The following is a 57,671-nucleotide window of genomic DNA, read 5'->3' as shown; positions in this document are numbered from 1 at the left end:
CATCTAGGGCAAACACCATACCGGACCCGGTATTAAGCACCACAACGCCCTCATCAATAGCAGGGGCAGCAATCACTTCACCTTTGACACTCACTTGCCACTTTAGCTCACCTGTTTTAGCATCGAGAGCAATTACTTCACCGTTTTCGGTTCCGATAAATACCGTTTCATAGGCGATACTAACGCCACCCGAAATCTTAGCTGGTAAACCATTTGACCATAGTTTTTTTAGGCCAGAAGTTAAGCCAGTATCAGGATAAATTGCGAAGTTCCGTGACCATACTTCTTTGCCTGTCTTTTGATCATAGGCAGCCACTAAACCTTGTCTATTGGCAGCATAAACATTGCCGTAGGCCAAGGCAGGCTCCAGTCTTGAGTAATAATGACCCACACCACTGCCGAGGTCATCCTCCCATAATATAGTGGGAGTAAATAAGGGCTCAATAGGCTGTAAACGACGAACTGCTATTTCTTCTTCATCTGAAAACCAATCTGAAATAGTCGAGCAACCAGACAACAGAACGGTACACACAACAGCCAATGAATAAATACGCATTTTCAATGTATTCACCTTATCCGTTTGCCGCTGGGGCGGTAGCCTGCGCCAAATTGTCTAATTTCATTTTTAATGCACCATCATTACTGTTTTTTTCAAGAGCGGCACTGTAGGCTGCGCGCGCTTTATCAAATAATTGCTGGGCTAAATACACGTCACCTTTTACTTCATTGACTTGGCCAGAAAACGCATCATCAGAGACTAGCTCAGCACTTTTTAATGCTTCAGCCAATTGACCTTGTTCAATTTGTACGCGAGCTAAACGAATACTAGCAATGGCCTTAATAGCCGCAACGTCTGCATTGTTTGCAACAAAACTTAATTGTTTATTCGCTTCAGCCAAATCTTTACGTTCAATGGCTTTTTGCGCCAGTTCTAAAGACATTAAATAGGCGTACCCTGTGTCAGCATGTTCTGAGACGTAATTTTGTGCTTTGCTGAAGCCTTTTTCGTCAGAAGATAATTGAGTAGCAGCTTCCTCGTAAGCTAATGAAGCGCTTTCTTGTGCGCTAATTTGTTGCTCGTTGTAATAACGCCAACCGTATAAGCCACCCAAGCCGATAATGGCGCCTATTGCCAAGGCCATACCATTCTCTTTCCAAAAACGTTTGATTGCTTCGACTTGTTGTTCTTCTGTTTCGTAACGTTCCATCAAAAATTCCTCTTACTACGCGGGCTCATTAAAAGCCTTGTTATTTTAATACGTCATTTTGCACAACGGACTTAAAAAGTCTGTTGTATAAATTCAATAATGTCGGCGCGAGCCACAGATACCTGTTCTTGTTGCTCACGCAAATATTTAATTGTCACCGTCTGTTCTTGCATTTCACCACCACCGATCACGAGAGCGAGTTTAGCGCCACTGGCATCGGCTCTTTTCATCTGTTTTTTGATATTTCCGCCACCACAGTGATTCATTATCCTAATATCGGGCAGTACATCTCTTAACTGTTCAGAAATCTGCCACGCATAAGTCTCGACCGAGGCTTCAAGCGCAGTGACATAAATATCAACTGGCGAAGCGATGGTTTTATCGAGTTCCAACGTTTGTAACATTAAGACTAAACGCTCTAAACCAATCGCAAATCCAACTCCCTGCGTTGATTTACCACCCAACTGTTCGACTAATCCATCATAGCGGCCGCCAGCACATACCGTACCTTGGGCGCCTAAACTTTGGGTCACCCATTCAAACACAGTACGATTGTAATAGTCTAATCCACGTACTAGGCTTGGATTAACTCGGTATTCGATACCAAAACTGTCTAATCGTTCACACAATGCAGCAAAATGTTGCGCAGATTCTTCGTCTAAACAATCTATCAATTTGGGCGCATCTTTAACAATTTCTTGTACCTGTGGATTTTTACTATCAAGTATGCGCAATGGATTACTGTCTAAACGTCGTAAACTATCTTCATCAAGTAGTGATTCATGAGTACGTAAAAATGCCACCAGTTTTTCTTTATAATCAGCGCGAGCTTGGTTTGAGCCCAATGAATTGATTTCTAAGGTAACGTGTTCATTGATACCAAAGCGTTGCCATAGACGATGACTTAATAAGATAATTTCAGCATCAATATCAGGTCCAGCCAAGCCAAACGCCTCTAAACCAAATTGATGAAATTGGCGATAACGCCCTTTCTGAGGTTTTTCATAGCGAAACATCGGCCCCATATACCACAAGCGTTGTTGCTGGTTGTATAAAAGACCATGCTCATTACCTGCTCGCACAACACTGGCTGTCCCTTCAGGGCGCAAAGTAACACTTTCATCATTGCGGTCTTCAAAGGTGTACATTTCTTTTTCAACAATGTCGGTCACTTCACCGATTGAGCGCTTAAACAAATAGGTACTTTCAACAATAGGCGTACGAATTTCTTGATAGCCATAGCTCGCTACCACCTGACGAATGACGGATTCAACAAATTGCCACAAACCGGTTTGACTCGGCAGACAATCATTCATTCCTCGAATAGCCTGAATTTGTTTTGACACTGACAGTAATCTCTTTGAACTGATTTAAAAAAGCCCCGCATTATAGGGGCTTTGGATTCAAACGTAAAATAATGCGGCGTAAAAAAGGTACGCTAATTGCCTTATTAAGCGAGGTTTTGGAATTAACTGAGTACTTTGACGTTTATTTGATTCTTTTCGTCGATTTGCGCGGCTTTCGCTCTGATTCGTTTTTCTAACTGTTCAACAAGATCATCGTTAGCAAGACGCTCTTTTTGACGCTGACCATCGACATAGTATCCACTCATATTACGCGCCCCCGTCAAACCGATATCAGATACTTCAGCTTCACCTGGGCCATTAACAACACAGCCAATTATTGACACATCCATCGGCGTGAGGAGATCTTCCAAACGTTGCTCTAACGCGTTTACGGTACTGATTACATCGAACTCTTGGCGAGAACAACTTGGACAAGCAATAAAATTAATCCCTCTTGAACGAATTCTTAACGACTTAAGAATATCGAAACCCACTTTGATTTCTTCAACGGGATCTGCAGCTAATGAGATCCGGATTGTATCGCCTATGCCTTCAGCTAATAACATACCAAGGCCCACTGAACTTTTAACCGAGCCCGCACGCAAACCGCCGGCTTCAGTGATACCTAAATGTAAAGGCTGGTCGATGCGCTTAGCTAACTCACGATACGCCCCTACGGCTAAAAATACATCAGACGCTTTTACACTCACTTTAAATTGGTTAAAATTAAGCTTATCTAAAATGTCAACGTGGCGCATGGCTGATTCAACCAGGGCTGCCGGTGTGGGCTCACCATATTTTTCTTGAAGATCTTTTTCTAAAGAACCGCCATTAACCCCAATTCGAATGGGAATGCCTTTATCACGGGCACAGTCGACTACCGACTTAACTCGATCCATACTCCCAATATTGCCGGGATTAATGCGCAAGCAATCAACCCCGTACTCAGCCACTTTTAAGGCAATCCGATAGTCAAAGTGTATGTCCGCAATTAACGGAATATCGACTTGTTTTTTTATCAGTTTGAATGCTTCGGCGGCATCCATGGTTGGCACTGATACTCTGACAATCTCGCCCCCAACGGCTTGGATACGCTTGATTTGTGCAACAGTGGCTGCAACATCTGTCGTTAAGGTATTAGTCATTGATTGAACAGCAATCGGTGCACCGTCGCCAATGGGCACGTTACCAACATAAATACGGGTCGACTTACGACGTTTAATCGGTGATTCAGCAAACATAATTAGATTTATTAAACCTCAATCATTCTGTAATAGGTAGGGTGAATTTGGCGGTGCTACCGGCTCGCATGCCGGATAAATCCACAGTCTGTCCAGCAAAAAGAATATCAGCGGCTTCAGGCGCGCACAGGATGACTGAAAAAGGCGGTACTCCAGATACAGTCATCACTCTGTCTTTTGCTTTCGTGCCGTAAGCAACATCTTCACCAGTAGAATCCGTCAGCTTCATCCAGCACTGACTCTTAAAGGTAAACACAACTTCTACCTCTGCAAGGGGTAATACCTCTTCAGTTAAGCTTTGTTGACGGCTTGGAGACAATTCAAAGTCGGCCTGAGTCTCTGGCTCTTCGCCCTTCTCTTCACTTATCGAGGGTGCTTGGGTATCAAATTCATTCGCGGTTTGCAGATTTGTTTCAACTTGTGGACTGGGTTCAGGTTCGGGTTCAGAAGCCAAAGCACTCTCGACGGAGTCGTTGGTAAATGGCATTTTCGTGCTGGTATTGTCACCTGTCGATGTATTGACTTGCGCTTTCACAGGGGTGCTTGCGCTAGTCGATTCACTTTGTTGCAACCACCAAATTACCACTAAGGCAATGACTAATGCGACAATTAAGTAAGTAACTAACATCAATTTGTCATCATGGGCTTGATGCGCTAGACGTTTTGAAAAGCTCTGTAATTTAGCGGGTTCTTTTTTCTGCGTTTTAAGCTCATCAAATGCGCTTATTACCGTCTGTTCTTGCACTCCCACAAACTTAGCATAGGACTTTAAATACCCCTTGATGAAGGTTAGGGAGATATTCTGATCATAAATATCATTTTCAATATCGATTACCATACTATTTTTGAGACAGAGTCTGTCCGCAATGTTTTGCGTACTCAGATTAAGCGCTTCTCGCGCTGTTTTTAGTAACAAGCCTGGACTAATCTGTGGCTGCTCTTGGATTTCTTCACTCATATTATTGTTTTACTCTTCAATGCTGGCAGTATCGGGGGCAGGCGCCACAAGTCGCAACTTTTTACCTGCATAGATATCAGATGCGTTTTTCAAGTCGTTCCATTCTATCAGACGTTGCATTTTAATGTTGTATTGCAATGAAATACGATACAAATTTTCACCCGCCATAACTTCATGAAAAACAGGAACAGGTGAAGCTTTGACTGGCCCTGAAAGAGGCTCTTTATCCTCTTGTTGCTGCATGCTCTCCCCTAGGGCCTTTGGCATGGTATCGGGTAATGTAGCTTGGTCTGGCTCCACTGGTTTTTGTATCTCTTCAACCTTATAAGATTTACGCGCAATAGCTTGGGTTTTATTTTCTGCTAATAAAGACTCTCTGTATTCCAAACTTGCTGCAGAATCAGGATAAATTTTTAACAGCATATCGCCATAACTTGCCGCGACGGCCATGTTCCCTAGCTTCCGCTCAATTTGACTCGACATCAACAAGGTATCGGCACTCACCTGTGCGACTTTTTCGTACCTTCGCAATGCATCGCGGGCTTCTAGCCAATTGTTTTCTTTTACCAGAGATTGAGTGAGCAAAAATAGACTTTTAGCTCGACCAGGTTGATGATTAACGGCACTGCGGAGATACTCGGTGGCCTCTGCTTGAAACCCTTGACTCTGACTACATAACGCCAAGTTTTCGTAAGTCTCTGCACTCGAAATATAACTATTATTATTAATCGCTTTTAAAAAATACTCTTTTGCCTTGGGATAATTGCCTTGCTGGCACAAAAACGCACCATAACTATTCGCAATATCGGCATTATTAGGTGCAAAATCCATTGCCGCTTGATAAGCCTTTTCTGCCGAAGCAAACTCACCAACAGTCTGATAATAATACGCTACACCATAATGAGCATCCGCAGAGCGAGGGGCAAACTCTAATGCTTTATCTAAATTAAACTTGGCCTGACTGAAATTACCGTTTTTTAGATACGTTAAACCAAGGGAAACCCGCGTTTTGGCTGCTTTTTGTTGATCAAAGTCATCCCCAAAACTGGGATGACTTGTCTGGCTGGTACATGCACTGAGGGTAATGACTAAAAAACAAAAAAGAGTAATGGTATATTTCATGGTGCTCATTCGTTTTATCAAAAAGCTATTGTGCCATCTTTACTGAAATATTCTCGCCCTTAAGTTGTTTTTTCAACATTCTTTTTGTTCTATCAACAACATCGCCGACTAACTGACCACACGCCGCGTCAATATCATCACCTCGAGTTTTACGCACAACTACCACAAAGCCGTACCCGATGAGCACTTTTGCAAAGCGATCGATACGTGAATTGCTAGAACAAGTATAAGGCGATCCAGGATACGGATTAAACGGAATTAGATTTATTTTACTTGGGGTATCGGCCAACACTTTAGCTAATTGATGCGCCTGATCAGTACTGTCGTTTATGCCATTTAACATGACGTATTCAACAGTAACCTTGCCTTGATTGGCATTGGACTTACTCAAATAGCGACGAACTCCGGCTAAAAATACCTCTATAGGATACTTTTTATTAACGGGGACAATTTCATCACGAAGCTCGTTGGTTGGAGCATGTAAAGATATAGCTAAAGCTACATCAATTTGATCACCTAATAAATCCAGAGCCGGCACCACCCCGGAAGTACTTAAGGTGACTCGACGTTTAGACAAACCAAATGCTAAGTCATCCATCATCAAGTTCATTGCTGGAACAACATTTTTTAAATTTAATAGCGGCTCACCCATGCCCATCATGACGACGTTAGTAATAGGTCTGCGAGCAGAATCATTTGTCAAACCAATCGTTGTGGCAACTCGCCATACTTGACCAATAATTTCGGATACTTTTAAATTACGGTTAAAGCCCTGCTGAGCGGTAGAACAAAAAGTGCATTCTAATGCACAGCCTACTTGAGACGAGACGCAAAGCGTGGCTCGATCGGTTTCAGGGATCCAAACCGTTTCAACTTCTTGCCCACCATCCAAACGCAATGCAAATTTAATCGTGCCATCGGTCGCATTTTGCTGATAGGCAATTTCAGGTGCACGTACTTCGCAATTTTCAATAAGTTTTGCACGTAACACTTTATTCAGGTTAGTCATCTGCTCGAAATCAGCAATACCTTGCTGGTAAATCCACTTCATGACTTGATCAGCTCGAAACGGCTTTTCACCTATTTCGCTAAAATAAGCACGTAAACCAGCGCGATCAAAATCGAGCAAATTTATCTTATTGGATTTAACAGACTGTAATTCAGCAGACACAAGCAACCTCTATAAAGTGATTTTGTATGGTTCCAATTGTATAACAGTTGGCCCATACTTTTCGAGCGAGTCGAAGTCGATATTGATTTATACCGATACATAATACAAAAAAGGGAGCCAATGCTCCCTTTTAACTTAGTACTTAAAAAGAATTAACGAGTGCGTGGGCACAACTCTTCGTCAGTAAAAAAGTAATTAATCTCACGAGCTGCAGACTCTGCTGCATCTGAACCGTGACAAGCGTTTTCGTCAATTGATGCTGCATAGTCAGCACGTAGTGTACCAGCAAAAGCTTCAGCAGGATTCGTTGCGCCCATGATCTCACGATTTTTACGTACGGCGTTTTCACCTTCTAGCACCTGTATCATGACAGGACCCGACGTCATGAAACTGACTAATGCACCGAAAAATGGACGAGCACTGTGCTCAGCATAAAAGCCTTCTGCTTGCTCTTTGCTTAAATGTAACATTTTCGCTGCAACAATGCGTAAACCTGCAGACTCGAAACGATTGTATATTGCGCCGATAACATTTTTTGCAACAGCATCTGGTTTGATAATTGAGAAAGTGCGCTCTAAAGCCATTTTCTGGACTCCATAATAAGTAAAAGTACCTCGTAAGGGAGGTAGACAAAATTTTCGCGCGGATTATATGCAAAATGTGCTTAAATGCCTAATGAATCACACGGATTTTTAATAAGTCATTCAATAACTTGGTAATTTATTCTGAAACTTACCGTCCGCTGGTAGGATTTGTAGTGAAAATTCTATACTTGCGGCAAAATCTGCTAAATATTTATGCCAAAAGTACTCATCACTACTTTTAGCTTTTAATAGGAGAGACCCATTGATCAAATTTTTATTTTTATTGCCTTTATGTCTGTGTTCACTTTGGTTTGGCTACTTAAAAATAAGAGGTTACAGCCTCGCTCAAGGCAGAAAAGGGTTTGTTTACATTCTCATATTTTCTAGCGTTATTGCGGTATTTTATACATTGATGATGTGGTTGACTCGTTTATAAAAAAAGGGAGTCATAGACTCCCTTTTTTAACTATTAATTTGCAACCAATCTAATTATAGATTTCAATATCAGCAGAGGCTTTTAAGGAATCTAATAACTCACTGTACAATACTTGTGCTTTATTTGACGCTAAACGGCGTTGGAAGTTGTCCAAAAGCATTGATTCAGGTTCTACTGGAGAGTTAATTTTGAGAAGTTGCACTAAGGTTACGTCACCAGAAATAGTATCGACTACCGCAGTATTATTACTCTCACCTTCTCCAAGCTTAAACAGCTCAGTAAGTACATTTTGGCCTAATTGGGCGTCAGTGCGCGCAATCGCTTGCTTTTCTTGCCAAGCAATGTTTTGACTCGCCAATTCTTCAGTAATATCTGCGCCTGATTTTAAACTATTCGCAAGCGTTTGAGTCCACTGTCGGGCGGCAACAACAGCGGCTTCTTTAACCAAGATTTGTTTAATTGAGTCAGCCACTTCTGCCAGCTCCTTGGTTCTTTCTGCTTCACTGTTAACGACACGTAATACCATTAACCGATTGTCACCTAAGTCTAGTACATCACTGTTAACGCCTTGCTCTATCAAATCAGCGTCAAAAGCAGCATTCGTTGCTTTGGCAGATGATAAAGCCACTGGCACGTCGTTTCGCGAAAATAGTTCAGTGGTAACGATGGGTTTATTGGCTACTGCAGCAACTTCATCCAAATGATCAGGAATTTCAAACGCAACTTCCGCCATACGTTGTTGTAATGCATATAACTCGGTTTCCGCTTTACGCATTTTTACCGTCGTTGTTAATTGCTCTTTGACATCATTATAAGGTGTCACGTTTTCAGGCTTGATATCGGTTAGTTTAATAATATGAAAACCAAAATCACTTTTGACTACATCACTTACTTCACCAACAGTAGCTAAGGAGTATGCAGAATCTTCAAACGCTGGATCCATCATACCTTTACCAAACCAATCAATATCGCCACCCTTTTCTGCACTGAAAGTGTCAGCAGAGTATTCTTTTGCAAGTTCAGCAAAGTCTTTTCCGGCTTTTACTTGGGTAAGAATATCCTCAGCTTGCTGTTCTGCGCCTGCTTCATCATCACCAAATTCGATTAATATATGAGAAACTCTGCGCTCTTCATCCGTTTTAAAATCCGCTAAAGACGCTTGATACTCATCTTCTAATTCTTGCTCTGTCACTTCAATAGCGGGGAGTAAGTCGTTTAATGTCAACTCTACATAGGCCACACTGACTTTTTGTTCGGTGTCAAAGCTCGCTATATTGGTTTGATAATAGGCATTGATTTCTTCATCAGTAACACTCACCTGCTCAGCAAAATCATCTGTTTTAACAGTAAGATATTTTGCATCTCGGGTTTGCGCTTGAAGATCATAAATTCGTTTAGTTTCGCCGCTTAAAGCGAACTCAGTTCCAATCAACGCTTGAGACAATTGTCTGCGTACCATATCAATGCGCATATAATCTCTAAAACCATTTGGTTGAAAGCCTGCGGTACGCAATACAATAAGATATCTGTCGTTATCGAACTTACCGTCAACTTGAAACTCGCTCATTTGAACAATGGCTTGTTTGATCTGAGCATCACTTACCCTTAAGCCGAGTTCTAAAGCCGCTTGATCAATAAGCTTTTCACTGATTAAGCGGTCAAGCACACCTTTTCTAAATTCTTTTAAATAGGCTTCGTCACCAGCTAATGCAGCGAAAGCTTCACCATATTGAGACTCCATCCGCGAGCGCTCATTTTGATATGCTTTTTCTAAAGCATCACGACTAATATCTTGGCCATTCACGGTGGCAGCAGCAGAATTAATCGACGAATTTATATAACTGCCAACACCGGCAAAAATAAAACTAAATATGACTAATCCTAGGATAACGGTGGCCCAAGTGCCTTGTGATCCTTCTCTAATTCTTTCCAACATAATATGTTCCAAACTCCAAAATGAGTTGTTATTGATAAGGCAGTGTAGCAACTACTGTTTAAACCCGACGGGTTGCTTAAGAGTTCATACTGTAAGGCTGTTCTCTTTGAAGCGGACGTTTTGGATAGCTACCATCCAAAAACCGACTTAATGACAAACGCGCGGGATTATATATCAATCAATTAGATTTATTAACACGGGATTAGCCCCGTTCAGATAAAAATAAGAAGTTATTGCTGACAAACCGCAGATAAACAAAAGGCGATGATAAATCATCGCCTTTTCTGATTTTTGTGTCGCTTAGTTGCAAGCGTCTTTCAATGCTTTACCTGCTTTAAACGAAGGTACTTTAGCTGCAGAAATCTGGATAGTCTCACCAGTTTGCGGATTACGACCGCTACGAGCAGCGCGCTCACGAACAGCGAAAGTTCCGAAACCAACCAATGCTACTTGGTCACCGTCTTTAAGTGCTGATGTAATTGCATCAGTTAGTGCGTCTAGTGCACGTCCTGCTGCGGCTTTAGAAATGTCTGCACTTGCAGCGATAGAATCAATAAGTTGAGACTTATTCACAATATGAACCCCTTCAATTGTTATTATACTGTTGGCTCGCAAATTACGAAGCCGAAGTGTTATAGCAAGCTTGAATTCTAACTTCAAGCATATATTTACAAATAATTAACTTTTATGAATCGTCTCCATCCCTTTTGTGATAAGGCTTAAAGCGAATCTGTTTGAAAGGCTACCATAACTTTTTACATAGTGAAGCCCTTTCACCTAAAAAAATTAAAAAAACTTAGCTTTAGCGGTTACTTTTTCGCCTCTTCTGGGATTACTGGTGAAAATCTCTCCGGATCTTCAGCCAGCGCTAACGATAAGACTTCATCAATCCAGCGCACTGGATGAATGGATAAATCTTTTTTGACGTTATCTGGAATCTCTTCCAAGTCTCTTTCATTGTCTTTAGGAATAATGACGGTTGTTATACCACCACGGTGCGCGGCTAATAATTTCTCTTTCAAGCCACCAATGGCTAATACTTCACCGCGCAAGGTAATCTCACCCGTCATCGCTACATTACAGCGTACAGGATTACCCGTTAACGCCGAAACAAGGGCAGTACACATTCCAATACCCGCACTTGGGCCATCTTTGGGTGTCGCACCTTCTGGCACGTGTACGTGAATGTCTCGTTTCTCATGAAAATCAGGGTTAATTCGCAGTTTATCGGCTCGACTACGAACCACTGTCATGGCGGTCTGAATTGACTCTTGCATCACATCACCCAATGAACCAGTAAAAGTTGTTTTACCTTTACCAACCACGGATTGAGTTTCAATGGTCAGTAACTCCCCACCGACCTGTGTCCACGCTAAACCCGTAACTTGGCCAATTTGATTTTCACTGTCAGCCTTACCATAGTCAAAGCGCTGTACACCTAAAAATTTATTAAGATTTTTTTGGTTTACGACCACTTTTTTAGTGTCTTTCTCAAGTAATATCTTTTTCACTGCCTTGCGGCAAATTTTAGATATTTCGCGTTCAAGACTTCGCACTCCAGCTTCACGGGTGTAATAGCGGATTATCCCCACTATCGCGTCTTCTTCTATGGTTAATTCTGACGCTTTCAGACCATTACGCGATATTTGTTTGTCTATTAAGTGACCTTTTGCAATGTTTAGTTTTTCATCTTCGGTGTAACCTGATAAACGAATCACTTCCATACGATCAAGCAAGGGTCCAGGGATATCCATGCTATTTGAAGTCGCCACAAACATGACATCAGATAAGTCATAGTCGACTTCTAAATAGTGATCACTAAACGCGCCATTTTGCTCTGGATCGAGTACTTCTAATAACGCTGAGGACGGGTCTCCACGCATATCGGATGACATTTTATCTATTTCATCTAACAAAAATAGCGGATTTTTCACCCCTACCTTGGCCATCTTTTGGACTATCTTACCGGGCATAGAACCAATATAAGTACGTCTGTGACCGCGGATTTCCGCTTCGTCTCGCACTCCACCTAAGGCCATGCGTACGTATTTCCGACCAGTCGCTTTAGCGATGGATTGACCTAATGAGGTTTTACCTACACCGGGAGGGCCTACTAAACACAAAATGGGACCTTTTAATTTTTTTACCCGCTGTTGCACCGCCAAATACTCAATAATTCGTTCTTTGACTTTATCTAAACCATAATGATCTGCATTTAAGACCTCGTCAGCTAAGGCTAAGTCTTTTTTAACGACGCTTCTTTTTACCCAAGGTACATTGGTCAACCAATCTATATAACTTCTCACAACTGTTGCTTCAGCTGACATTGGAGACATCATTTTTAATTTATTGAGCTCAGTAGTGGCTTTTTTCTTGGCCTCTTCTGGCATTTTGGCATCTTCGATCTTTTTACTAAGCGTTTCGAATTCGTCAGGTGCGTCATCTAACTCACCTAATTCTTTCTGAATGGCTTTCATTTGCTCATTGAGATAGTACTCACGTTGACTTTTTTCCATCTGCTTTTTAACACGGGTACGAATTTTTCGTTCCACTTGCAGTAAATCAATTTCGCTTTCCATCAAAGCCATTAAATATTCTAAACGTTCAGTCACACTGAGCATTTCTAATACTTTTTGCTTCTCTACCAATTTAAGCGGCATATGAGCGGCCATCGTATCAGCTAAGCGCGCGGCTTGTTCTATACCGCTCAATGAGGTCAATACTTCAGGCGGGATCTTTTTATTGAGTTTTACATAACCTTCGAACTGAGAAATTGCTGAACGAACTAACACTTCTTGTTCGTTCTCCGCTAACTCTTCATCAATTTTACTAACAACTTCAGCCACAAAAAAATCTTCAGTGGAGGTAAATACGTCAATTTCACCGCGCTGATTACCTTCGACTAACACCTTGACAGTACCATCAGGTAATTTCAGTAATTGCAGAATAGTGGCTACCGTACCAAAGGTATAAATGTCTTTCGTACTTGGCTCATCAACACCAGCATCCTTTTGTGCAACTAAAAATATTTGTTTGTCTTTATCCATTGCCGCTTCTAAACAACGAATAGATTTTTCGCGCCCAACAAACAGCGGGATCACCATATGCGGGTATACAACGACATCGCGTAATGCTAGCACCGGCATTTCAATGGTATTTTCTCGCGTTTTTGTCATATTTAATCTCGTACTAATAATGAATGATGAGTAATTTAAATCTATATGGGGATGGTCAGATAAAGTTCAAATAAAAATTACTCAGTAAACACAAAGATGGCAACTCAAAGAGTTATTCGGGTCCATAAAAAAGGCCCCATACAGGGACCTTGATTCGTTTTATTCAGACGCGGCTTTTTTATCAGATGAATTGTCGTAAATCAAAATAGGTTTTGACTCGCCTTTAATAACAGCCTCATCAATTACCACTTTGCTAACATTCGTCATCGACGGTAAGTCGTACATGGTATCTAGTAGCACTGCTTCTACAATTGACCGCAAACCACGTGCACCAGTTTTACGCTTCATTGCCTTTTTAGCTATGGCCTGAAGTGCATCTTCTCTAAACTCTAATTCAGTATTTTCCATACCAAATAGTGCAGAGTATTGTTTAGTTAACGCATTTTTAGGTTCACGTAAAATTTGTACAAGGGCCTCTTCGCTTAACTCTTCTAAGCTGGTAAGAACAGGTAAACGGCCAATAAATTCAGGAATAAGACCATATTTAACTAAATCTTCTGGCTCAACCTTTTTGAACAGCTCACCCTCTTTGGCTTTGTTATTGACATTTTTAATTTCAGAGCCAAAACCTATACCTGTACCGGTATGAGCACGTTGTGCAATGACTTTATCTAAACCTGAAAAAGCACCACCACATATAAACAAAATCTTTGAGGTATCAACTTGCAAAAATTCTTGCTGCGGATGTTTGCGACCACCTTGTGGCGGAACGGATGCAACTGTGCCTTCTATCAATTTCAACAACGCTTGCTGCACACCTTCGCCAGACACATCCCTGGTAATTGAGGGATTGTCGGACTTACGTGAAATTTTATCTATTTCATCAATGTAAACAATGCCGCGCTGAGCTTTCTCTACATCATAATCACACTTCTGCAATAACTTTTGAATGATGTTTTCAACATCTTCACCCACATAACCTGCTTCTGTTAGCGTGGTAGCGTCAGCCATTGTAAACGGCACGTCTAATAGACGCGCTAAAGTTTCAGCGAGTAATGTTTTACCGCTACCAGTGGGACCTATCAATAAGATATTACTCTTACCTAATTCTACGCCTTCATGCACATCGCCGTTACGTAAACGCTTATAATGGTTATACACAGCCACCGCTAACACTTTTTTAGCGTGTTCTTGGCCAATCACATAATCATCTAAATGGGTATGAATTTCTTTTGGTGTTGGTAAGTGGTCTTTCTTTTTCTTCGGTGCGATCTCTTTAATTTCTTCACGAATAATATCGTTGCACAAATCGACACACTCATCACAAATAAACACTGAAGGTCCAGCGATCAGTTTTCTAACTTCGTGTTGGCTTTTGCCACAAAACGAACAATAGAGAAGTTTACTATCGTCGCTTCCGCTCTTTTTCTCACTCATCTGATGTCTTTTCCTATTTCGAGACAACCCTTCAACTGAACCATACCTGAGTTGAAGGATTCACTTCAATCAATTTTAGATCGATATCAAGAATATTGTTTACTTGCCTGATTTAACATCGCTGTGGCTTGCATCAGGTCTGCTTGATAAAACTTGATCAACCAAACCATATTCCATTGCTTCTGCTGCCGATAAGAAATTGTCACGATCCGTGTCCTTGGCAACTTTTTCATAATCTTGGCCAGTATGTTTGGCCATAAGGCGATTCATCTTTTCTTTGATAGACAAAATTTCTCTCGCATGAATTTCAAAATCAGAAGCTTGACCTTGAAAACCGCCCAAAGGTTGGTGAATCATTACTCGCGAATTCGGTAAACAATAACGTTTACCTTTAGCGCCTGCTGATAACAAAAATGCCCCCATACTCGCAGCTTGGCCAATACACACTGTACTGACATCAGGCTTAATGAAGTTCATTGTATCATAAATAGCCATACCCGCCGTTACAGACCCACCAGGTGAATTGATATAAAGAAAAATATCTTTCTCTGGATTTTCAGCTTCTAAGAAAAGCATTTGCGCAACGATTAGGTTGGCCATGTGATCTTCTACTTGGCCAACTAGAAAAATGACATTTTCTTTTAATAAACGAGAATAAATATCGTACGAACGTTCGCCTTTAGCAGTTTGTTCAACAACCATAGGCACTAGGGCATTACTGGTATCGTTTGGAGTTATAATCATATTTTAGAATTCTTCACAAATAAAAATGCTCGGGGAATACCGAGCATTTAAGCAGTTGCAGACTAGACAAGTCAAATAACAATCAGCAAATTAAGCCTGTTTGTTCATGATCTCATCAAATGCTTTAGTAACTTCAGTTACTTTAGCTTGGGTTAACAGTAGTTCAACGGCTTGTTCTTCCATTGCTACGTTTTGCATTTGTTGCATTAGCTCTTTATTCGATTTGTAGTATTCAACTACTTCTTGCGGATCTTCATACGCTGAAGCGGCTGTTTCGATCAAGCTATCAACTTTAGCATTGTCTACTTTTAATTCGTTAGTGCGAATAATTTCGCCCAACAACAAACCGATAGAAACACGTTTACGAGCGTTTTCAGCAAACAAATCGGCAGGTAATTCAGGCAAGTTGTCTATGTTACCACCTTGTTGTTGACTGAAGCGCTGCTTTGCTTGTTCACGCAATGCATTGATTTCTTGGTCAACTAAGGCTTTCGGTAAATCAACTGAGTTATTAGCTAACAAACCGTTTATCACTTGCTCTTTTAAGCTGGCTTTCAAGGTTTGATCTAATTCACGCTGCATGTTCTTGCGAACTTCTTGTTTTAACGCGTCAATACTGCCGTCTTCAATACCGAACAATTTAGCAAACTCTTCGTCAACCTTAGGTAAATCTAAAGCTTCTACTTTTTTAACATTTACTGTGAATTGAGCGGCCTTACCTTTTAGCTTTTCAGCGTGGTAATCTTCAGGGAAAGTCACGTCAACAATCACTTCATCACCAGCCTTGGCACCCACTAATGGTTTTTCAAAGCCTGGGATCATGCGATCTTTACCCATTTCTAGTGCGAAGTCTTCAGCTTTTCCACCTTCAAATTCTTCACCGTCAATAGTGCCAACAAAATCCATTGTTAACTTGTCATCTTTTTTAGACTTACGTTTAACTTCCTTCCAGCTAGCGTGTTGCTTGCGCAGCGTATCCATCATGGTATCAAGATCTGCATCTGTAATTTCAACAACCGCTTTTTCAACCTCAATCTTGTCGTTATCTTTAACTTCAATTTCTGGATAAACTTCAAAAGAAGCAACAAACTCAAGGTCTTTACCCAAAACATCTGTTTTTACTTCAAAATTTGGGGCGCCAGCTGGCGTAATTTTTTCTTGGGTAATTGCTTGATAAAAACTACGCTGCATTGCTTCACCAGCAATTTCTTCGCGAACCGCTTGACCATAACGCTTTTGAATAACGTTCACTGGTACTTTACCAGGACGAAATCCATTGATTCGTTGGGTTTTAGACAATTGCTGTAAGCGCGATTTAACTGCAGAATCAATAGATGCAGCAGGAAGGGTGATAGTAAGACGGCGTTCTAAACCTGTAGTCGTCTCAACGGAAACTTGCATTCTTCTACCTCAATTTGGCGCTTACTCGCGCTCATTTATTAATACCAAAGGAGTTTTTATCGGCGGGATATTGGTAGCAACAATCAGTTGTATGTTGCCGCAATAACACTAACAAACGCGGATCTAACTGATCAACTTAAAAATGCCAGATAAAAAAGACGCAGTAGTATAGCGATAGCTTTATTGCAAGTCGAGCCGAAAGTTAAAAAAGCCTTGTACGATTAAAACATCGATTTAATTTACATTAGAATAAAATAAGAATTATATCTGACTAGAACTTAATGATGGTGCGGAAGGAGAGACTCGAACTCTCACGCCGTAAAGCACTGGAACCTAAATCCAGCGTGTCTACCAATTTCACCACTTCCGCTGAGAGTGGGGTGGACGATGGGGCTCGAACCCACGACAACCGGAATCACAATCCGGGGCTCTACCAACTGAGCTACGCCCACCACAGTATTAATGCAGTGCTATACAACTTATTACTCTGTCCTTCCGAATCGCATGGCGCGCTCGGCAGGACTCGAACCTGCGACCCACGGCTTAGAAGGCCGTTGCTCTATCCAGCTGAGCTACGAACGCTTGACGAATCTTAAGTAATAATGAGAAAGTGGTCGGTGAGATAGGATTCGAACCTACGACCCCTTGGACCCAAACCAAGTGCGCTACCAAGCTGCGCTACTCACCGACTTAAACCGTAACTTCATTCTCATCTGTTACGGGAGGCGCATGTTACATACTAGATTTAAGCTCGTCAAACACTTTTTAAAACAAAAATTTCAAGTGCCTACTTTTAAAACAATGTGGCTATTTTTAAGGCTAATTCATCCCAAACTATCAGTAAAAATAGCTTTTACACTACTCACAATTTTTAAAAAAAGTATTAGGTACTGGGTTGATCATAGGTCCAGCGCCCATTTTTTTTCGGACTAAAACCTATATTAGTTAAATAATTTTCATGCTCGTAGCTGTCAGCTAATGCAATAACGTGCTCAAAACCAAATTTTTTCTTCAATTCTTGCCCTTTGCCCAGAGTGAAATGGCCGAGTCGACAATCTCTGTAGGCAGGAATTACAAAATCGAAATCAACTACAAAGGTGCCAGGCTCGGAACGATAGCCACTTAAAACGCCGATGACCTCGGTATGCTCAGTTAAAAAATAATATTCTCTTTCAGCATTCATGGCGCCTCGCATAAATCGGGGGAAGAGCTGTTTTATTTCTTTTTGATGATAATCCAGAAAAAAATCAACATAATTTGAAGGGCGAGCAGCCTTTAATATATTGAAATGCTGCTGGGTATTTAGCAGCAGCCGAGTTAAAAAAAAGATATTGGTTAATGCAATAAAGCCATTGAGTATAGCTACCGGATACGCGTTGATAATGATGCCGTACACACAAAAAGACGACGCACCAAACAGATTAAACCAACGCAATTTAACAATAGAGCTTCTTGTTAACGAAAAAGCAATCAGTGCAGACGCACAATAACCGAAAATCTCAACACCAGATAGTTGCACAATGTAGCCCTAGTTATTTTTTAGATTAATAAAGTAGAATAGTGGCGATTTTGTTTTTTTAACGCAAGTTAATTGCTTGGTAACATTAGGCTATGTGACAATAGCCTTCTCATTATCTAAATGTTAGCCATTATGCCTGCACAAAAAATCGACGGCGGTCTTATCGCCAAACATATACGCCAAAATGTTGCCACTCAAGTCAGTGCTATCGTTTCCGCTGGTAAACGTCCGCCCGGTTTGGCTGTGGTATTAGTTGGCAGTGATGCAGCATCACATGTCTATGTGAATAATAAGCGCAAAGCCTGTGAAGAAGTGGGATTTTTGTCTAAATCTTTTGACCTTCCAGCCCATACGACTCAAGAAGAACTGTTATCTGTTATTGATACCTTAAATGCGGACGTTGAAATTGATGGTATTTTAGTTCAATTGCCTCTACCTGCGGGACTGGATAAAGAACAAGTTTTAGAGCGTATTCACCCTCATAAAGATGTTGATGGTTTTCATCCTTATAATATCGGCCGCTTAGCCCAACGGATCCCAGCTTTGAGACCCTGTACGCCAAAAGGCATCATGACGCTAATTGAATCAACCAAACGTCCTATCAAAGGTTTAGACGCAGTAATTGTAGGTGCATCTAATATCGTAGGTCGCCCCATGTTTATGGAATTATTACTCGCGGGGTGCACAGTAACAAGTTGTCATAAATTTACTAAGAATTTGCAATCTCATGTTGAACGCGCTGATTTATTGGTGGTTGCGGTGGGTAAAGCGAATTTTATACCGGGTAATTGGATCAAGCCCGGTGCAATTATTATTGATGTAGGCATCAATCGCCAAGCTGATGGTAGCTTGGGAGGTGATGTGGATTTTGCTAGTGCACAAGAGCGCGCTGGATGGATTACTCCTGTTCCAGGTGGTGTTGGCCCCATGACAGTGGCAAGTTTGATCGAGAACACCTTAGAAGCGTATGTTAAGTATCACTCTTAAGTGCCTTCAGTGTTGAGTGATGCACAGTGAGTAGCCAAGCGCAACAGAAAGCCATTGTTGCACGAACACAGCACTGGCTTGAAAAAGTGGTCATCGGTTTGAATTTCTGTCCCTTTGCAAAAAGAGAATATGATCGTCAACGCATTCGTTATGTAATTGATTCAGCTAATTCGCCTACTGAAGCTCTTGCCAGTTTAATTGATGAATTAAGCTTACTCGATGCTAACCATGAGGTTGAGACAACCCTGATTATTTATGATAACGCCTTTGGAAAATTTGATGATTACCTTGATTTACTCGAGTTAGCCACTTCACTTGTTGAACAAAGTGCCTATCGGGGGATCTATCAAGTCGCAAGTTTTCATCCTGAGTATTGTTTTGAAGGGGAAGAATTAAGTGATCCGGCGAATTTTACTAATCGCTCTCCCTTCCCTATGCTACATCTTCTGCGAGAATCAAGTCTTGAATCCGTATTAAGTCATTTTCCGCATCCTGAATTAATCCCTCAACGAAACATCGATAAAGCGCGAGAGCTCGGATTGAATTATCTACAAAATTTAATGTTATAAACGCCGCAAACAAGGGGTTTATAAAAGCCCTCACGACCCGCCTTTTAAAAAGGGGCCTCACCTTCATCTGTTTTTTGTTTCACGCTTTTAGCTGCATTAACCGGCGCAAGCTCAACTAGAAAGTCTTCCTTCGTTTTCAATAATTGCTGCGCACTAAAAGCGCTAATTTTATAGGTCCATTGCAAATAATAGGCGTCTATTGTTTGAGAATTGACCTGCAGGTAATAATCGGTTTCGAGCTTCGCTATATCAATATGCAGCTGTCTGGCATCTGTGAGCACATAATCAAACTTTGCCACAATTTGAGCTTGTTGCCACTGTGCAGAATCTAGAGGCAAAACTCGTTCAAAATCAAGTTCTAAAAGACTCGTGACATAAGCACTCTCGATACCCGGATAACGCACCTCTCTATTATCAGCGACATCGCTGAGACTAAAGTCATTGTCCTTGGCTTTAACAATACGCCACGCTTTGCCATCAGTACGACTTAAAGATTCGATCTCTGCCGAGTCAACAGTGAGCAGTGGGCGCTGCAACCATTCAAATTCATCACTGGGCACTTCTATTTCATGGTCAATTAACCAACTTTGCAAGGATGTTGGAAAGCGAACATACATGCCTTCTCCCATAGTAGCTCGATTCCCCAGTAGTACTTGCCATGGTTTGGCAGAGCGAGCCATTTTCAGTGACACTAACGTGGCCAAACTGTCGACATTATCGATGGATTCAACGCCTAGGTGATGATAATTTTTCTGCTTCGAGGTTTTAGCCTCTATTAATTGTGCGTTTACAATGGCTTGTATAAACCCTGCTAATTTTCGTTTATCTAAGGGATAACTTGTATACGTATCAGGCAACTTAGCTAGCCAATTTCCATCCTCTAAGCTCGCTTGCAAGATCACTTTTTGACTATTTTCTAAGGTAATTTCGACAACAGATTCTGCATCAGATGCACCTGAGCTGAAAAGTTTTTCTACTGAAAAATCACTGGTTTGTGAAGTCATGGTTAACCATACTCCACCACCCACCGCGGCTATAGCGAGTAAAATTAAGAGGCTTATCTGCCTGTTCATTTTGCCTCCTTAACGTGCTCACGTTGTGATGCATTAGAGCGAGTTCGCAACATTGCTGCTAATAATGCCAATAACATCACCAAAATAAGGGGAGCAACAGCGATATTAATAAATTTAATCCAATTGCCTAATTGCTCTATGTCTTTGTCTAATTGGTGACGAACTTCACGAAGTGCTTTTCTAATTTCAATTTTTTTCTGCATGAAGTTATCAATTGTCTGCTGCTGCTCAGGAGAAATGACTAAAGCAGTTCCATCATCTTGTTGTGATTGCAGTTGCATTAATTGCGCTTCTGTCTCATCGAGTTGCTGTTGCAAAATTAATTCTTGCTCCCTGAATTTCTTCTCCGCTAGAACGGTTAGCTCATCCACTTTGATAAAAGGACGAACAAAGGTACCACGACTACGGACACTAATTAATGCGTCACTGCCACTTAAGTTTTCAACTGCATTAGTAACAAAGTCTCCATTATTGGCAAAAGGAGTGAAAATCGTTTGGCCAAAGAAATTAGCTTGCTGCACCCAAAACCGGTCTGCGAGTATGTCAGTATCACCGACTACAATCACATTCAAATTCTTGGTTGAATCTACAAAAACTGTGCTTTGTTCAGCATCGAGTCCTTGATCATATGCGGAATTGGCTTTCCCAGTTAATCGCCCTGCAAGAGTATATTGACGATTTTTACTTTGGTATTTTCTTGCTAATTCATCGGGATCTCTGGTCATCGCATAGCTAGCCGAGTCGATAAGATCTGCATTTACGGTGGATTTCATCAGTGGTAACCAGCGCGCTTGGCTGTCCGCTTTTTTAGTAAAGGTACCAAACGATGCGCCATTAATGACTTCTAAATTCGAAGTTGTAATATCTTCCCTGTCTAACTGTTCAGCCCCAAGCCCTACAAAGCCAAAATGACGTGTCACTCCGCCAGATTGAGTACGAATATCTAAGCCTGCCATCGCATCAAGCAATACATGTTCACCGTCAAAATCTACACCCCAAGCGCTCAGGAGTTTGTCAAGCGAAGAACTATTCGGCCCCATTGAGCCGGCCATCATGGCCAGTTGGTCAGACTCATTGTGCGGATCGACAAAGGCTAATACTTTGCCTCCCTGCATCGCGTATTGATCGATAGCAAAGAGTAGCTCATCACTTAGATGTTGAGGATGAACGAGCACCAATAGATCGGTATCAGTCGGTAGGGTTACGATATCACTTCCCACTAACTCAACTTCGTTAAGTTGCTGTAACTGAGTAAAAAATGTCCACGCAGGTTCCATTTGCCCAGTCATTGGATTTTGTCCACCAGCAATATTTAAGTCGGTCAATAACGTTACTTTAATTGCTTTAGTATCGCTTAACTGGTGAATAAGCTTACTGATCTCGTACTCCAAAAAACTCTCTTGTTTAGGGTCAAAAAACGCAATGACCTTATGCTCACCAATCGAATTTGTTGCCGCCACCCCCAAATAAATAGCTTCACCAGCAGCACCAATTGTCGCCCCAGTAAGACCGTACTGGTTGGCTTGATCTTCTTGTTCAGAAAACGGTTGAGGATCAATTACCTGAAGGCTTAGTTTGCCATTAGCCATAGTCTGGTATTCCCTCAATAGACTTTCTACTCGATTAGCGTAATTACGCAAACTGGTCATATTTTTTGAGGCTTTGTCTGAAAAGAAAAAGTACAAGTTAATAGGCTCGTCAATTTCAGCTAAGACTTCTTTGCTGCCCGTAGATAGCGAATACACTTGATTTTGTGTGAGATCTAAGCGTAAAGGCGACAATAATTGATTATTAATCAACACCAATGCAAAAAAAACGATAGCGATAAGCAATAAACTGAACGTTGCGGTTACTTTATTTAGCATGACTAATCCGCCTTCTTTTGATCAATGATAATTAAACCCGCAAAAAGCCATGTCAGGGTGACCAACAAAAAATACCCTATGTCGTTTAATGCAATAACGCCTTTAGACATTGCCTCAAAGTGCGTTAAAAAACTGAAAGATGCGATGGTATCAATCACAAGATTGGGAGCCCAATTTTTGAATATATCTAATACGATATTGCTGCCGCTCACCACAAACAAAAAGCACACCACAACCGACAATATAAAAGCTATAACTTGGTTTTTAGTCATGGCAGACATGCAAATCCCAATCGCTAAAAAAGCACCAGCCATAAACCAACTCCCAATATAGGCGGCCAATATAATGCCGTTATCAGGGTTGCCTAGATAGTTTACGGTTAACCACAGCGGAAAAGTCAAAACCAATGCCAAGCCAAGTACCAACCAAGCAGCTAGATACTTAGCTATCATTGCCTGCCAAGTGCTAATAGGAAGGGTCATTAGCAGTTCGATACTGCCACTTTTCCTTTCTTCTGACCATGTTCGCATCGCCATCGCTGGCACTAAAAAAAGGTATAGCCAAGGATGGAAATTAAAAAAGGCCAATAAATCGGCCTGACCTCGTTCGTACAGACCACCTACAAAAAACGCAAAAACACCGGATAAAATTAAAAATATAGCAATAAATACATACGCTACTGGGGTAGCAAAGAAACTTGCAAACTCTCGCTTGAGTAGAATTAACACATTACTCATTCTGCTTTCTCCATTTGAGTAATATCCCTAAAAACTTCGTCTAGCCTGCCCTGCTCAATCATTAGACTATCAACAGGTAATTTACAGCGCTGAATTAGAGCCGTCACCAAATGTAAAATTTGTTTGTCAGGCTCAGCAAACAGAGTTATGTCGCCATTTTCTGGATTAACCTCCATGCCAGCAACCCCTTCTAATTCCTCTAATTCTGAAGTATCTGCTTTATAGCTAAAGCGCAGCGTAATCGCTCCGTAATAACGGGATTTACGATTTAGCTCCTCAGGCGTGCCATTAAACATCAATTTACCATTGGCAATAATCATGACTCGATTGCACACTGCGCTGACTTCTTCGAGGATATGAGTGGAGATAATCACAATTTTATCTTTTGCAAGATTTTGAATTAGTTGCCGAACTTGATGTTTTTGATTGGGGTCTAAACCGTCTGTAGGCTCATCTAGAATAAGAATTTGAGGGTCATGAAGTAAAGCTTGGGCCAAACCCACACGTCGTTTGAACCCTTTTGATAGATTTTCAATGGGTTTATCGAGCACATCTTGCAGCTCTACTTTTTCAATTACATCTTGAATACGCTCTTGTTTTTCTTTACCCGAATAATCCCTAATTTGAGCAATAAAATTCAAGAACTGAAGCGTCGTCATATCACCATATGCGGGAGCACCCTCTGGTAGATAGCCAATTCTCTTTTTGATAGCAATGGGATGCTGACTCAACGACATATCAAAAATCGAAATTTCACCTGAGCTTTGGGGTAAAAAGCCAGTGAGCATTTTCATAGTAGTAGATTTCCCTGCCCCGTTTGGCCCTAAGAAACCAACAACATCTCCAGGTTTTATTTCGAAACTAAGATCATCAACGGCCATCACATCACCGAAGGACTTGTATAAGTTTTTTACCGAGATCATAACTATCCTAAAATGATCGAAAACACTGAGCAAAAATATGGTGATAACGCTCGTATTTTCAATAGGTCTGAAAGTTAAAAGCCATTATATCGTTACCAAAGGCAGTTATTTTAATTCGCCTACTACGTTTAAAAACGATAGAACATATAAAAAAACTATTTCAAATGCAGTACCAAAGAAGCATGCACCAAACAGTGGGTATCCTATTTTACGAGCCGCACCTTACTAAGGTAGGCAATAACAATCAGCAAGTAATCTGCTTAATTTGCCTTGGCAATTTAACCAAACTGCATTATTGTCAGAGCATGAACATTCCTAAAGCCTCCTCACTTTTTCAACTTGTTTATTCTAATGAAGAAACAAGCCAAGCGGTTAAAAAGCCTTATGTAAGCCGTGCTAGTAACTTTTCTATTTTCAAACGTTTGCTTAACTTAAGTTTGGTCATTATTGGCGTCATCATTTGTATTAACTTGTGGTTGGTTCATCACAAACAACAAGCTGACTGGTATCATCAACAAGCCAATCAACTAGGCAGAAGTTTAACAGTACTGAGTGCGCACGCAATGGCTGTTAACATTTCGGAACAAGATGATAATGGACTAAATCTTCAAATAGCGGCGCTAATGCAGGACCCCTACATTGAAGGTGTAGCCGTCTATAATTTCAAAGGCCAGTTATTACAACAGCAAGGCAGTGAATCTAACATCGTGTTGCGTTTTCGTGACCCATCCTCTCAAGCACTTATTTTTGTTCAAGAGATACGCGCCACCAACAATGCGGTAATAGGTTATCTTCGAACTATACTTTCAGAAAAAAAGGTCATGCAGTTTCATTTTGACTATCAACAACAATTGATCGAGCAATTTGAAGTCTTAGTTTTGTTGGCAGCAGTGGCCGGCGGCATTTTGACTCGGGCTTTTTACACAATCAGGTACCGCCAATACCGGCGTAAACTCAAAGAAAAACTACACAGTAGTGATATTTTGTAATACGGCTAATACATTCTGACGACATTGTAAGGCAATAACATCTGCACTTTCTTCTCGCAAACTCGCCAGTTCAGCCAATATCATAGGAATGTTTTCCGGCGTATTTCGCTTGCCCTGTTGGCCAAATAAAGGCATGTCTGGCGCATCAGTTTCTAATACTAATAAATCAAGTGGCACTTGCCCCACTACCTTTCTGGTTTTTTGACCACGGGGATAAGTGATCAGCCCTCCAACTCCTAATTTAAAACCTAAATCTTGGTAAGTTAGCGCCTCATGTAGACTTCCTGAAAAAGCGTGAATAATACCGCCACCGCTAAATTTCAGGTGCTTAAGGGTTTTAATAATATCATTGTGAGACCGTCTATGATGAATAATGACTGGCAGGTCAGCCTCATGGGCAATATCGAGTTGCCGTTCAAACACCCTCTTTTGCAATGAAATATCAACCGAGATTGCCCTATCCAAGCCTATCTCCCCCACGGCCACAACAGTACTTTTATACTTGTCTAAATAAACGACTAACTCATCTAAGTGAGATTCCTCAAAACCAGCCAAAAAGTAAGGATGTAAACCAAATGCTGGTTTTAAAGCAGTAAATTGTCGGCTTAGTGCGATAATGTTTTGCCACGAACTAGCCTCAGTGCCCGGCACCACAATGGTATCGATACCTAAACCAGAACATTTTTCAATCACGTTCTGACGGTCGTTATCAAAACAAGGAAAGTCGAGGTGGCAATGGGAGTCAATTAACATCGGGACTAGTTAACTGGCTAATAATTGTTGGCATGATTGAGAGCGCTAGGGCATTAAGCGTTGCGTTTGCCACTGTTTATTACTGTCCAAGGTGTAAACGAAGCGATCATGCATGCGGTGCTCACCCCCTTGCCAAAATTCGATTTTATGAGGAATGACACGGTATCCCCCCCAAAAACTTGGAAGTGGCACTTCACCATGCATAAACTTTTGTTTCGCTTCATTGAATTGAGACATTAGTAATTGTCTTGTAGCGATAGGTCGACTTTGCTTTGATACCCAAGCAGCAATTTGGCTTGGTTTGGGACGTGAGACAAAATACTTAGCAACATCACCGACACTTAACAGCTCTGCCGTCCCGGATATTTTGACTTGTCTGTCGAGCATGTGCCAAGGAAAGTGCAAGGAAATCTTACTGTTGTGTTTTAGGTCATCCGCTTTTTTGCTTCCCAAGTTGGTATAAAAAACAAAACCACCTTGGTTAACGTCTTTAAGTAGCACTATGCGTTGTGATGGTTGTCCAGAGGGGTCAACGGTAGCCACCGTCATTGCCGTCGGATCATCTAATTTTGCATCTACTGCATTTTGTAACCAGATATCGAACAATTCCAAGGGGTCAGCAGTTAAATTTTCCGTATCTAATCCAGACTTGGTGTAGTCTCGCCTGATATCACTGATAGATTGCATGTTATGCCTCTTGGAATTGTTTTAATTAATTATCTAAACCATAACCAAGACTCCGCAATGCGCGCTCGTCATCGGCCCAACCTGATTTGACTTTGACCCATAGCTCTAAAAATACTTTAGCATCAAACAGCGTTTCCATATCTTTGCGCGCTTCGGCGCCGATGGTCTTAAGTCGTTGACCGCCCTTCCCTATTACCATGCTTTTCTGGCTGTCTCGTTCTACCAGAATTAGGCCGTTTATCCGGTACATCCCATTTTCACTCAGTAAAAATTGCTCTATCTCGACTGTTACTGAGTAAGGTAATTCGTCACCGGTGAAACGCATGAGTTTTTCACGAATGATCTCTGATGCCATGAAACGGCTTGAGCGATCGGTTATGTAATCCTCTGGAAAATAAAACTCACTAGGAGGCAAACTGTGTTGCACTAGCTTGCGTAACTCTTCCACATTTTTGCCAGTTTTAGCTGAAACAGGCATAATTTTTTGAAATGTGTGCTGTTCGCCCAACCACTTTAGGTGGGGCAGCATTGTTTCTTTATCTTTAACGTTGTCGGACTTATTTACGATCAACCAACAAGGCGCATTACTCTGTTGTATTTTTGTCAGGACCATTTGGTCGTCATCCGTCCACTTTGTGCCTTCGACCAAAAACAACACCAATCCAACGTCTCCAATAGAACTAGAGGCCGCACGGTTCATAAAACGGTTAATCGCCCGTTTTTCTTCAATATGTAAGCCGGGGGTATCAACATAGACAGCTTGGTATTGCTCTTCGCTGTCGATGCCCATAATTCTGTGTCTTGTGGTTTGTGGCTTACGTGAGGTAATACTGACTTTTTGTCCCAATAATTTATTGAGTAAAGTCGACTTACCTACATTAGGTCGGCCTACAATAGCAATCATGCCGCAATAGGTATTATCCTGCATTTGATAATTTCTCGAAGGCTTGTCTAGCAGCCTTTTGTTCTGCTTTTCGACGACTGTTGCCTTTACCTACAGTAGCTTGACTTAATCCTACTACCGAGCATTCGACGTGAAAAATTTGTTCATGGGATTGGCCTGCGATTTCAGTTACCTCGTATAAAGGCAAAGGTAATTTTCTGGCCTGCAAATATTCTTGTAAACGGGTTTTATCATCTTTAGAAACCAGTTGCGGGTCAAGTTCAGCTAAGCGCGTCGCAAACCATTGCAAAACGATAGGTTCACATTGGGATAAACCACTCTCTAAATAAATAGCGCCAATAATAGCTTCTATTGCATCAGCTAAAATAGAGTCTCGCCTAAAACCACCACTTTTTAATTCACCGGGACCTAATAATAGCAAATCGCCTAAATCAAACTCTCTGGCTAAGGCGGCAAGCGTATCACCTTTGACCAAGTTAGAGCGCATGCGTGTCAATTTACCTTCAGGTTGCGAAGGAAAACGTTCAAAAAGTTCTTTGGCGATAACCATACCCAGTATGGCATCACCCAGAAACTCCAGTCGTTCATTGTGCTTTTTATTAGCACTGCGATGCGTAAGCGCTAATTTTAAATTAGCGGGGTCGTTAAACGTGTATCCAATCTTTTTATATAAACTGACATAAGGATCGACAAGTTGCATTTATTGAATGCCACCCACTCGTTCAAATCTAACACCAGTAGGGATCCAACCCGGTACCCAACTACTTGGCACACGGTCAAACTCAAAACTAATCCAAATAGCCACTGCTTTACCAACTAGGTTTTCTTCAGGTACAAATCCCCAAAAACGACCATCTAGACTGTTGTCACGGTTGTCGCCCATCACAAAATAGTGCCCTTCTGGCACTAACCATTCGTCAACCTGCGTGCCTGGCTGTTGGTAGTATTCGCTAGAACGATTGCTTTTACTGGTAGTGCGATAAATCTGATGGCTGACTTCACCTAATTGTTCAGTTAACTTTTCAAGAGGTGCAAAATTTTGGAATTCTTCACCAACACTTTCAAATTTTAACTCCACCGTTTGCAAAGCAGGGCAATTATCAGGGGTACCGCATGCAGGTTTAATCTGCAGTTGTTTGTTACGATAAATTACCGTATCACCGGGCAAACCCACTACACGTTTAATGTAATCCAAACGAGTATCAACAGGGTATTTAAATACCACGACATCCCCTCTTTTTGGCTCACCAATATCCACAAATTTTTTACGCATGACAGGATCTTTAAGGCCATAGGTAAACTTTTCAACTAAGATAAAGTCCCCCACTAACAAAGTAGGCATCATTGAACCTGATGGGATTTGAAAGGGTTCGTATAAAAATGAACGCAGCACTAAGACAAAGGCTATTACAGGAAATATCTGTTGTGCCGTATCTACCAGCCACGGCAATTGTTCATCGGCTTTAAGGCCTGCATTATCTCCTTGCATTGTGCCAGCTAGCGCCATACGTTCACGTCTTTTAGCGGCAAACAGCAAACTATCGAGTAACCAGATTAAGCCAGAGCCAATAGTCAATACGACTAAAAAGATAGAAAAATAATTTGCCATTTATTTACCCACCTTCAATATTGCCATAAATGCGTCTTGAGGTAGTTCAACGTTCCCTACTTGTTTCATCCGTTTTTTACCTTCTTTTTGCTTCTGCAATAACTTTTTCTTACGGCTCACATCACCACCGTAACACTTTGCAATAACGTTTTTGCGTAATTGTTTAATGGTACTTCTGGCGATTATTTGGTTGCCGATCGCTGCTTGAATAGCAATATCAAACATCTGTCTTGGAATGATTTCACGCAATTTTTCAACGATATCGCGCCCCCGGCCTTGTGCATTATCACGGTGTGTAATCATTGCCAAGGCGTCAACTTTTTCAGCGTTAATTAGGATATCTAAGCGCGCCATGTTGGCCGCCTGGAAGCGTTTAAAATTGTAGTCCAAAGAGGCAAAACCACGGCTGGTAGATTTCAGTCTGTCAAAGAAATCCACCACGACTTCGGCCATAGGTAAGTCATAACTCAAAGCAACCTGTTTACCATGATAGGTCATGTTATTTTGTGTGCCGCGTTTTTCTACACATAGAGTTATCACGTTGCCTAAATATTCTTGTGGCACCAGTATATTCGCTTCAACGATGGGCTCACGAATTTCTTGAATATTATTAACTGGCGGCAATTTTGAAGGATTATCAACATAGATAATCTCACCTGATGAATCCACAACTTCATAAACAACGGTAGGCGCAGTAGTGATCAAATCGAGATTATATTCACGTTCTAATCTTTCTTGAACAATTTCCATATGTAACATGCCGAGGAAACCTATGCGGAAACCAAAGCCCAAGGCAGATGAACTTTCTGGTTCAAAAAATAAAGAAGCATCATTTAAACTTAATTTGTTTAATGCGTCTCTGAAGTCTTCGTAATCGTCTGAGCTAATTGGAAACATACCGGCATAAACTTGCGGTTTAATTTTCTTAAAGCCAGGCAGAGCCTGAGCCGCAGGATCCTTAGCAAGAGTGATGGTATCGCCAACGGGAGCGCCATGGATTTCTTTAATACCGGCGATGATAAAACCCACTTCTCCGGCACTTAACACTCCAGTATCGGTGGCTTTAGGTGTGAAAATCCCAACCTTATCAACTTGATGCACCACGCCATTTGACATGATTTTCATTTTGTCGTTTTTACGCAACTGCCCATCAATGATTCTCACCAACGATACAACGCCTTGGTAGTTGTCAAACCATGAATCAACAATTAAGGCTTTTAATGGCTTGTTTACATCGCCTTCGGGAGGGGGGACTTGATTAACAATAACCTCAAGTACATCTTCGATACCGATACCGGTTTTGGCCGAACAACGTACTGCGTTCATCGCTGAAATACCGACAATGTCTTCAATCTCAGCAGCAACGCGATCGGGCTCTGCTTGAGGTAAGTCAATTTTATTAATAATTGGAACCACTTCCATCTCGAGCTCGATGGCGGTGTAGCAATTTGCAAGGGTTTGCGCTTCAACACCTTGACCAGCATCAACCACCAATAAGGCACCCTCACAGGCCGCTAGAGAACGAGAAACCTCGTAGGTAAAGTCGACGTGACCCGGCGTGTCGATAAAATTCAACTGATAGGTTTCACCATCTTTTGCGACATAGTTAAGCGTAACGCTTTGTGCCTTAATAGTAATACCGCGTTCTCGTTCAATATCCATTGAATCGAGCACTTGCTCAGCCATTTCACGAGCCTGAAGGCCACCGCAGTGCTGAATAAGTCTGTCTGAGAGGGTTGATTTACCGTGATCAATGTGGGCGATGATAGAAAAGTTACGTATGTGCTTCATTTGCATAGCGATTTAGAAAAATACCTAGTGCTGTTGCTTTCCCCAAGCGCTTGTTTGAACAATGCAAGCATGCTCAGGCGAAATACGGGAACAATTTGATTAAATAGGGGTGGATTTTACATTTTTATAGTTAACTTTGCGACAATGATCTCAGGAATACTTGAGCTAATCACCTAAGATTTTCAATTTGTCACAAATTTTTGACTGAAATAGTCTCTACGGGGTTCGGATACACTTCTATCAACGTAGGACAGTACTGTAAATTATTGGCTTCAGCCAACTTATTTCTGATCAGCAGAAAAACAACACCCGCCATAATAAAGCCTGTCAATACCACCCATAATTCCGATTCTAAGGCTAAAAACGGCATAACATAACTTGCCAATGACGAGCCTAAAATGAGCCCAAGAAGAGGAAGTAAATAGACTTGTAATGAGGCGCTTAGCAATGCCTCTTCGGGCACTCCCAACTTGACTTTTTGGCCGATAACTACAGCGTGTTCATAAGGTAATTTTATACTTTGTTTTTTAGGTGAGAAAGCTTTGGCTACCACACTGGTTCCACAATTAGTTTGTGCTTGGCAAGAACTGCAGGTTGTCTTAATGGCAGTTTCAACCCAAATGTTCTGTACGCCATGTTCTTGAGTTACAGAAACAATAGTTCCCACTTCTTCGATCATCGTTTTCTAAGTACTTGAATTGATTTCAATATTGCATCAGCTGTCGCAGCAGGTACTTTGCCAACCACCGTAACACTGACTTCACCTACTTGGCGAGTCAATATGGTATTGGATTCGTGTCGACCAATTATATCTTGAGGCGCGTTAAGACTGGGTAAAGGTTGCAAATAAATAGAAACATCGACTAAACCATCTGACAATAAGATGTAATCAACCACATCTCCTGTCATGGGTAAACGATGAATATCTTGTTTTACAATATGCATACCCATTGGCAAATTCGTAATATCCCATCTCGGCGGATTGCTTGCTGAATTGGGGAGTTCGAGAATGTCCGGCAGCATATCTTGTTCAATTTTTGCAAAAAATGGGTCAGGGCTGTCACTGACATGGATACCGGTCACTTGAATTTGCTCGATTAATTGTCCCTCAAGATTGACCATGTTCATTTTAAGGATTAAGCCAGTTTCTTGATCTAACCATAAATTAAGTCCAAATCGACTTTTGTCTTTACTGATGACTCTGAGTTGTTGAGCTGAGCGCCCCGAAATTCGGCTTCTACCAACTAAAACAAATTCATAACCATCAAATAATTGCTCTGGATTATACAACAGTTCACTGGGAAATGGCCCATTGATAGTCTGAGACCGCAAACTGTAGGGCGGCACGTTTGGTTCAAAATAACTCACTTTGTTGCCCACACGCACAATTTCTCTGCCTGGGCCATTAAGTAGATTAAGTTGCTCCATCTCAACGCCCCTTGTGTCAATGCCGTGTCGCCATAAATACGGCTGCGAATCCACACCGGGCTTTAACACAACCAAAGAAATACTGTAGTTGAGAGTTTGTACCGCTTCAGAGAGCTTCTTCAACCATCCTTCGGCGTTATCAATGGGATAAGATGGATTTGAATTTTCTGGAACAGGAGAAAGGCTTTGTTCTTCTTGGGCGATACCCACAAATGACACTAAACACAAACTAAGCAGCCCAACCTGAAATTGGGCTGCGAAGCGCTTAAGGATTTTGCTCAACGACGTTAGACTGCGAATCACTCTTTTCAACTTGTTGTTCCACATCAGAAATTGGATTTAATTCTACAGATTTTAACTGCATTTGTTGCTGATGATCAGCAATATAAGCATTAATTCTGCGTTTTTGCTCAACCATGTCATTTTGAGGTACCGTCGAGGTTTGCTCGAAACTCACAGGAGATAAGCCCCCTGGAATACCTAATATCGGGGCCGCCGAGTTAAATGGTTGTTCCACATCTGATTGATTATATTGTTGAACTCCAATAATCATTGCAACGGCAACTGATGCTGCAATGGCCATTTGACCACCTTGCTTGACAAACGGAATAACAGCGCTTATCACAGGGGCATCACGCCATGTCTTTCTAGGAGCCAATATAGCTGGCTCTGACTCCAGTGCTAAGGCAACATTTGCAGCGATGTCGAATTGCAATTGATTTGGTAACTCTTTCCGAAGACCGTAACGCACTAAATGATAAGAGTGCCATTTTGCTTGTAACTCTTTATCATCTTTAATCGCGGCAATCGTATCATTACCCTGCATATCAAATTGAGTGTTTTCACCATCAATTAGAGCTGACAAATTTTCAAACTTTTGCGACATACAAATTGTTTCCCGCTAAATATAAATTAAGTATCTAAAACCATTTAACCGAGGCTTAATCATTCATAAGCATTGGTTGAATCACTTTATCTAATGCTTCTCTGGCCCGGAAAATCCTTGATCTTACCGTACCAACAGGACAATCCATGACATTGGCTATATCTTCATAGCTCATTCCGTCTAGCTCTCGCAGGCTAATGGCCATACGCAAGTCTTCAGGTAACTGTTCTAACGTATCAAATAACACCTTTTCCATTTGATCAGACATCAAACTTTTTTCTGGTGAGTTATTTTCTTTTAACGCATCGCTACCATCGTAAAAATCGGCTTCTTCAGCGTCAACATCATTCGCTGGTGGTTTTCTGCCTTGCGATACCAGGTAATTTTTAGCGCTGTTTACCGCTATCCTATAAAGCCACGTGTAAAATGCACTATCACCTCTGAAACTCGGTAAAGCTCGGTATGCTTTTATAAACGCTTCTTGCGATACATCGGCTACGTCACCCGTATTTTTCACATAACGCGAAACCAGATAAGCCACTTTATGCTGGTACTTCACCACCAGCAGACCAAAAGCATTTTTGTCTCCGCGCTGCACTTTTTCAACTATTTGTTGATCTGTGAATTGCTCGCTCATTCGAGCCTTTACTCCTTTACGAATTAATACTGCGACTCATGCAAGCACAAGTATTGACTGCGGCTTGCTATGAAAGTTCGATTTTACATCAGTTTTTTATCAAAAAATTTGCACTTTGAGAAAACCTGTCTATTAAGTGAGCAGTTTTACAGGATTTATCGTCTAAACCCTTTGGAATGATTGTAATTTTTAGGCTGTTAATTAGTATGACAGGACTTATTAAGTTTAATTGCGAGTAGTGTATGCACTCAAGCGTCGAACATCAATGTGATGTCCTTATTATTGGCAGTGGTGCGGCGGGTTTAAGTTTAGCACTGAAACTTGCAGAGCATTGTCAAGTTATCGTGCTCAGCAAAAGTGATATATCTGAAGGGTCAACAAAGTATGCTCAAGGCGGCATTGCCGCGGTATTTGATGAAGACGATTCCATAGACAGCCATGTGGAAGATACGCTAAACGCTGGGGCAGGCTTATGTAATAAAGACGCCGTTTATTTTACTGCTTCTCGCGCCAAGAAGTGCATGCAGTGGTTAATAGAATTTGGTATGCCATTTGATCAAATAGCTGGTATCGAAAAAACTGCGGCCAATCCAGAAACACGCTTTCATCTTACCAGAGAAGGCGGACACAGCCACCGCCGCATTTTACACTCTGCAGATGCCACTGGTGCAGCGGTCCAACTGACCTTAGTAGAGGCAGTAAAACACCATCCTAATATTCATCTATTTCAACGTTACAATGCTATTGACCTCATAAAAAGCAGCTCGAATAAAGACGTTATTATCGGCGCTTACGTGTGGAATAGAAAACGAGAAAGTGTAGAAGTTATCCGCTCAAGATTCGTCGCACTCGCAACAGGCGGTGCCAGTAAAGTGTATCAATACACCTCAAATCCAGATGTCTCCAGTGGAGATGGGATAGCCATGGCGTGGCGCTCTGGTTGCCGTGTCGCCAATATGGAATTTAACCAATTTCACCCTACTTGTCTGTATCACCCTGAAGCTCGTAACTTTCTTATTACCGAAGCCTTAAGGGGCGAAGGAGCAAAGTTATGCCATGCCGATGGCACCCCTTTCATGCATCGCTTTGACGAAAGAGGCGATTTAGCTCCGCGAGATATTGTAGCCCGTGCAATCGATTTTGAAATGAAACGCTTAGGTGCTGATTGCATGTATTTAGACATCAGTCATAAACCTAGCGACTTTATCGTCCAGCATTTCCCTAACATTTATCGAAAGTGCCGTTCCTTAGGTATTGATATCACTCAGCAAGCCATCCCTGTGGTACCCGCTGCTCACTATAGCTGTGGCGGTGTAATGACAGACTTTGATGCAAAAACTGATTTGGACAATCTCTACGCGATTGGCGAGGTAGCCTATACCGGTTTGCATGGTGCAAATCGCATGGCGAGCAACTCTTTATTAGAGTGCATTGTTTATGCCCATGCAGCTGCCGATCATATAGTCAATCGTCTGGAGGAAACCAGGGAAGCGGAGCCCATTAAGTCTTGGGATGAGAGTCAGGTAAGCAATTCAGATGAAGAAGTCATCATACAGCACAATTGGCATGAGCTGAGATTATTCATGTGGGACTATGTGGGAATAGTCCGTACCAACAAACGTCTAGAGCGAGCACAACACCGAATCGCTCTATTAAAACAAGAAGTGGATGAATATTACTCGCATTTTAAAGTGAGCAATAACTTGTTGGAGTTACGTAACTTATTGACCGTAGCAGATTTGATCGTTAGGTGCGCGCAAGATCGCAAAGAAAGCCGTGGCCTACATTATAATCTCGATTATCCCGAGCTATTAGAAAATTCAGGCCCTACTATCATAGCAGGTAAAACTAGCTAGTTTCAGAACTACGTATGCGTCAATCTGCCTGTCATATGTTCAACAGGCAGATTGTGCTTCGCACTTTTAACCGCAAAGTTTAATTCTTTCGCATAGCCCTGTTGAGCTTGCTGGTAAAAGCCAACATTATTAGGTAAATAAAGCGGTTTTTTAAAGGTAACTTCACACTTAAATGGCTTTCCGACTATATTCTTGTTGTTTTCAAATAACGCTGAAATCACTCGAGACTTTAACCACATCCCATGAACAATATGGCCCTTAAAACCAAATAACTTTGCAGTCAAGGGATACAAATGAATGGGATTATAGTCACCCGAACAATTTGCATACAGCCTTCCCAAATTACTGTTTAATGCCCACTGCTGTTGATCACTTAGCAGGGATGTACTTTCAGTGTACTCAATCAATTTTGTTCGAATGGCCGACATATTACGTTTCAGATATTGATGTTGTGCGCTGAGCACACGAACCCCATTCACATAAAAGTGGCTCGCAATAAGAAATTTCCAGCCAATATCTGATTTTGTAATTTCACCAAATTCGCAGGTTATATCAATGCGATCAGAAGCAAGCACCACCTTGTATTGCTCGATGTGATTGTATAAGTGCACTAAACCAATCACGGAAAACGGAAACTGCTGATGTAACATGAGTTTGATTTGTAAAGGAAAAGCCAAGGTATGCAAATAGCCAGGGTGAACAGCCTCATTGTCTCGCCAATGCACGGTTTGATTAAATCGCTGGATTCGAACGGCGTCTAATGTGATGTTTTGAACCCGAAATCGCAATAAAGGCAATGAATTTTCACAGTCAAAGATGACCGCTTTTTTCATTAGAATACTAGGAACGAGGTGCAAAAACGGGGGTACGCGAGTAAGCGTCTGTTCGATAATTTTTGGCATATTCTATTGTGATTTTTTCTGTTGCAGTAACAAAATAATCCGACAAAGGCGACGATAATCTGCTTCGCTTACCTGATCTTTATACACAAAAACCCATTGTGCAGTTTTAGCGTCAATTGGCGAAATAAGATGGACCCACAGCAACCAAGGTGTCACTCTCGACTTTCCACTAACGCGCCATTGAGATGGATTATCCTGCTCTAAATCGTCCCACTCCCCTTGCACACTTACCGCGATCAAGCGAGGCAATGTTTTCTTGCAGGCCAGTAAGCTCGTAAACGCGAACCAAAGAATGATGCTGGCAAAAAGAAATTGAATGACATGTTGGTAAGGCATAATGTTAGATTGCCAGTGACAAATCGATGCTAAAATAAGGCCCCAAAACAGTAATAGTACGAAAAACTTATACTGTGATGGAGCTAATTCAATCCTATACTTTGACACGACTTAGTATATGGCTAATCATGGCTTTAATTTCTGGGTCTTTGCATTCTAAGTGACCCATAAACCAAGCATATAAATCAGGATCATCAAACGTGAGCAGACGTTCAAATATAAGTTGATGCTCATCATCAAGCTGTTCAAAACCATTTTCAACAAAAGGCATAAACAACACATCTAGTTCTAACATTCCACGCCGACAGGCCCATTTCAATCGACCTAATCGTTGTTTATCAAACATGTTTTTTCCTCATTTTCACGTGTCCCCGTTATTTACTCATTGAAAAAATCACAACATGATACCATTAATACGACGTAGCGCATTTTTGGATGCATTGAAGCATTAAGAACCCAACACTTGCAAACGAAACAAATTAACTCCAACAAATTAGAGATAAATATGGTTCCTAGCGATTTCTATACAAGCTTAACTGAAAAAGGCGTGATCCAACTCTCAGGCGCAGAAAGAGAGAAGTATCTGCAAGGCCAAGTCACCGCGGATGTCGCTTCGCTAAAAGGAGACAATGCACTGTTAGCCTGTCACTGTGACTTTAAGGGCAAAACGTGGAGTGTAAGTTACTTACTCAGTTGGAAAGAATCTTTACTGCTGATAACTCACTGTTCGGTGATTGAAAAATCACTGGCTGAGCTTAAGAAATACGGTGTATTCGCCAAAGTTGATATAATCGATGCCAGTAACGATTGGATAGTTACAGGCGGTGTGGGCAAAGAAACTGAAGCTGAAATCATTCGGGTTTTTGGTCACTTACCTGAAAAACATCAAGACTATTGCAAAAATGACCAGGGTATTGCTCTACTCCTTGAAGGTAACATCAAGCGCTATCTTATTCTGCAACCTAAAACAGCTAATGATCTCATTACGATAAAGCCGTCGCCTCTTCATGAAAGTAGTTGGGAGATTGAGGATATTAAAGCAGGCATTGCCGATGTTCGAGCGCAAACATGCAATGAATTTGTGCCTCAAATGATGAACCTACAACAACTTAATGCCATCAGTTTCACAAAAGGGTGTTATATGGGGCAAGAAGTTGTCGCTCGAACAAAATACCTAGGTAAAAATAAACGGGCTGCTTTTAGGCTACATTCTGAAACGTCCAGAGCAGTAGGCATTGGCGAAAAGTTAGAAGTACAGATGGGCGAAAATTGGCGCCCAGCAGGAACCGTGTTGCGTTGCGGTGTTGCCAATGAACAAACTTGGTTACTCGCCACATTGGCCTCCGACACAGAAATTGGTACCATTGTGCGCTTAAAAGATGTGCCTGAAGCTCTCTTTACTGTTATGCCACAACCATACGAATTAACCTAAATTTAGGTTAAGCCAACTCATGCTTTTGATGCTTAGCCAAGTATCAGCACAATTAATATTTGGACCATGATGAAAATTACTCAAGATACTGTAGCCACCATTCACTTCACTGTCTGTACAGAAGATGGAACTCAAATAGATTCGTCACGCGAAGGTAAACCAATGGACTACCTGCAGGGCAGCCACTACCTCATACAAGGATTAGAAAATGAATTAGAGGGCAAACAAGCCGGTGACAAGTTTGCAATTGATGTTACCCCAGAACTTGCCTACGGCGAACGTCACGATGCCCTTGTACAAGTTGTGCCAAAATCAATGTTTGCAGACTTAGAAGTGAATCCTGGTATGACGTTTCGTGCAACCACGGATGATGGCGAACAATCAGTAATGGTCATAGATGTCACTGACGATGAAGTCGTCGTTGACGGAAACCATCCTCTTTCGGGTTTAACCTTGAATTTTGATGTTGAAGTGCTGGCGGTCAGAGCTGCGACGGATGAGGAAATTGCCCATGGGCATCCTCACTCTGAAGAAGGCTGTGGCCACAACCACTAAATCGATTAAAAAATTAGCGGATTTTTAAAAATAGTATTATCAAAAGAAAGGTGGCTTGCTGTAGCCCGTTAGCCACCTCCATCCTCTTTTTATTAAAGCCTTTGGTTAGTCAACTGTCTAGTAGCCCTTGCCACGCAATCCAACTAACAATTTGATTTACTGCCGTAAATTGATTTTATTCCCGAATATTCCATACTCCGAGTGGCTGTAATTAAAATTTGACCGATAACAACTACGTTAATGATCTGACTTTTGGAGTCCACAATGTCTATCCTACGAAAATTCATACTATTCTTAAGCGCTGTCATTGTCTTTTTTACCTTAGTGCTAGGCATTATCAACGCGTTATCGGTCTCATCGAATATTCAAAAGCGTGTTGAAACTGAAAAACAACAAACTACAGACCAATTACTAACAATCTTAGATATAACCGACAGCCTCATGTCTGAGCGGGTTAAAAGCAGCATGAAGTTGTTACTGGAGCGGGTGAACGAGCTGGGAGTTGCAAGTTTAGGGGAGTTAACACAAGTAAACGGTGCTGATGCTTCTCAATTGACATTAGGCAGTCAGAATATCGCAAATAATTTTGACTTAGTGGATGGCTTAACTCAAGTCATGGATGGCACTGCCACCCTATTCAGCGAATACAACGGCGACTTTATTCGCATCTCTACCAATGTAATGAAAGAGGGAAAAAGAGCGATCGGCACCAAATTATCGCCTAATGGAAAGGCTATCGCTCAGATAAAAGCTAAAAAAGCCTATTATGGACAAGTGGATATACTAGGTAATCCTTACCTCACAGGCTATGAGCCACTGTTTGACACCAATAACAAGGTGGTTGGCATCGCTTATGTCGGGTATTCCGCTGATCTGTTGGCGCTAGAGAAAGCCTTGAATGAAAGTAAAATACTAGAACAAGGGTTTGCTTTATTAAGAGACAGTAAAGGCAATGTAAGACTGCATTCCAAACATGTTGACTTAAACACGATAAATCAAGCCCTTGATGGCAGTTCAGACAAATGGAGTGTCAATGTTATCCCTTTTCAAAAATGGGGTTATGACATTGTACTGGCCTATTCCTTAGAAGAAGAGCAAGGCATTTTAATCAAAGAACTAACATGGCTTTTAATCAAAATTTTAGTGGGTGGTGCCGGTGTTCTATTTAGTATTTTCTTTTTGGTGAAATACTTTGTAGGCAAACCTCTGACTAATTTTATTAGTGTCATCAATAGTATTGCTAACAAAGACGGAGATTTAACGGTTAGATTTAATGAAAAAAGTAATGACGAGTTTGGCGCCATGGCCAAGGGGTTTAACTTACTGCTCAGTAAACTCCAAATCACTATCCGAGAAATTAATCAATCTACGCAAGAGCTTGCCACCAGCGGTGCTGAGTTAATGGGTATTGCAGAGCAGTCAAAACATCTCGCCAAACAAGTAACCGACAAGAGTTTAAGTATTTCAGGCTCAATTTCTATTTTACAAACTAACTCTCAAGATGTAGCGAACAATACCAAATTGGCAAATCAAGCAGCGCAAGTGTCTGATGATGAAACCAATCGCAGTGTGAAAGCCTTGGATGTCACGATCCAAAAAATACAAACCCAAGCAGATGAAATTAATAAATCAGTGGATGTCATTCAAAGTCTAGCCAAATCCAGTGATGAGATAAGTGGGGTGTTAGAAGTTATCCGCACGATTGCTGAACAAACTAACTTATTAGCTTTGAATGCAGCCATTGAAGCGGCTCGAGCAGGTGAACAAGGTCGTGGCTTTGCCGTGGTAGCAGATGAGGTGAGATCGTTAGCGAGCCGCACACAAACCTCGACCACAGAAATTCAAGCTATGATAGAGCGCCTTCAGTCAGGTAGTAAACAAGCGACAAGCATAATGACAACGAATAAAGGCATAGCCTTCGAGACAGTCAGTTCAACGGAGGAAGCCGGCCAAACACTGCGAAGTGCTTTGGAATCTGTTTCGCAAATTTATGCACTTAATGCTCAAACATCAGATTATGTCGCTCAGCAAATAAAGATTTCAGAACACATCAGCCAAGAGGTGAAAATCATTAATGACATGGGCGTCAATAATGTAGATTACGCCAACCAAGTGAGCCAAAACTGTAAAGAGTTGTTAGCAACAGTAACGAGTATTCAAAATTACTTGGCGCAATATAAAATCAAATAACGACGAGAAAATAGAGTCATAAAGAGGGGTAATTAAAACTTGAAACCGAATTTGAGGTCAGGGCAGACCTCAATTCTGAAAATAAATCGCTACCATTAATCAACTAGGCCTTTGGGCATATCATCACGCATTTCTTGCCAAATTTTGCCACTTTTAATGCCATAGGTTCTGATCACTAATGGAACCTGTTTGTAATCACCTGACTGAGCTAGTTCAAGCAATTGATGGTAATACGCTGTAGTTAATTCACGGGATTTAGGGTTTGAGAAAAAATAGCCCCCAATCCTTGAATACAAGCCTTTAAATCCATTCATCATTAACACATACACCGGATTACCTGAGGCATTGGCTAAATCATGGGTCAATTGATAGTCATTGCTCGCAAATTCGATACCATTATCTGGTGCGTCACAATACTTTTGCATTATTTCGATGGCTCTTTGCTGGTTATTCCGAATAGCACCACGTATAAACACCGCACTTAAATTCGTTCTCGCGGCCAGTAGGTTATCAACAAGTTCTGGGATCCCTTCTTCATCGAGGCGGGCAAGTGTCTCGAGTATATTCAGGCCGGAGGTTTCCCAAAAATTATTGACCTTGGTCGGTTTACCGTGTTGGATCGTTAACCATCCATCGCGAGCAAGTCTTTGTAACACCTCACGTAGGGTCGTACGAGTGACACCAATAAGTTCAGACAATTCGCGCTCCGCTGGTAAAATCGTACCGGGGGGAAAGCGTCCGCTCCATATAGATTCCACTATGTATTCTTCAGCAAACCCTGCAGGACTTTGTGCCTTATAAATCATTTATTACTCGCTTGGATGATTATGTTGTTATTATTTGTTAACTGATTGTACCAGAGGAATTTTAATCGGAACAATTAAACTTTGTTGGATGTTTTACCGCTATAATTTTACTGAGGCTCGAATGCGATAACATTACCTTAATTTTAATCGCATAATAATATGTAAGCTTTAGATTTACCTTGCTTTTTTACGTTACACTATTTAAAACAGCTATATAATAATTCCAAGTTCTACAAGGATACTCATTTATGCAAATGTCGATACCTCAGGCCATTGCCGCCAATTTTTTAGGTAAAGCGCCCACTTGGTACAAACAAGCTATCATCGCCTTTTTAGTCATTAACCCCCTTTTATTCATGTTTGACCCCTTTATTGCAGGCTGGGCGCTTGTTGCTGAATTTATATTTACCTTAGCCATGGCTTTAAAATGTTATCCCTTGCAACCAGGGGGCATCTTATTAATGCAAGCTCTGTTTATTGGCATGACAACACCAGAACACATGAAACATGAAATGGTCGTAAACGTAGAAGTTATCTTACTGCTGGTGTTTATGGTGGCTGGTATCTACTTTATGAAAGGTCTACTGCTGTATTTATTCACCAAGTTGCTACTTAAACTTGAAAACAAAATTACTCTTTCTATCGCCTTTGCCGCAGCATCGGCATTTTTGTCTGCTTTTTTAGACGCCCTAACCGTGGTTGCCGTGATTATGACAGTGGCTATGGGCTTTTATTCGATTTACCACAAAGTGGCATCAGGTAAAGACTTTCATTCAGATCACGACCATTCACATGACGAACAATTACCTCATCCCAGTCGCCAAGATTTAGAGGATTTTAGGGCTTTTTTACGCAATTTGATGATGCATGCAGCCATTGGTACCGCCCTTGGTGGTGTTATGACTATGGTAGGAGAGCCGCAAAACCTGATTATTGCAGATAAAGCAGGTTGGAATTTTATTGAGTTTTTCATTCGTATGTCACCCGTCACTATCCCAGTTTTTATCGCTGGCCTCCTGACGACCTATACCGTTGAGAAATTTAAGTTATTCACTTACGGTGCGCAATTATCTCCCGTGGTGCGTGAAATATTGACGAATTACAGCAAAAATGTAGACGAAAACCTCACTAGCCAAGACAAAGCAAAATTAGGCGTTCAAGGTTTGATTGCTGTGTGGTTAGTGATCGGCCTAGCTGGACACTTTGCAGCCGTGGGTTTGATCGGTTTATCAATTATTGTTTTGGCGACATCCATGAGCGGTATTATTGATGAGCACTCTATAGGCAAGGCCTTTGAAGAGTCTTTACCTTTTACGGCCCTGTTATGTGTATTTTTTGGGGTAGTGGCAGTCATTATCGACCAAGGTCTTTTTACGCCAGTTATCGATTGGGTACTTAGTTATGAGGGCAAGACTCAATTGGTACTATTTTATTTGGCCAACGGTTTACTCTCGATGGTCAGCGATAACGTATTTGTTGGCTCGGTGTATATCACCGAAGTGACTGCTGCACTAAAAAGCGGTGCGATTACGCGCGACCAATTTGATATGCTTGCGGTAGCTATTAACACGGGTACTAATCTACCTAGTGTCGCCACACCAAATGGCCAAGCTGCATTTTTATTCTTACTTACCTCTGCCATTGCGCCGCTCTTGCGTTTATCTTACGGCACCATGGTGTATATGGCTTTACCCTACACCATCGTATTAACACTTGTTGGCTTAGCCGGTGTTTACTTCGGATTAGAAGACATAACCTCTTGGATGTATGGCGTGCATTTAATTGAACACCACTCAGCCGCTGCCGCAGGTGGTTTAGTGACACCGGCTTCACACTAAGGTTAAGGAAGCAGTAAGTATGATTAATTTTTTGGCTAATCTGGGTCGTCAACCGCTTGCATGGGTGCTGTTGTTTTCATCAGCATTATTGTTGGAGTTAACTGCCCTGTATTTCCAGTACGCTATGAATTTGCAGCCTTGCATCATGTGTATTTATCAACGCACCGCGGTGTTTGGTATACTATTTTCGGCCCTAATCCCGCTTTTACACAACAACATCCTTACACGTCTTGCTGGTTATATCGGCGTTGGTGTTTCTGCTATTTGGGGACTGTTGATAGCAATAGAGCATGTTGATTTACAAACATCTAAGTCCATTTTTTCCATTTGTGAGATTGTTCCAAATTTTCCTAGCTGGGCACCGTTGCACGAATGGTTACCTAATATTTTTGCGGCAACGGGAGATTGCGGTGATATAAATTGGTCGTTTTTAGGTATGTCGATGCCACAGTGGATGATCGTTGTTTTCGCGATTTATAGTGCCCTTTTAGTCCTGGTGCTACTGAGTAAACTAATCAATAAAAAAGCGCGTTAGCGCTTTTTTTATTTGTCATGGCTACACACCAACAGATCAGTCTAAGTCCTGCAAAGGCCACAGCGCAATATAATCCTCGAAGTCATCCAAATTAACATCGTGATCGGCAACAGTTTTACCTCTCACCGACATTCCAGCTAAGTGCATCGCCGTCTTTTTACCTTTATGTCGTAAAGGATGCCAGGAGGGTAATCCTCGTCCCTCATGCAGCCTACGATAACTGCAACTAGCAGGCATAAAAAAGATATCTTGCAGATTATCTTTTGTTAATTTCACACATTCTGGCACTAATGTGGTTCTTTGACTGTACTGCGTACACGCACAAGTTTTGGTATTTAATAATCCACAAGCAATGTTGGTGTAATGTACTTGCTCGTTATCTTTTAACTCGTCTGTACTTATTGCCTCTTCCACGTTTTCGTCATCAATAAACTTGTGCAAACAACATTTGGCGCAACCGTCACAGACGCCTTCCCATTCATCCTTAGTCATTTCTTCTAAGGTTTTAACTTCCCAGTAAGGCTTGTTCATATATTAAATAGCAACCACATCATGGCATCGCTGCGACTATCAAAATTTTTAATGGGTAGATTATAACGTTCTGACATTTCGCCTACTAAATTGTGTGTGTTGTCTTGTGGGTTAATCAATCGAGCGATTTTCATTTCAGTTAACCACCCCTCTTCTTTTATAGCGAGTAGCAAAGTCGTCATGCTCATTTTTGAACAGCTTATAATAAGTTGCGTATCATCCAGCACTACATTTTTAACTTGGTTTTTACCTGCTAATTTTACAATACTCTTCAGCATATGCTCTATTTCAAGCACTCTAGATACCGTGCCCGTAGCTTCACAAATGAGAAGCTTATTGGCCGAATCAACTTCATAAGTAAAAGATAAACTCACTGGCTAGTTGACCTTGGTTGATAGGGTAAAAAAATCATGAAAACTCAGTTCAAGCACATCATTCGGACACAGCTGAGCCACCCCTTTTGGCGTACCGGTTAACACGATATCCCCCGCTAGCAAGCTAAAGCTTTTTGATATTTCACTCAGCAATGTATTAATACTAAAAAGCATGTCCTGACTATTCCCTTCTTGACGTTGTTGTCCATTTACCGTTAACGCAAAGCGTAATTCGTTGTGATTATTCACTGCTGACTTTTCAACAAAAGGTGACATAGGGCAACTGCCATCAAAGGCTTTGGCGCGCTCCCAAGGATGCCCGTCACGTTTAAGTTCGGATTGCACATCGCGCAACGTCAAATCCAGCCCCAAGCCGTAACCCCAAATGGCCTGCTCTACTTCATCAGGGCTGGCACATTTAAGTGGCTTTGCCAGTAATACGGCAATTTCAAGCTCATTATGGCATTGACCTAATCCTTTGGGGATATCAATATTTTGACGTAGGTATATTAAACTAGTGGATGGCTTCATAAATAATATAGGCTTTTGGGGCACTGCATTATTTAGTTCTTGAACATGCATTAAGTAGTTACGCCCGACGCACACCACTTTCCCAACCGGCAAATCAATCTTCTTTCCTGATAACGCCTGATGTTGATAGTCATTATTTATTGATAAGCTCAAGTTAACTGCCCTTTTTGATTCTTTCAGACAAGTACCCAATTGATACGCCAAAGTAACTTGAACGGTTCCACTTCATTAAGGTATGGAAGTTGTCGTAAACCAAATAAATTCGACCATCATCACCATCAGGTGCCACTAAAGATGCAAATAAATCTATAGTAGGCAGATCTTGTCCGTTATATCTGCGAACGCCCAAAGATTGCCAATCGGCTAAACTTTTACGTTTTTCTTTTCCCAAGCCAACTAAAGCCATGTCAAACCCCTCTGGTACGTCAACTTGACGCCCCCAGGTTTGTTGTTCATTCCACCCTTCAGATTTTAAAAAATTTGCAATTGACGCAAATACATCTGCCGTTGAACCCCATATATCTTTTTTACCGTCTGCATCAAAATCCACTGCATAGGCTAAAAATGTGGTTGGCATAAATTGACTTTGCCCCATCGCCCCAGCCCAAGAGCCTAAAAATTTATCTCGGCTAATGTGCCCTTGTTCCAATATGCTCAAGGCAGCAAATAACTGCTTCTTAAAAAAGGCTTCACGACGTCCCTCATAAGCCATCGTAGCCAGTGAGGATATGACAGGATAATTCCCCATATAGCGACCAAAGTTACTTTCATTACCCCATAAAGCCACAATAAACCGAGCCTGAACGCCATATTGCCATTCAATTTGAGCAAGCAAAGCCTTGTGCTGTTCCATTAACTCTAAGGCTTGTTTTACTTTCCAGTCAGGCACTCTGCTGCTTAAATAACGGTCGAGCGTAATTTTAGTTTCAGGTTGGTTTTTATCGGCTACAACGGCTTTTTGATGAAACTGCACATCTGAAAACTGTTGTTCCACAAATGTTTCAGAAAAGCCCTCAGCAATGGCATCTCGTTTCAGTTGGGCAACATAGTCATCAAAACTTACCTTATCATTGGCAACACTAAGGCAAGAAAAAATACATAAAATGAGTAGGCTTAATCGATATCTAAAACACATTACTCGATCCTTTGCGCTGCTAAATGGCTTTTCAACATATTCTCTACAGGAGGAGGAAGCTGCAAATAAAATCCTTTGGTTGTTAATTCACTTCGTAACTTTTCTATATCCATACTTGCTAACTTACGGTCGTTTTTTAAGGGCATAATCATCAAAAAGATAGGGGAACCAAAAGTATTCATTAAGGCTGGTGGTACTTGAGAAAAATCATCTCTCCCCGGCACATAGAGGTAGGTTTCGGCTTTTTTACTACTTTTATACACTGCACATAACATGCAAATAACTCCTAATTATTCTTTACTAGCGCTTCACGCAAACACAAACCATCTACAGACAACAGTCTAGGTAAGAAGTATTCTCTGCGCCATCCACTAATCAAATCAGGCTCTAGTTTCATCGCTCGTAATTCATCGTACTTACACCAGCACCAAGAAATAAGTTGATTAACTTGTTTTTTAGAACCCACAATTTCATTGGGCACCGCTAGCTCTGCTGACACTTGTTGACACACTTCACGTATCGCCGCGCTGACTTTTTTAAATTGAGTAAACTCGGTTAATCTTTCGATCTTGGCAGGGTATTGCTCAGGCTCAATATCTTGACAACTTTGGATTATATTGAGCATCGCCTCACCGTGGATACGGATTTCATGATGATTAATGCCAGGCACAGCCGCCAGAGCCGCTTTGCTTAATGGATTCTTTTTCGCGATTTCAACTAAATTTTGCTCTTTGACAACAAAGTTAAGGGCAAGATCTCGTATTCTTGCTGTTTCCATACGCCACGCTGCTAAACGCTGCAATACCAGTAAGGCTTTGCCACTTAATTGCCAGTTATGGGTAATACCCAAATAAATAGCGTCCAGTGGCATCAAAGTTTGTTTCTTCATAGCCAAACTGGTCATTTCACTAAAAACCCACGCCAGCTTATCTTGCTCAAGTACTTTTGCTTTTAATTCAGGATAAAGTTGATGTAAGTAAAGGACGTCGTTTGCGGCATATGCGCATTGCTCGGCACTCAATGGCCGGGCCAACCAATCAGTACGTGACTCGCCTTTATCAACCGTGACATTGAGCATAGTTTCGACTAATTTTGCATAACCTAATGAGGTTCCCATACCCACGATACTTGCAGCAAATTGACTATCAAATATAGGGCTTGGCATAATTTTAAACGCATGCCAAAAAGTTTCTAAATCCTCTGAACAAGAATGCAGCACTTTTACCACGTCGGGATTTGTTAACAGGCTGATCAAGCTTGAACAATCACCCACTTTTAAGGGGTCGACTAGGACGAGTTCTTTTCCATCATACAACTGGATAAGACCTAATTGCGGATAAAGTGTTCGGGTTCTTACAAACTCAGTGTCGACCGCCAACACATCACATTGGCTCGCGCTCGCACAGAAATTTTCGAGTGCGCTGGTTTCAGTAATAAAGGTATATTGCATAGCATTCCAAAATAGTAAAAAACCGGCAGAAGCCGGCTTTTTATCGTAATACGTGGTGTTAAGTTAAAAGTTACTTATCACGAAGCTCTCTGCGCAGTATCTTACCAACATTAGTTTTAGGAAGCTCGTCTCTAAACTCAACTTTTTTCGGAACTTTGTAAGCGGTTAGATGAATACGGCAGTGATCAATCAACTCTTTTTCCGTTAAAGACTCATTCCGTCTTACCACAAAAAGCTTAACTAATTCACCCGTAGCCTCATTTGGAACACCTACAGCAGCCACTTCGACCACATTCGGGTGCATAGCCGCCACCTCTTCTATTTCGTTAGGAAACACGTTAAAACCCGAGACTAAAATCATGTCTTTTTTGCGATCGACGATATAAAAGTAACCCTCTTCATCACAACGAGCGATATCGCCTGTTGCCAACCACCCGTCGACAATCATCTCTTGGGTCGCTTCAGGACGATTTAAATAGCCCAACATCACTTGCGGCCCTTTAACTAACATTTCCCCCGGTTCACCGAGCGCAACTTCTTTACCCGCCTCGTCAACCAATTTTATATTGGTCGACGCAACAGGTAGACCAATGGAGCCTTTGTATTCTTTAATACTAGGGGGGTTTACCGTCACCACTGGACAACACTCTGTGAGCCCATATCCCTCAAGTAAAACATGGCCTGTTACCTTCTGCCAACGCTCAGCAACGGCTTTTTGTACTGCCATTCCGCCCCCTAAAGCAAAGTTTAAGCGACTGAAATCGAGTTGATCAAAACCAGGGGTATTCAACAGACCATTAAATAGCGTGTTAACACCAGTCAAAACGGTAAAGGGGAAATTAGCTAACTCTTTCACAAAGCCCGGCATATCTCTGGGGTTAGTGATCAGCAAATTTGTACAACCATACTTAACGAAAGTCAGGCAATTGGCCTGCAACGCAAAGATATGGTAAAGCGGTAGCGCGGTGACCACTTGTTCTTTACCTGGGGTGATGGCAGTTTCAAGCACCGTAGATATTTGCTCTAAGTTAGCAACAATATTCCGATGAGTTAACATTGCGCCTTTAGATACACCAGTGGTGCCGCCGGTATATTGCAAAAACGCAATATCATCGCCGCTCAATTGCGGTCTAGTGTAGGCATGATTTCGCCCAGATTTAACGGCATCAATAAACGACTCAGCTTGTGGCAGGTGGTATTTTGGCACCAGCTTTTTGACATACTTAACGACAAAATTTGTTAGCCATTTTTTGATTGGTGGCAACATGTCGCCCAGAGAAGTCAGTAAAACCGACTTAACATTGGTATTTTTAATGACCTCACTTAGGGTATGCGCAAAATTCTCTACTATAACAATCGCTTTGGCATCAGCGTCTTTTAATTGGTGTTGCAGCTCACGAGCTGTGTACAACGGATTGACGTTAACCACAACCATACCGGCACGCAATACACCAAATAAGGCCACCGGATATTGCAGCAAATTGGGCATCATAATGGCAACGGCATCACCTTTTTTGAGTCCCGAGTTTTGTAAGTACGCAGCGAAGTGTTGTGATTGCTCATCTAATTCAGCAAAAGTCATACTTTTACCCATATTGATGTAGCTGGTATTAGTTGCATATTTCTTTATTGACTGCTCAAAAATATCAACGACTGAAGAATAACGATCAGGATCTATTTCTGCTGGCATAGTAGGGGCGTAACTTTTTAACCAGATTTTTTCCACTTTGCCTCCAGGCACAACTCATTTATCTTTGTAGCTATCATCATTACCAAACTACAAATAATTTATTAAGGGGTACGACCAGTTGATTCTAACCAAAGCAGCCGCAAAGATAAATCAACTAATAAACAATCGATTAACATTTACGCAATTTTGCCCAATAAAAAGCCATTAATGTAGTTTGATACCGAAATTGGGTCGTCCATATGCAGGTGATGATGCCCCTCACATTCAATTATGTGGCTATTTGCAACCCAGCTTTTTCGGTTTGATAGCGCTTTTTTCATGGATTCATAACCCTTATCACCCAATATTACTAGCATTGGACAGGCAATAGAGCGCATAAATGCTTCCGCTTGGCTCTCCGTTATACGAGTAGAAGAAATAGTTCGTAATCGACGGTCGGTCTTAAAAAAATACTGTCCATCTCGGGCTTCAATGTTTCTATTCACCAACAACGTTGCAGACGCTTCACTCATATCACCCGCTTTTGACCGCGCCTCTATGGTTGATTCTAGACTAGTTGGATGTTTGGCGGCAGACGAATTCGCTTTTAATCGACTTTCAATAGATTCTCTGAGTTGCGCAGGACTCGATGAGGGCTCTTTACTCATCGGTCCAAACGACTCAATTGATATCAACTGACGTACTTTTTCAGGGAAACAACTGGCATAGTAAGAGGCTATGATGCCTCCCATTGAATGTCCCATTAAGATAAAGGGAGGCCAGTCTTGGCTTTCAACTAATTCGTGAATATCGTGCACAAAGTCTATCTGGTGATAATGGCTACCTTTAGCGCGATGATCAGACAAACCATGCCCGGTAATATCGATTGCCACAATGTAATAGTCAGTTAAGTACTGAGATAAAGGAATAAAACTCGCAGCATTATCTAACCATCCATGTAATGCAAGGATCATCGGTTTTTGCGGATCGCCTAAGCCCAATCCTCTCAACGTGAGATGGCTTAAGGTGAAACTTAACTCTCGCATATGTTCTCCTTTGTGCAACTTGACTCACAAGTCTGCTTTGAATTGGTAAACAGTAAGCAATAAAAAAGCGGCATTCAATTGCCGCTTTCATCGTAACACTTGCCGCTTTACGGCAAAAAAGGACCAACTATTGTTTAGCTCTTTCTGTCTTTACCGGTAAGGGTTTCGTTGCTGCGCCAGCTGGCATAGTCGCCCGCCCGGTCGAGCGAATGTATACGCCGCGAGTGTAAGGTCTGGGATACCAGCCACTCCAATAATCATAGGGCCATACATGTACTGATGTCACATCAACTTGTTGAATGTCTTGCCATAAGTAGTAATTTGCGTTTTGCAGGGTAGGAAATACGTATTTATGTTCTCCCACTAGCCCCTCTTCCAAACCAGAGAATTCACCCGTAAATGTCATACTACGACCTACTTTGTACACCATTGGATCCATGAATCCGTCTACATATACTTTAAAACGGCCAATACTTTCATCGCCTGCGATAGGACGCCCATAGCTTTTAAGGGGATAATAAACCACTTCTAGCACGGTGTTTTCGGCCTTGTTTTCAATTTTAGCCACAACCCCGCCCCAACGGGCTTTTTGCCCCGCTAACTGCGTGGATTTAGATGCGGCATCTTGGTAACTGACTAAATTCGTGCCCTCTGGCACTTGGATACGTTCAGGAATTGTTGAACAGGCCGAAACCAATAAAGCTAAGACCACTAAACAAATACGTTTATACATTGCAAACCTCGACTCGAATATATGGGACACAAACTAACATACTTTTTTGCTTAAAAAATGCCAGTCTTATTGTATTTGAACGAATAAAGGCAATTTTAGTTCACACAAAAGTATCAACGCCAAGCAATTGTTGAATATCTTGGCGTTGTTGTTCTTTCGCAATGGATTGATAAGCCTCAATTGCAACCCGCTCCTTCAGACCACCCGCACTGATCTTGTCGGTGGTTTCTCGAAACGCTTCTGCTTGCTTAAATACAGGCTCACTGCCTTGACGAAGAACCACAAGTTCTGCTGTGGCTTGAGAGCTTGGTTTATCTGGGGTGGGCGGAGGTACGCGAGCAACATCCTTCCTGGTGGCAGGCACGCCTATCGAGCTAATTAACGATAATCCAGAAGACTCTAGCGCCACCTTTTCCTCACTTAATAGGTTGGTTCACTTGTGGTAGTTCCTTGCCCAAGGTAAAACTCCAAGAACTAAAATGCGGCAAACAATCGCCACTAACTAAAAAGCTATCGCAAAAATTGTTCCAATGTGGTGATTTGCTATTCTCGGCCCGGCAGCTTTTTCCACGTGACGGTATCACGTAAATAAACAGGTTGAACGTGTTCGGCATTGCTGACTTTTCCTTGCGCAAAAAGCGCATGGGCAAGAGGCAGCATAAACTCTGCATTGGGATAAAGAATAGCCGTTGCCATGCTAAAGTTGTGCTGAGGTTGCATGTGCGGATAAGCCGCCCATCCTGTACCAACACCAACTACTGGATTGTTTGTAGTCATCAACTCAATAGCAGACTCGGGTGGCAACACTTGTTCTGCGCCTTGCAAGATGGCAAGTCCATCTTGAGCAATATAATGAGCAAAATATACCTCACCCATCCGAGCATCAATCGCGCAATAGACCTCTTGAGCATCTTGAGTCACAATCGCTTGCTGCGCCATTGCCGCTAAAGTAGAAACCCCTACTACCGGCAATTCAGAACCAAGTGCCAAACCTTGTAATATCCCTGTTGCAATACGTACCCCAGTGAAACTACCTGGTCCTTGCCCAAATCCTAAAAAATCGAGTTGATTTAATACCGCGCGCCCTTCCTTTAACACCTCGTCGACCATAGGTAATATGCGCTGACTGTGTTGTTGAGGGCATATTTCAAACCGGGTCAACGCTTGCCCCTGAATCTGCAGGGCGACCGAGCAGGCTTCTGTGGCCGTATCAAGCAACAAACAATTCATGAATTTTCCTCTTCACTATTTAACTGGTTTAAAAAAGCCACGGCTTTAGACAAATCACGGGTACGTTGCATATTGGGTAAACTGCCAACAAAAATTTTTCCGTAATCTTTAGTGACTAAACGATTATCACAAATGACCAAGACACCTCGGTCGGTTTCATCTCTAATTAATCGACCCGCCCCTTGTTTTAACGCGATAGCGGCTTGTGGAATTTGAATCTGACCAAAGGGATTCCCACCTGATTTACGACAATCTTCTATACGTGCTTGTAACAGAGGATCATCCGGCGATGCAAAAGGCAGTTTATCAATTAATACGCAAGTCAGATCATCTCCGCGTACGTCGACCCCCTCCCAAAAAGCCCCGGTGCCAAGTAATACTGCTTTTTTATTACTCAAATACTCGTCTAACAAGGCACGTTTGGTGGTAGACCCCTGCACCAATAAGGGATTGTCTACTTTATCTTCAAGTTGGGCTGCGATCGCTTTTAAGGTTGCATGACTGGTAAAGAGTAAAAAGCAGCGCCCCCGGCTGGCTTTGATCAATTGGATAGAAATGTCCAACAAGGTTTCACGCATTTCTCGCGCATTAGGTTCAGGCAAAAAACGCGGAACACATAACATTGCTTGATTGGGGTAATCAAAGGGACTCTCTAAAGACAGCGTTTGCGCGTCTTTTAAGCCCATTTGACGTTGAAAGTGAGTAAAGGCGTTATCTACCATTAAGGTAGCAGAAGTAAATACCCAAGCACGCTTAGGCTCAGCAATAAAATGGGCAAATTTAGCCGCAATACTCAAAGGCGTAAGATGCAACACGATGTGACGCTGAGTGGTTTCGTACCACAAACTCACACCCAGCTGTTCAGTGTTAGTTAAACGGTCTAACTTACCTTTGGACTCGTGCACACGCTCGTAAAGATTATCAAGATCTTTGTCTCGGCCAATATGTAATTTAGTCACTTCAGCTAACACCGCCAAGCTATCCGTTAGCTTGCTAATGTGCAACTGTATCTCTTCACTGAGCAACATCTGGCGCCAATTGCCTTTTTGCGGAGTTTCAGGAAAAAACAAACGTAAGTCTGCCACTATCATCTTACATTTATCTGCCGCTGTGCTGAGCTGTTTGGCATCTTTTAGCACCGTGCGATATACCACTTCAATATCACGACAAATATCGTGCAACTGACGACTTGAAAACGTTTCTCCAAAATATTCACTGGCGATATCGGGTATCTGATGAGCTTCATCAAACACAACTAGATCCGCTTCTGGGATCAGTTCGCCAAACCCCGTATCCTTGAGGGCCATGTCGGCAAAAAACAAATGATGATTAACCACCACTAAGTCAGCATCAAGGGCTTTTCGCCGTGCTTTAACCATATAGCAGTCTTCATAATCTGGGCAGTCTTTACCTAGACAATTATCTGCCGTAGAAGTAACAAAAGGTAAGACTTTAGCATCCTCAGCAAGGCCCTTCATTTCACCCATATCACCGGTTTTCGTGCTCGACGACCACCGTTTTACTTCACTAAGCTCCCCCATCACATTAACGTCTAGCAAGGTACTATTACCGCCATGTTGACGCAGTCGATGCAAACACAAGTAATTTGAGCGGCCCTTTAACAAAGCGACTTTGGCTTTGCTGCCTAAGGCCTTTTTAATTAGAGGTAAATCACGATGAAATAGTTGTTCTTGTAGGTTTTTTGTTCCGGTCGAAATAATGGTTTTTTTATCAGACTCAATCGCCGGCACCAGATAAGCGAAGGTTTTACCGGTACCCGTGCCCGCTTCTACGATCAACGGCACCTTGTCTTCAATGCATTTTTCAATTGCCACCGCCATATCAGTTTGCGCTTGGCGCGGCACAAAGCCAGCAATGGCTTGTGAAAGACGACCATCAGCAGAAAATAAAACAGAGGATTGTGACATAAGACCTGATTAAGAGGATTAAGATGATAATTCGGCGCTAAGTATGCCAAAAACGTGCTCAACAAACGAGTAAAAAAGCGAATAAACTCAATCATGTAGCAGGAGCTTACGTTGGTCTGATTATGACTTATTTATTTTTTCTGCTGCTTTAGGCCAAATTTTGTCAATCTTGCAAATCGAGATGAGACAAACCAAATTAGTCCACTATTTAAAAATGTGCTGCCGCACAAATTACATTTTTTACAATTCTTTTGCTCAGCGTAGCTCAACAACAGCACTTTGTGTTTTATCAAGGTAAGCAAATTAGCAGGTAGCGATTTAACGCAGAAGTAACAGACATGGTGAAATTCAACAACTTAAAAATTAGGCAGCACATACAACGCAATTAATCCCTCATCTTCATTCTGCCAACAATGTGCTAATTTTAACTCCCCCTCAAATTGCAATTTAACTTAGATAAAGAAAGCGACAAAAGTCGCTTTGTATGTTGCCAATTTCTTTTTTCGTGCTATTTTCTGGCGCAACTTTTTTTGGAGAACGCTCATGCCTAAAGCCAGTGAAATTAAAAAGAACGCCGCAGTTGAACACAACGGCAAAATCTATCTCGTCAAAGATATTAATAAATTAACCCCAAGTGGCCGAGCTGGTGCTAGTTTGTACCGCATGCGTTTATACGAAGTGGCAACAGGTGCCAAAGCTGATGAAAGTTTTAAAGCCGATGAAATGCTCACAACCGTTGATTTTAGCCGCCGCAAAGTGACCTTGTCATACATCGATGGTGATGAATACTTCTTTATGGATAACGAAGATTACACCTCTTATCCCTTAGGCAAAGACACCATTGCTGATGAAATTTTATTCATCACCGAAGAAACCAAAGGTTTACAAGTCTTATTAGTTGAAGGAGGTCCAGTCGGTATTGAATTACCTGCAGCTGTTGATTTAGTTATTGAAGAAACTGACCCTTCTATCAAAGGTGCTTCCGCCAGTGCGCGGACTAAACCAGCAAGATTAACAACCGGTTTAACCATCCAAGTGCCTGAATATATTTCAAGTGGTGAAAAAGTCAGAGTTAACACTGAAGAAAGTAAGTTCATCAGCCGCGCTGACTAAGCTCTGGGATTGACAAACAGACTAAGCCGACTGATGTCGGCTTTTTAATGCGACAAATTAACATACCCAAACTCGATAATCCCACGGCGACAAATGAAGTATTTCCTTATCTTCGTAGCAAAAAACTTTCTGACTAAAAAAGTCAGTGTAAGTGCTGTGTTGCAAAGGCGTGATAAATTGTATTTCGCGCTCATGTGCCGATAAATTTAACACCACTAAAACGCCACCATTTTCATCTGCACGGATAAAACTCAGCACATCACGCGGGCAAGTATTCGCAATGTGCCGCATAGTCGCGCCCCATTGACCGTTCGCTAAGGCGGTGGTCGATTTTTTAAGATGGATAAGCTTGTGATAAAAATCGCCTAATTCATGGGCTTGCCACCGGATAGGATCTCGCTCAAAAAAAGCTAAACGCTTTGTGTTACCCGCTTCTTGACCGTTATAAATTAACGGCATTCCATCACCTACGAAAGACAATATTATGGCCGCTTTTAAGCCGTCTCCAAACTGCTCAAACTCAGTGCCGTCCCAGGCATTTTTGTCGTGATTACTGACGAAGGTCATTTTAATTGCTTCACGAGGATAAGATTTTTCGTGCCAAGAATAGTACTTAAACAACTTTTCTATTTTACCTTTGCCCATACAAATTGCGTGCATGACTTCATTCCAAGTCCAGGCATAGGTCATGTCAAATCCAGCATAATGCATATCACGAGTTTCCCACTCGGCGAGCATTAACACCGGTTTAATTTGTTCCAGCGATTGCCTCACTGTCACCCAAAAATCACTTGGCACCATGCCAGCCACATCGCAGCGATAGCCGTCAATATCGGCCTCTTCAACCCAGTATTGCATGGCTTGCGCCATATACTCTCGTAATGCTACTTTAGTGTAATCAAAATCGATAATGTCATCCCAATCCCACCAAGGAGTAGGATGAAACTCTCCTTGATGATCAGTGCTATACCATTCAGGGTGCTGCTCAACTAAAACATTATCCCATGCGCTATGATTAGCGACCCAGTCGACTATCACGTACATACCATGCTCATGAATCGCCTCAACCAAGGCTTTGAAGTCCGCCAATGAGCCAAACTCAGGATTGATCGCTAAATAGTCTCGCACGGCATAGGGGCTACCTAAAGTACCTTTGCGATTTTTAAGGCCTATGGGGTTAATGGGCATCAAATAAATAATATCAACGCCCAATTCTTTTAATCGAGGCAACTGAGCAATCACCGCGGTAAAGGTGCCCTCATGAGTAAACTGGCGAGTATTAATTTGATACATCACCGCATTTTTACACCAAGATGGGTGTTTAAGGGTGACGGGATTCTGCGGGGTATGAGGGCTAGTTTCCG

56 protein-coding genes and 4 tRNA genes (1 of these 60 running past the window's edge) are annotated in these 57,671 nt (G+C 41.7%); 10 read left to right on the top strand and 50 right to left on the bottom strand.

Features of this window, described 5'->3' with window-relative positions:
- The 19 genes from bamB to NWQ57_RS00545 all read right to left on the bottom strand — a co-directional run.
- Positions 1-556, bottom strand: the 5' end (the start) of a protein-coding gene (gene bamB, locus NWQ57_RS00635) for an outer membrane protein assembly factor BamB (RefSeq protein WP_306019998.1). The gene continues 668 nt to the left of window position 1, outside the view; only the first 556 of its 1,224 coding nucleotides appear in the window; its start codon is at positions 554-556; the stop codon falls past the left edge of the window.
- A 16-nt stretch (positions 557-572) separates the two neighbouring features.
- A complete protein-coding gene (locus tag NWQ57_RS00630) occupies positions 573-1,208 on the bottom strand; it encodes a tetratricopeptide repeat protein (protein WP_306019975.1) in 636 nt (211 codons plus the stop codon).
- A gap of 71 nt (positions 1,209-1,279) precedes the next feature.
- Positions 1,280-2,554 (bottom strand): histidine--tRNA ligase, encoded by a 1,275-nt coding sequence (hisS, locus tag NWQ57_RS00625; protein WP_306019974.1) that lies wholly within the window; start codon positions 2,552-2,554, stop codon positions 1,280-1,282.
- A 122-nt stretch (positions 2,555-2,676) separates the two neighbouring features.
- Complete coding sequence (ispG, locus tag NWQ57_RS00620; RefSeq protein WP_306019973.1) at positions 2,677-3,795, bottom strand: flavodoxin-dependent (E)-4-hydroxy-3-methylbut-2-enyl-diphosphate synthase; 1,119 nt, start codon at positions 3,793-3,795, stop codon at positions 2,677-2,679.
- 22 nt (positions 3,796-3,817) lie between these two features.
- Positions 3,818-4,753, bottom strand: a complete 936-nt coding sequence (locus NWQ57_RS00615) for a RodZ domain-containing protein (RefSeq protein ID WP_306019972.1) — start codon at positions 4,751-4,753, stop codon at positions 3,818-3,820.
- A gap of 9 nt (positions 4,754-4,762) precedes the next feature.
- Complete coding sequence (pilW, locus tag NWQ57_RS00610) at positions 4,763-5,875, bottom strand: type IV pilus biogenesis/stability protein PilW (RefSeq protein ID WP_306019971.1); 1,113 nt, start codon at positions 5,873-5,875, stop codon at positions 4,763-4,765.
- 25 nt (positions 5,876-5,900) lie between these two features.
- Positions 5,901-7,046 carry a bifunctional tRNA (adenosine(37)-C2)-methyltransferase TrmG/ribosomal RNA large subunit methyltransferase RlmN gene (locus tag NWQ57_RS00605; RefSeq protein WP_306019970.1) on the bottom strand — a complete coding sequence of 382 codons (1,146 nt, stop codon included), beginning with the start codon at positions 7,044-7,046 and terminating at the stop codon, positions 5,901-5,903.
- A 152-nt stretch (positions 7,047-7,198) separates the two neighbouring features.
- On the bottom strand, positions 7,199-7,630 hold the full coding sequence (gene ndk / locus NWQ57_RS00600) for a nucleoside-diphosphate kinase (protein WP_306019969.1): 432 nt from the start codon (positions 7,628-7,630) through the stop codon (positions 7,199-7,201).
- Between the two features lie 485 nt (positions 7,631-8,115).
- Entirely contained in the window at positions 8,116-10,002 is a 1,887-nt protein-coding gene (locus tag NWQ57_RS00595; protein ID WP_306019968.1) for a SurA N-terminal domain-containing protein, read from the bottom strand.
- A 300-nt stretch (positions 10,003-10,302) separates the two neighbouring features.
- Entirely contained in the window at positions 10,303-10,575 is a 273-nt protein-coding gene (gene hupB, locus NWQ57_RS00590) for a nucleoid-associated protein HU-beta (protein ID WP_068377879.1), read from the bottom strand.
- 236 nt (positions 10,576-10,811) lie between these two features.
- Positions 10,812-13,178: an endopeptidase La gene (gene lon, locus NWQ57_RS00585; protein WP_306019967.1), complete on the bottom strand. Its 2,367-nt coding sequence runs from the start codon at positions 13,176-13,178 to the stop codon at positions 10,812-10,814.
- Positions 13,179-13,337: 159 nt separating this feature from the next.
- Positions 13,338-14,615: an ATP-dependent protease ATP-binding subunit ClpX gene (gene clpX, locus NWQ57_RS00580; protein WP_306019966.1), complete on the bottom strand. Its 1,278-nt coding sequence runs from the start codon at positions 14,613-14,615 to the stop codon at positions 13,338-13,340.
- 99 nt (positions 14,616-14,714) lie between these two features.
- Entirely contained in the window at positions 14,715-15,359 is a 645-nt protein-coding gene (gene clpP, locus NWQ57_RS00575) for an ATP-dependent Clp endopeptidase proteolytic subunit ClpP (protein ID WP_306019965.1), read from the bottom strand.
- Between the two features lie 90 nt (positions 15,360-15,449).
- Positions 15,450-16,760: a trigger factor gene (tig, locus tag NWQ57_RS00570; protein WP_306019964.1), complete on the bottom strand. Its 1,311-nt coding sequence runs from the start codon at positions 16,758-16,760 to the stop codon at positions 15,450-15,452.
- Positions 16,761-17,045: 285 nt separating this feature from the next.
- Positions 17,046-17,130: transfer RNA gene (locus NWQ57_RS00565), tRNA-Leu, on the bottom strand.
- A gap of 6 nt (positions 17,131-17,136) precedes the next feature.
- Positions 17,137-17,212, bottom strand: a tRNA-His gene (locus NWQ57_RS00560).
- Positions 17,213-17,265: 53 nt separating this feature from the next.
- Positions 17,266-17,342 (bottom strand) — tRNA-Arg (locus tag NWQ57_RS00555).
- A 29-nt stretch (positions 17,343-17,371) separates the two neighbouring features.
- Positions 17,372-17,448 (bottom strand) — tRNA-Pro (locus NWQ57_RS00550).
- Between the two features lie 195 nt (positions 17,449-17,643).
- Entirely contained in the window at positions 17,644-18,279 is a 636-nt protein-coding gene (locus NWQ57_RS00545; RefSeq protein WP_306019963.1) for a hypothetical protein, read from the bottom strand.
- 132 nt (positions 18,280-18,411) lie between these two features.
- On the opposite strand from NWQ57_RS00545, the gene folD reads away from it, so the two are divergent.
- Positions 18,412-19,266, top strand: coding sequence for a bifunctional methylenetetrahydrofolate dehydrogenase/methenyltetrahydrofolate cyclohydrolase FolD (folD, locus tag NWQ57_RS00540; protein WP_306019962.1), 855 nt, complete (start codon positions 18,412-18,414; stop codon positions 19,264-19,266).
- A gap of 26 nt (positions 19,267-19,292) precedes the next feature.
- Positions 19,293-19,835 (top strand): DUF1415 domain-containing protein, encoded by a 543-nt coding sequence (locus tag NWQ57_RS00535; protein WP_306019961.1) that lies wholly within the window; start codon positions 19,293-19,295, stop codon positions 19,833-19,835.
- Positions 19,836-19,879: 44 nt separating this feature from the next.
- Here NWQ57_RS00535 and NWQ57_RS00530 read toward each other — a convergent pair whose 3' ends face one another.
- From NWQ57_RS00530 to NWQ57_RS00515, 4 genes are read right to left on the bottom strand one after another with little or no spacing between them, the layout of a single operon-like run.
- Complete coding sequence (locus NWQ57_RS00530; RefSeq protein ID WP_306019960.1) at positions 19,880-20,908, bottom strand: DUF4340 domain-containing protein; 1,029 nt, start codon at positions 20,906-20,908, stop codon at positions 19,880-19,882.
- Complete coding sequence (locus tag NWQ57_RS00525; protein ID WP_306019959.1) at positions 20,905-22,773, bottom strand: Gldg family protein; 1,869 nt, start codon at positions 22,771-22,773, stop codon at positions 20,905-20,907. The genes NWQ57_RS00530 and NWQ57_RS00525 overlap by 4 nt, the downstream gene beginning before the upstream one ends.
- A 2-nt stretch (positions 22,774-22,775) precedes the next feature.
- Positions 22,776-23,510 carry an ABC transporter permease gene (locus NWQ57_RS00520; protein WP_306019958.1) on the bottom strand — a complete coding sequence of 245 codons (735 nt, stop codon included), beginning with the start codon at positions 23,508-23,510 and terminating at the stop codon, positions 22,776-22,778.
- Entirely contained in the window at positions 23,507-24,433 is a 927-nt protein-coding gene (locus NWQ57_RS00515) for an ABC transporter ATP-binding protein (RefSeq protein WP_306019957.1), read from the bottom strand. Before NWQ57_RS00515 ends, NWQ57_RS00520 begins: the two co-directional genes overlap by 4 nt.
- Before the next feature lie 305 nt (positions 24,434-24,738).
- Here NWQ57_RS00515 and NWQ57_RS00510 point away from each other — a divergent pair, with 305 nt between their 5' ends.
- Positions 24,739-25,422, top strand: a complete 684-nt coding sequence (locus NWQ57_RS00510) for a hypothetical protein (protein ID WP_306019956.1) — start codon at positions 24,739-24,741, stop codon at positions 25,420-25,422.
- Here NWQ57_RS00510 and NWQ57_RS00505 read toward each other — a convergent pair.
- The 10 genes from NWQ57_RS00505 to rpoE form a co-directional block, all read right to left on the bottom strand.
- On the bottom strand, positions 25,399-26,175 hold the full coding sequence (locus NWQ57_RS00505; RefSeq protein ID WP_306019955.1) for a TatD family hydrolase: 777 nt from the start codon (positions 26,173-26,175) through the stop codon (positions 25,399-25,401). The two genes, NWQ57_RS00510 and NWQ57_RS00505, sit on opposite strands and share 24 nt — an antisense overlap.
- A 45-nt stretch (positions 26,176-26,220) precedes the next feature.
- Positions 26,221-26,862: a pyridoxamine 5'-phosphate oxidase gene (pdxH, locus tag NWQ57_RS00500; protein ID WP_306019954.1), complete on the bottom strand. Its 642-nt coding sequence runs from the start codon at positions 26,860-26,862 to the stop codon at positions 26,221-26,223.
- Positions 26,863-26,887: 25 nt separating this feature from the next.
- Positions 26,888-27,790: a GTPase Era gene (gene era / locus NWQ57_RS00495; protein ID WP_306019952.1), complete on the bottom strand. Its 903-nt coding sequence runs from the start codon at positions 27,788-27,790 to the stop codon at positions 26,888-26,890.
- On the bottom strand, positions 27,780-28,466 hold the full coding sequence (rnc, locus tag NWQ57_RS00490) for a ribonuclease III (protein WP_306019951.1): 687 nt from the start codon (positions 28,464-28,466) through the stop codon (positions 27,780-27,782). The genes era and rnc overlap by 11 nt, the downstream gene beginning before the upstream one ends.
- Positions 28,467-29,375: a signal peptidase I gene (gene lepB / locus NWQ57_RS00485; protein ID WP_306019950.1), complete on the bottom strand. Its 909-nt coding sequence runs from the start codon at positions 29,373-29,375 to the stop codon at positions 28,467-28,469.
- Positions 29,376-31,172 carry a translation elongation factor 4 gene (lepA, locus tag NWQ57_RS00480; protein WP_306019949.1) on the bottom strand — a complete coding sequence of 599 codons (1,797 nt, stop codon included), beginning with the start codon at positions 31,170-31,172 and terminating at the stop codon, positions 29,376-29,378.
- Between the two features lie 184 nt (positions 31,173-31,356).
- Positions 31,357-31,845 (bottom strand): SoxR reducing system RseC family protein, encoded by a 489-nt coding sequence (locus NWQ57_RS00475; protein WP_306019948.1) that lies wholly within the window; start codon positions 31,843-31,845, stop codon positions 31,357-31,359.
- The gene (locus NWQ57_RS00470) at positions 31,842-32,897 is read right to left on the bottom strand and encodes a MucB/RseB C-terminal domain-containing protein (RefSeq protein ID WP_306019997.1); all 1,056 of its coding nucleotides are present in this window, start codon (positions 32,895-32,897) and stop codon (positions 31,842-31,844) included. The genes NWQ57_RS00475 and NWQ57_RS00470 overlap by 4 nt, the downstream gene beginning before the upstream one ends.
- Positions 32,860-33,480: a sigma-E factor negative regulatory protein gene (locus NWQ57_RS00465; protein ID WP_306019945.1), complete on the bottom strand. Its 621-nt coding sequence runs from the start codon at positions 33,478-33,480 to the stop codon at positions 32,860-32,862. Before NWQ57_RS00465 ends, NWQ57_RS00470 begins: the two co-directional genes overlap by 38 nt.
- A 55-nt stretch (positions 33,481-33,535) precedes the next feature.
- Positions 33,536-34,117, bottom strand: coding sequence for an RNA polymerase sigma factor RpoE (gene rpoE / locus NWQ57_RS00460; protein ID WP_306019944.1), 582 nt, complete (start codon positions 34,115-34,117; stop codon positions 33,536-33,538).
- Positions 34,118-34,359: 242 nt separating this feature from the next.
- Between rpoE and nadB the strand changes: the two genes are divergently transcribed.
- The gene (gene nadB, locus NWQ57_RS00455) at positions 34,360-35,973 is read left to right on the top strand and encodes an L-aspartate oxidase (RefSeq protein ID WP_306019943.1); all 1,614 of its coding nucleotides are present in this window, start codon (positions 34,360-34,362) and stop codon (positions 35,971-35,973) included.
- Positions 35,974-35,981: 8 nt separating this feature from the next.
- On the opposite strand, the gene NWQ57_RS00450 is transcribed toward nadB, so the two are convergent.
- The 3 genes from NWQ57_RS00450 to NWQ57_RS00440 form a co-directional block, all read right to left on the bottom strand.
- Positions 35,982-36,806 carry a MaoC/PaaZ C-terminal domain-containing protein gene (locus NWQ57_RS00450; protein WP_306019942.1) on the bottom strand — a complete coding sequence of 275 codons (825 nt, stop codon included), beginning with the start codon at positions 36,804-36,806 and terminating at the stop codon, positions 35,982-35,984.
- Between the two features lie 72 nt (positions 36,807-36,878).
- The gene (locus NWQ57_RS00445; RefSeq protein ID WP_372340868.1) at positions 36,879-37,319 is read right to left on the bottom strand and encodes a protein YgfX; all 441 of its coding nucleotides are present in this window, start codon (positions 37,317-37,319) and stop codon (positions 36,879-36,881) included.
- Entirely contained in the window at positions 37,306-37,557 is a 252-nt protein-coding gene (locus tag NWQ57_RS00440; protein WP_306019939.1) for a succinate dehydrogenase assembly factor 2, read from the bottom strand. The genes NWQ57_RS00445 and NWQ57_RS00440 overlap by 14 nt, the downstream gene beginning before the upstream one ends.
- Positions 37,558-37,716: 159 nt before the next feature.
- Here NWQ57_RS00440 and ygfZ point away from each other — a divergent pair, with 159 nt between their 5' ends.
- The 3 genes from ygfZ to NWQ57_RS00425 all read left to right on the top strand — a co-directional run bounded on the left by ygfZ (position 37,717) and on the right by NWQ57_RS00425 (position 41,388).
- Positions 37,717-38,643 (top strand): tRNA-modifying protein YgfZ, encoded by a 927-nt coding sequence (gene ygfZ, locus NWQ57_RS00435; RefSeq protein WP_306019937.1) that lies wholly within the window; start codon positions 37,717-37,719, stop codon positions 38,641-38,643.
- A gap of 69 nt (positions 38,644-38,712) precedes the next feature.
- Positions 38,713-39,198 (top strand): peptidylprolyl isomerase, encoded by a 486-nt coding sequence (locus tag NWQ57_RS00430; RefSeq protein ID WP_306019936.1) that lies wholly within the window; start codon positions 38,713-38,715, stop codon positions 39,196-39,198.
- Between the two features lie 264 nt (positions 39,199-39,462).
- Positions 39,463-41,388 carry a Cache 3/Cache 2 fusion domain-containing protein gene (locus NWQ57_RS00425; RefSeq protein WP_306019935.1) on the top strand — a complete coding sequence of 642 codons (1,926 nt, stop codon included), beginning with the start codon at positions 39,463-39,465 and terminating at the stop codon, positions 41,386-41,388.
- A gap of 95 nt (positions 41,389-41,483) precedes the next feature.
- Here NWQ57_RS00425 and fadR read toward each other — a convergent pair whose 3' ends face one another.
- Entirely contained in the window at positions 41,484-42,194 is a 711-nt protein-coding gene (fadR, locus tag NWQ57_RS00420; protein ID WP_306019934.1) for a fatty acid metabolism transcriptional regulator FadR, read from the bottom strand.
- A gap of 248 nt (positions 42,195-42,442) precedes the next feature.
- On the opposite strand from fadR, the gene nhaB reads away from it, so the two are divergent.
- Together nhaB and dsbB are read left to right on the top strand one after the other, a co-directional pair.
- On the top strand, positions 42,443-44,032 hold the full coding sequence (nhaB, locus tag NWQ57_RS00415) for a sodium/proton antiporter NhaB (protein ID WP_306019933.1): 1,590 nt from the start codon (positions 42,443-42,445) through the stop codon (positions 44,030-44,032).
- Positions 44,033-44,054: 22 nt separating this feature from the next.
- Complete coding sequence (gene dsbB, locus NWQ57_RS00410; protein WP_306019995.1) at positions 44,055-44,567, top strand: disulfide bond formation protein DsbB; 513 nt, start codon at positions 44,055-44,057, stop codon at positions 44,565-44,567.
- Positions 44,568-44,603: 36 nt separating this feature from the next.
- On the opposite strand, the gene NWQ57_RS00405 is transcribed toward dsbB, so the two are convergent.
- The 12 genes from NWQ57_RS00405 to NWQ57_RS00350 form a co-directional block, all read right to left on the bottom strand.
- Positions 44,604-45,098: a YcgN family cysteine cluster protein gene (locus NWQ57_RS00405; protein ID WP_306019931.1), complete on the bottom strand. Its 495-nt coding sequence runs from the start codon at positions 45,096-45,098 to the stop codon at positions 44,604-44,606.
- Positions 45,095-45,472: a hypothetical protein gene (locus NWQ57_RS00400; protein WP_306019929.1), complete on the bottom strand. Its 378-nt coding sequence runs from the start codon at positions 45,470-45,472 to the stop codon at positions 45,095-45,097. The genes NWQ57_RS00405 and NWQ57_RS00400 overlap by 4 nt, the downstream gene beginning before the upstream one ends.
- Before the next feature lie 3 nt (positions 45,473-45,475).
- A complete protein-coding gene (locus NWQ57_RS00395; protein ID WP_306019927.1) occupies positions 45,476-46,156 on the bottom strand; it encodes a fumarylacetoacetate hydrolase family protein in 681 nt (226 codons plus the stop codon).
- Position 46,157: 1 nt separating this feature from the next.
- Positions 46,158-47,138: a lytic transglycosylase domain-containing protein gene (locus tag NWQ57_RS00390; RefSeq protein WP_306019925.1), complete on the bottom strand. Its 981-nt coding sequence runs from the start codon at positions 47,136-47,138 to the stop codon at positions 46,158-46,160.
- Positions 47,138-47,413 (bottom strand): YcgL domain-containing protein, encoded by a 276-nt coding sequence (locus NWQ57_RS00385; protein WP_306019923.1) that lies wholly within the window; start codon positions 47,411-47,413, stop codon positions 47,138-47,140. The genes NWQ57_RS00390 and NWQ57_RS00385 overlap by 1 nt, the downstream gene beginning before the upstream one ends.
- Positions 47,414-47,424: 11 nt before the next feature.
- Complete coding sequence (gene rnd, locus NWQ57_RS00380; protein ID WP_306019922.1) at positions 47,425-48,588, bottom strand: ribonuclease D; 1,164 nt, start codon at positions 48,586-48,588, stop codon at positions 47,425-47,427.
- Between the two features lie 70 nt (positions 48,589-48,658).
- Positions 48,659-50,314, bottom strand: a complete 1,656-nt coding sequence (gene fadD, locus NWQ57_RS00375) for a long-chain-fatty-acid--CoA ligase FadD (RefSeq protein ID WP_306019921.1) — start codon at positions 50,312-50,314, stop codon at positions 48,659-48,661.
- Between the two features lie 140 nt (positions 50,315-50,454).
- A complete protein-coding gene (locus NWQ57_RS00370; RefSeq protein ID WP_306019919.1) occupies positions 50,455-51,303 on the bottom strand; it encodes an alpha/beta fold hydrolase in 849 nt (282 codons plus the stop codon).
- Positions 51,304-51,430: 127 nt separating this feature from the next.
- A complete protein-coding gene (locus NWQ57_RS00365) occupies positions 51,431-52,036 on the bottom strand; it encodes a Slp family lipoprotein (RefSeq protein WP_306019917.1) in 606 nt (201 codons plus the stop codon).
- 100 nt (positions 52,037-52,136) lie between these two features.
- Positions 52,137-52,445, bottom strand: a complete 309-nt coding sequence (locus NWQ57_RS00360) for a hypothetical protein (RefSeq protein ID WP_306019916.1) — start codon at positions 52,443-52,445, stop codon at positions 52,137-52,139.
- A 134-nt stretch (positions 52,446-52,579) separates the two neighbouring features.
- Complete coding sequence (gene tsaB / locus NWQ57_RS00355; protein WP_306019915.1) at positions 52,580-53,266, bottom strand: tRNA (adenosine(37)-N6)-threonylcarbamoyltransferase complex dimerization subunit type 1 TsaB; 687 nt, start codon at positions 53,264-53,266, stop codon at positions 52,580-52,582.
- Positions 53,263-55,194 (bottom strand): ATP-dependent DNA helicase, encoded by a 1,932-nt coding sequence (locus NWQ57_RS00350; protein ID WP_306019914.1) that lies wholly within the window; start codon positions 55,192-55,194, stop codon positions 53,263-53,265. The genes tsaB and NWQ57_RS00350 overlap by 4 nt, the downstream gene beginning before the upstream one ends.
- 543 nt (positions 55,195-55,737) lie before the next feature.
- Between NWQ57_RS00350 and yeiP the strand changes: the two genes are divergently transcribed.
- Positions 55,738-56,307, top strand: coding sequence for an elongation factor P-like protein YeiP (yeiP, locus tag NWQ57_RS00345; protein WP_306019913.1), 570 nt, complete (start codon positions 55,738-55,740; stop codon positions 56,305-56,307).
- Positions 56,308-56,364: 57 nt separating this feature from the next.
- Here the strand turns inward: yeiP and NWQ57_RS00340 are convergent.
- On the bottom strand, positions 56,365-57,671 hold a 1,307-nt coding region (locus NWQ57_RS00340), incomplete at its 5' end, for an alpha-amylase family glycosyl hydrolase (RefSeq protein WP_306019912.1).

Origin of the sequence: Paraglaciecola sp. (assembly GCF_030730205.1) — a bacterium.
GTDB lineage: Bacteria > Pseudomonadota > Gammaproteobacteria > Enterobacterales > Alteromonadaceae > Paraglaciecola.
This window is presented reverse-complemented; position numbering and strand designations above follow the sequence as displayed.

What these genes read in the sequence shown, in the direction of transcription:
- tig (WP_306019964.1), bottom strand. Translation starts at nt 16,760, where the DNA reads ATGCAAGTTTCCGTTGAGACGACTACAGGTTTAGAACGCCGTCTTACT.
- fadR (WP_306019934.1), bottom strand. Translation starts at nt 42,194, where the DNA reads ATGATTTATAAGGCACAAAGTCCTGCAGGGTTTGCTGAAGAATACATA.
- NWQ57_RS00385 (WP_306019923.1), bottom strand. Translation starts at nt 47,413, where the DNA reads ATGTTATGTGCAGTGTATAAAAGTAGTAAAAAAGCCGAAACCTACCTC.
- NWQ57_RS00630 (WP_306019975.1), bottom strand. Translation starts at nt 1,208, where the DNA reads ATGGAACGTTACGAAACAGAAGAACAACAAGTCGAAGCAATCAAACGT.
- NWQ57_RS00440 (WP_306019939.1), bottom strand. Translation starts at nt 37,557, where the DNA reads ATGTTTGATAAACAACGATTAGGTCGATTGAAATGGGCCTGTCGGCGT.
- pdxH (WP_306019954.1), bottom strand. Translation starts at nt 26,862, where the DNA reads ATGCAATCTATCAGTGATATCAGGCGAGACTACACCAAGTCTGGATTA.
- lepB (WP_306019950.1), bottom strand. Translation starts at nt 29,375, where the DNA reads ATGGCAAATTATTTTTCTATCTTTTTAGTCGTATTGACTATTGGCTCT.
- rpoE (WP_306019944.1), bottom strand. Translation starts at nt 34,117, where the DNA reads ATGAGCGAGCAATTCACAGATCAACAAATAGTTGAAAAAGTGCAGCGC.
- folD (WP_306019962.1), top strand. Translation starts at nt 18,412, where the DNA reads ATGCCTGCACAAAAAATCGACGGCGGTCTTATCGCCAAACATATACGC.
- NWQ57_RS00425 (WP_306019935.1), top strand. Translation starts at nt 39,463, where the DNA reads ATGTCTATCCTACGAAAATTCATACTATTCTTAAGCGCTGTCATTGTC.
- NWQ57_RS00615 (WP_306019972.1), bottom strand. Translation starts at nt 4,753, where the DNA reads ATGAGTGAAGAAATCCAAGAGCAGCCACAGATTAGTCCAGGCTTGTTA.
- NWQ57_RS00515 (WP_306019957.1), bottom strand. Translation starts at nt 24,433, where the DNA reads ATGATCTCGGTAAAAAACTTATACAAGTCCTTCGGTGATGTGATGGCC.
- nadB (WP_306019943.1), top strand. Translation starts at nt 34,360, where the DNA reads ATGCACTCAAGCGTCGAACATCAATGTGATGTCCTTATTATTGGCAGT.
- NWQ57_RS00475 (WP_306019948.1), bottom strand. Translation starts at nt 31,845, where the DNA reads ATGATCGAAGAAGTGGGAACTATTGTTTCTGTAACTCAAGAACATGGC.
- pilW (WP_306019971.1), bottom strand. Translation starts at nt 5,875, where the DNA reads ATGAAATATACCATTACTCTTTTTTGTTTTTTAGTCATTACCCTCAGT.
- NWQ57_RS00350 (WP_306019914.1), bottom strand. Translation starts at nt 55,194, where the DNA reads ATGTCACAATCCTCTGTTTTATTTTCTGCTGATGGTCGTCTTTCACAA.
- lon (WP_306019967.1), bottom strand. Translation starts at nt 13,178, where the DNA reads ATGACAAAAACGCGAGAAAATACCATTGAAATGCCGGTGCTAGCATTA.
- NWQ57_RS00390 (WP_306019925.1), bottom strand. Translation starts at nt 47,138, where the DNA reads ATGTGTTTTAGATATCGATTAAGCCTACTCATTTTATGTATTTTTTCT.
- rnc (WP_306019951.1), bottom strand. Translation starts at nt 28,466, where the DNA reads ATGCAACTTGTCGATCCTTATGTCAGTTTATATAAAAAGATTGGATAC.
- NWQ57_RS00530 (WP_306019960.1), bottom strand. Translation starts at nt 20,908, where the DNA reads ATGAACAGGCAGATAAGCCTCTTAATTTTACTCGCTATAGCCGCGGTG.
- tsaB (WP_306019915.1), bottom strand. Translation starts at nt 53,266, where the DNA reads ATGAATTGTTTGTTGCTTGATACGGCCACAGAAGCCTGCTCGGTCGCC.
- NWQ57_RS00450 (WP_306019942.1), bottom strand. Translation starts at nt 36,806, where the DNA reads ATGAAAAAAGCGGTCATCTTTGACTGTGAAAATTCATTGCCTTTATTG.
- clpP (WP_306019965.1), bottom strand. Translation starts at nt 15,359, where the DNA reads ATGATTATAACTCCAAACGATACCAGTAATGCCCTAGTGCCTATGGTT.
- NWQ57_RS00405 (WP_306019931.1), bottom strand. Translation starts at nt 45,098, where the DNA reads ATGAACAAGCCTTACTGGGAAGTTAAAACCTTAGAAGAAATGACTAAG.
- NWQ57_RS00365 (WP_306019917.1), bottom strand. Translation starts at nt 52,036, where the DNA reads ATGTATAAACGTATTTGTTTAGTGGTCTTAGCTTTATTGGTTTCGGCC.
- NWQ57_RS00505 (WP_306019955.1), bottom strand. Translation starts at nt 26,175, where the DNA reads ATGTTAATTGACTCCCATTGCCACCTCGACTTTCCTTGTTTTGATAAC.
- NWQ57_RS00510 (WP_306019956.1), top strand. Translation starts at nt 24,739, where the DNA reads ATGAACATTCCTAAAGCCTCCTCACTTTTTCAACTTGTTTATTCTAAT.
- clpX (WP_306019966.1), bottom strand. Translation starts at nt 14,615, where the DNA reads ATGAGTGAGAAAAAGAGCGGAAGCGACGATAGTAAACTTCTCTATTGT.
- NWQ57_RS00430 (WP_306019936.1), top strand. Translation starts at nt 38,713, where the DNA reads ATGAAAATTACTCAAGATACTGTAGCCACCATTCACTTCACTGTCTGT.
- ygfZ (WP_306019937.1), top strand. Translation starts at nt 37,717, where the DNA reads ATGGTTCCTAGCGATTTCTATACAAGCTTAACTGAAAAAGGCGTGATC.
- lepA (WP_306019949.1), bottom strand. Translation starts at nt 31,172, where the DNA reads ATGCAAATGAAGCACATACGTAACTTTTCTATCATCGCCCACATTGAT.
- NWQ57_RS00595 (WP_306019968.1), bottom strand. Translation starts at nt 10,002, where the DNA reads ATGTTGGAAAGAATTAGAGAAGGATCACAAGGCACTTGGGCCACCGTT.
- yeiP (WP_306019913.1), top strand. Translation starts at nt 55,738, where the DNA reads ATGCCTAAAGCCAGTGAAATTAAAAAGAACGCCGCAGTTGAACACAAC.
- rnd (WP_306019922.1), bottom strand. Translation starts at nt 48,588, where the DNA reads ATGCAATATACCTTTATTACTGAAACCAGCGCACTCGAAAATTTCTGT.
- ispG (WP_306019973.1), bottom strand. Translation starts at nt 3,795, where the DNA reads ATGTTTGCTGAATCACCGATTAAACGTCGTAAGTCGACCCGTATTTAT.
- NWQ57_RS00465 (WP_306019945.1), bottom strand. Translation starts at nt 33,480, where the DNA reads ATGTCGCAAAAGTTTGAAAATTTGTCAGCTCTAATTGATGGTGAAAAC.
- nhaB (WP_306019933.1), top strand. Translation starts at nt 42,443, where the DNA reads ATGCAAATGTCGATACCTCAGGCCATTGCCGCCAATTTTTTAGGTAAA.
- era (WP_306019952.1), bottom strand. Translation starts at nt 27,790, where the DNA reads ATGCAGGATAATACCTATTGCGGCATGATTGCTATTGTAGGCCGACCT.
- NWQ57_RS00525 (WP_306019959.1), bottom strand. Translation starts at nt 22,773, where the DNA reads ATGCTAAATAAAGTAACCGCAACGTTCAGTTTATTGCTTATCGCTATC.
- ndk (WP_306019969.1), bottom strand. Translation starts at nt 7,630, where the DNA reads ATGGCTTTAGAGCGCACTTTCTCAATTATCAAACCAGATGCTGTTGCA.
- NWQ57_RS00370 (WP_306019919.1), bottom strand. Translation starts at nt 51,303, where the DNA reads ATGCGAGAGTTAAGTTTCACCTTAAGCCATCTCACGTTGAGAGGATTG.
- NWQ57_RS00520 (WP_306019958.1), bottom strand. Translation starts at nt 23,510, where the DNA reads ATGAGTAATGTGTTAATTCTACTCAAGCGAGAGTTTGCAAGTTTCTTT.